The sequence below is a fragment of the Paenibacillus faecis genome, from assembly GCF_008084145.1.
Taxonomy (GTDB): domain Bacteria; phylum Bacillota; class Bacilli; order Paenibacillales; family Paenibacillaceae; genus Fontibacillus; species Fontibacillus faecis.
Genome location: NZ_VSDO01000004.1, coordinates 807,402 through 865,072 on the forward strand (window position 1 = coordinate 807,402; position 57,671 = coordinate 865,072).

At 55.0% G+C, this 57,671-nt stretch carries 48 protein-coding genes and 2 pseudogenes (2 of these 50 cut by a window edge); 35 read left to right on the forward strand and 15 right to left on the reverse strand.

Going from position 1 to position 57,671, the window contains the following annotated elements:
• Nucleotides 1–279: the 3' portion of a holo-ACP synthase gene (gene acpS / locus FRY98_RS21385; RefSeq protein WP_148455748.1), read on the forward strand. 111 nt of this gene lie to the left of the window's left edge; only the last 279 of its 390 coding nucleotides appear in the window; its start codon lies beyond the left edge, outside the window; it ends in the stop codon at nt 277–279.
• Nucleotides 280–291: 12 nt separating this feature from the next.
• Nucleotides 292–1,590: an A/G-specific adenine glycosylase gene (gene mutY / locus FRY98_RS21390; protein ID WP_148455750.1), complete on the forward strand. Its 1,299-nt coding sequence runs from the start codon at nt 292–294 to the stop codon at nt 1,588–1,590.
• Nucleotides 1,591–3,283: 1,693 nt separating this feature from the next.
• On the opposite strand, the gene FRY98_RS21395 is transcribed toward mutY, so the two are convergent.
• Entirely contained in the window at nt 3,284–3,505 is a 222-nt protein-coding gene (locus tag FRY98_RS21395; protein WP_148455752.1) for a hypothetical protein, read from the reverse strand.
• Between the two features lie 481 nt (nt 3,506–3,986).
• On the opposite strand from FRY98_RS21395, the gene FRY98_RS21400 reads away from it, so the two are divergent.
• The 7 genes and pseudogenes from FRY98_RS21400 to folE all read left to right on the forward strand — a co-directional run bounded on the left by FRY98_RS21400 (nt 3,987) and on the right by folE (nt 8,914).
• Nucleotides 3,987–4,430 carry a GNAT family N-acetyltransferase gene (locus FRY98_RS21400; protein ID WP_148455754.1) on the forward strand — a complete coding sequence of 148 codons (444 nt, stop codon included), beginning with the start codon at nt 3,987–3,989 and terminating at the stop codon, nt 4,428–4,430.
• A 183-nt stretch (nt 4,431–4,613) separates the two neighbouring features.
• The gene (gene lepB / locus FRY98_RS21405; RefSeq protein WP_373317756.1) at nt 4,614–5,171 is read left to right on the forward strand and encodes a signal peptidase I; all 558 of its coding nucleotides are present in this window, start codon (nt 4,614–4,616) and stop codon (nt 5,169–5,171) included.
• A 31-nt stretch (nt 5,172–5,202) separates the two neighbouring features.
• Nucleotides 5,203–5,646: a ribonuclease HI gene (gene rnhA, locus FRY98_RS21410; protein WP_148455758.1), complete on the forward strand. Its 444-nt coding sequence runs from the start codon at nt 5,203–5,205 to the stop codon at nt 5,644–5,646.
• Nucleotides 5,647–5,713: 67 nt separating this feature from the next.
• A pseudogene (gene queG / locus FRY98_RS21415) lies at nt 5,714–6,886 on the forward strand (tRNA epoxyqueuosine(34) reductase QueG); the annotation flags it as partial.
• 28 nt (nt 6,887–6,914) lie between these two features.
• Complete coding sequence (locus FRY98_RS21420) at nt 6,915–7,949, forward strand: HD-GYP domain-containing protein (RefSeq protein ID WP_148455760.1); 1,035 nt, start codon at nt 6,915–6,917, stop codon at nt 7,947–7,949.
• A gap of 88 nt (nt 7,950–8,037) precedes the next feature.
• Entirely contained in the window at nt 8,038–8,274 is a 237-nt protein-coding gene (locus FRY98_RS21425) for a YneF family protein (RefSeq protein WP_148455762.1), read from the forward strand.
• Nucleotides 8,275–8,320: 46 nt separating this feature from the next.
• Nucleotides 8,321–8,914, forward strand: a complete 594-nt coding sequence (folE, locus tag FRY98_RS21430; RefSeq protein ID WP_148455764.1) for a GTP cyclohydrolase I FolE — start codon at nt 8,321–8,323, stop codon at nt 8,912–8,914.
• A gap of 97 nt (nt 8,915–9,011) precedes the next feature.
• On the opposite strand, the gene FRY98_RS21435 is transcribed toward folE, so the two are convergent.
• Both FRY98_RS21435 and FRY98_RS21440 read right to left on the reverse strand, forming a co-directional pair.
• On the reverse strand, nt 9,012–10,289 hold the full coding sequence (locus tag FRY98_RS21435) for a Fe-Mn family superoxide dismutase (protein ID WP_148455766.1): 1,278 nt from the start codon (nt 10,287–10,289) through the stop codon (nt 9,012–9,014).
• A 63-nt stretch (nt 10,290–10,352) separates the two neighbouring features.
• Complete coding sequence (locus FRY98_RS21440) at nt 10,353–11,387, reverse strand: alpha/beta hydrolase (RefSeq protein WP_148455768.1); 1,035 nt, start codon at nt 11,385–11,387, stop codon at nt 10,353–10,355.
• A 260-nt stretch (nt 11,388–11,647) separates the two neighbouring features.
• Here FRY98_RS21440 and FRY98_RS21445 point away from each other — a divergent pair, with 260 nt between their 5' ends.
• The 4 genes from FRY98_RS21445 to FRY98_RS21460 all read left to right on the forward strand — a co-directional run bounded on the left by FRY98_RS21445 (nt 11,648) and on the right by FRY98_RS21460 (nt 14,205).
• Nucleotides 11,648–12,394, forward strand: a complete 747-nt coding sequence (locus FRY98_RS21445; RefSeq protein ID WP_148455770.1) for an IclR family transcriptional regulator — start codon at nt 11,648–11,650, stop codon at nt 12,392–12,394.
• 138 nt (nt 12,395–12,532) lie between these two features.
• Nucleotides 12,533–12,847 (forward strand): ArsR/SmtB family transcription factor, encoded by a 315-nt coding sequence (locus FRY98_RS21450; RefSeq protein WP_148455772.1) that lies wholly within the window; start codon nt 12,533–12,535, stop codon nt 12,845–12,847.
• Nucleotides 12,848–12,886: 39 nt separating this feature from the next.
• Nucleotides 12,887–13,384: an SRPBCC family protein gene (locus tag FRY98_RS21455; protein ID WP_148455774.1), complete on the forward strand. Its 498-nt coding sequence runs from the start codon at nt 12,887–12,889 to the stop codon at nt 13,382–13,384.
• A 20-nt stretch (nt 13,385–13,404) separates the two neighbouring features.
• Nucleotides 13,405–14,205 (forward strand): alpha/beta fold hydrolase, encoded by an 801-nt coding sequence (locus FRY98_RS21460; RefSeq protein WP_148455776.1) that lies wholly within the window; start codon nt 13,405–13,407, stop codon nt 14,203–14,205.
• A 398-nt stretch (nt 14,206–14,603) separates the two neighbouring features.
• Here the strand turns inward: FRY98_RS21460 and FRY98_RS21465 are convergent, their stop codons facing one another.
• The 3 genes from FRY98_RS21465 to FRY98_RS21475 are packed head-to-tail and all read right to left on the reverse strand — an operon-like array spanning nt 14,604 to nt 17,783.
• Entirely contained in the window at nt 14,604–16,226 is a 1,623-nt protein-coding gene (locus FRY98_RS21465) for an alpha/beta hydrolase family protein (protein ID WP_148455778.1), read from the reverse strand.
• 58 nt (nt 16,227–16,284) lie between these two features.
• The gene (locus tag FRY98_RS21470; protein ID WP_148455780.1) at nt 16,285–17,385 is read right to left on the reverse strand and encodes a DUF1648 domain-containing protein; all 1,101 of its coding nucleotides are present in this window, start codon (nt 17,383–17,385) and stop codon (nt 16,285–16,287) included.
• 2 nt (nt 17,386–17,387) lie between these two features.
• Nucleotides 17,388–17,783 (reverse strand): GntR family transcriptional regulator, encoded by a 396-nt coding sequence (locus FRY98_RS21475; RefSeq protein ID WP_148455782.1) that lies wholly within the window; start codon nt 17,781–17,783, stop codon nt 17,388–17,390.
• 216 nt (nt 17,784–17,999) lie between these two features.
• Between FRY98_RS21475 and FRY98_RS21480 the strand changes: the two genes are divergently transcribed.
• The 3 genes from FRY98_RS21480 to FRY98_RS29060 are packed head-to-tail and all read left to right on the forward strand — an operon-like array spanning nt 18,000 to nt 19,614.
• Nucleotides 18,000–18,503, forward strand: coding sequence for a MarR family transcriptional regulator (locus FRY98_RS21480; RefSeq protein WP_148455784.1), 504 nt, complete (start codon nt 18,000–18,002; stop codon nt 18,501–18,503).
• Entirely contained in the window at nt 18,500–19,099 is a 600-nt protein-coding gene (locus tag FRY98_RS29055) for a nitroreductase family protein (RefSeq protein ID WP_225040824.1), read from the forward strand. The genes FRY98_RS21480 and FRY98_RS29055 overlap by 4 nt, the downstream gene beginning before the upstream one ends.
• A gap of 35 nt (nt 19,100–19,134) precedes the next feature.
• On the forward strand, nt 19,135–19,614 hold the full coding sequence (locus FRY98_RS29060) for a nitroreductase family protein (protein WP_225040825.1): 480 nt from the start codon (nt 19,135–19,137) through the stop codon (nt 19,612–19,614).
• A 66-nt stretch (nt 19,615–19,680) separates the two neighbouring features.
• On the opposite strand, the gene FRY98_RS21490 is transcribed toward FRY98_RS29060, so the two are convergent.
• The 3 genes from FRY98_RS21490 to FRY98_RS21500 all read right to left on the reverse strand — a co-directional run bounded on the left by FRY98_RS21490 (nt 19,681) and on the right by FRY98_RS21500 (nt 24,504).
• Nucleotides 19,681–21,504, reverse strand: coding sequence for an ABC transporter substrate-binding protein (locus FRY98_RS21490; RefSeq protein WP_148455786.1), 1,824 nt, complete (start codon nt 21,502–21,504; stop codon nt 19,681–19,683).
• Between the two features lie 128 nt (nt 21,505–21,632).
• Nucleotides 21,633–23,114: an ABC transporter permease gene (locus tag FRY98_RS21495; RefSeq protein ID WP_148455788.1), complete on the reverse strand. Its 1,482-nt coding sequence runs from the start codon at nt 23,112–23,114 to the stop codon at nt 21,633–21,635.
• Nucleotides 23,115–23,127: 13 nt separating this feature from the next.
• Complete coding sequence (locus tag FRY98_RS21500; RefSeq protein WP_148455972.1) at nt 23,128–24,504, reverse strand: ABC transporter permease; 1,377 nt, start codon at nt 24,502–24,504, stop codon at nt 23,128–23,130.
• Nucleotides 24,505–24,720: 216 nt separating this feature from the next.
• Between FRY98_RS21500 and FRY98_RS29225 the strand changes: the two genes are divergently transcribed.
• Both FRY98_RS29225 and FRY98_RS21510 read left to right on the forward strand, forming a co-directional pair.
• Nucleotides 24,721–26,466 carry an ABC transporter ATP-binding protein gene (locus FRY98_RS29225; protein ID WP_148455790.1) on the forward strand — a complete coding sequence of 582 codons (1,746 nt, stop codon included), beginning with the start codon at nt 24,721–24,723 and terminating at the stop codon, nt 26,464–26,466.
• A gap of 343 nt (nt 26,467–26,809) precedes the next feature.
• The gene (locus FRY98_RS21510) at nt 26,810–27,970 is read left to right on the forward strand and encodes a hypothetical protein (RefSeq protein ID WP_148455791.1); all 1,161 of its coding nucleotides are present in this window, start codon (nt 26,810–26,812) and stop codon (nt 27,968–27,970) included.
• A gap of 204 nt (nt 27,971–28,174) precedes the next feature.
• Here FRY98_RS21510 and acnA read toward each other — a convergent pair whose 3' ends face one another.
• Nucleotides 28,175–30,892, reverse strand: coding sequence for an aconitate hydratase AcnA (gene acnA / locus FRY98_RS21515; RefSeq protein WP_148455792.1), 2,718 nt, complete (start codon nt 30,890–30,892; stop codon nt 28,175–28,177).
• A gap of 266 nt (nt 30,893–31,158) precedes the next feature.
• Here acnA and FRY98_RS21520 point away from each other — a divergent pair, with 266 nt between their 5' ends.
• The 8 genes from FRY98_RS21520 (at nt 31,159) to FRY98_RS21555 (ending at nt 39,058) form a co-directional block, all read left to right on the forward strand.
• A complete protein-coding gene (locus FRY98_RS21520; protein ID WP_148455793.1) occupies nt 31,159–32,172 on the forward strand; it encodes an amidase domain-containing protein in 1,014 nt (337 codons plus the stop codon).
• 54 nt (nt 32,173–32,226) lie between these two features.
• A complete protein-coding gene (locus tag FRY98_RS21525) occupies nt 32,227–33,324 on the forward strand; it encodes a D-alanine--D-alanine ligase (RefSeq protein WP_148455794.1) in 1,098 nt (365 codons plus the stop codon).
• 53 nt (nt 33,325–33,377) lie between these two features.
• Nucleotides 33,378–33,701 carry a hypothetical protein gene (locus FRY98_RS21530; RefSeq protein ID WP_148455795.1) on the forward strand — a complete coding sequence of 108 codons (324 nt, stop codon included), beginning with the start codon at nt 33,378–33,380 and terminating at the stop codon, nt 33,699–33,701.
• Nucleotides 33,698–34,699: a UV DNA damage repair endonuclease UvsE gene (gene uvsE / locus FRY98_RS21535; RefSeq protein WP_148455796.1), complete on the forward strand. Its 1,002-nt coding sequence runs from the start codon at nt 33,698–33,700 to the stop codon at nt 34,697–34,699. The genes FRY98_RS21530 and uvsE overlap by 4 nt, the downstream gene beginning before the upstream one ends.
• Before the next feature lie 92 nt (nt 34,700–34,791).
• Nucleotides 34,792–35,562 carry an enoyl-ACP reductase FabI gene (gene fabI, locus FRY98_RS21540; protein WP_148455797.1) on the forward strand — a complete coding sequence of 257 codons (771 nt, stop codon included), beginning with the start codon at nt 34,792–34,794 and terminating at the stop codon, nt 35,560–35,562.
• Nucleotides 35,563–35,798: 236 nt separating this feature from the next.
• Nucleotides 35,799–36,659: an inositol monophosphatase family protein gene (locus FRY98_RS21545; RefSeq protein ID WP_412067031.1), complete on the forward strand. Its 861-nt coding sequence runs from the start codon at nt 35,799–35,801 to the stop codon at nt 36,657–36,659.
• 54 nt (nt 36,660–36,713) lie between these two features.
• The gene (locus FRY98_RS21550; protein ID WP_148455798.1) at nt 36,714–36,968 is read left to right on the forward strand and encodes a hypothetical protein; all 255 of its coding nucleotides are present in this window, start codon (nt 36,714–36,716) and stop codon (nt 36,966–36,968) included.
• 782 nt (nt 36,969–37,750) lie between these two features.
• On the forward strand, nt 37,751–39,058 hold the full coding sequence (locus FRY98_RS21555) for an SGNH/GDSL hydrolase family protein (protein ID WP_148455799.1): 1,308 nt from the start codon (nt 37,751–37,753) through the stop codon (nt 39,056–39,058).
• On the opposite strand, the gene FRY98_RS21560 is transcribed toward FRY98_RS21555, so the two are convergent.
• Nucleotides 39,053–39,832, reverse strand: coding sequence for a class I SAM-dependent methyltransferase (locus tag FRY98_RS21560; protein ID WP_148455800.1), 780 nt, complete (start codon nt 39,830–39,832; stop codon nt 39,053–39,055). The genes FRY98_RS21555 and FRY98_RS21560 overlap by 6 nt on opposite strands.
• Before the next feature lie 249 nt (nt 39,833–40,081).
• On the opposite strand from FRY98_RS21560, the gene FRY98_RS21565 reads away from it, so the two are divergent.
• The 8 genes from FRY98_RS21565 (at nt 40,082) to FRY98_RS21600 (ending at nt 53,138) form a co-directional block, all read left to right on the forward strand.
• Nucleotides 40,082–42,385, forward strand: coding sequence for a glycoside hydrolase family 65 protein (locus FRY98_RS21565; protein ID WP_148455802.1), 2,304 nt, complete (start codon nt 40,082–40,084; stop codon nt 42,383–42,385).
• Nucleotides 42,382–44,721, forward strand: a complete 2,340-nt coding sequence (locus FRY98_RS21570) for a glycoside hydrolase family 65 protein (RefSeq protein ID WP_148455804.1) — start codon at nt 42,382–42,384, stop codon at nt 44,719–44,721. Before FRY98_RS21565 ends, FRY98_RS21570 begins: the two co-directional genes overlap by 4 nt.
• A 14-nt stretch (nt 44,722–44,735) precedes the next feature.
• Nucleotides 44,736–45,377: a beta-phosphoglucomutase gene (gene pgmB / locus FRY98_RS21575; RefSeq protein ID WP_148455806.1), complete on the forward strand. Its 642-nt coding sequence runs from the start codon at nt 44,736–44,738 to the stop codon at nt 45,375–45,377.
• Between the two features lie 818 nt (nt 45,378–46,195).
• Nucleotides 46,196–48,010 (forward strand): sensor histidine kinase, encoded by a 1,815-nt coding sequence (locus FRY98_RS21580; protein ID WP_148455808.1) that lies wholly within the window; start codon nt 46,196–46,198, stop codon nt 48,008–48,010.
• 19 nt (nt 48,011–48,029) lie between these two features.
• On the forward strand, nt 48,030–49,364 hold the full coding sequence (locus FRY98_RS21585; RefSeq protein ID WP_148455810.1) for a response regulator: 1,335 nt from the start codon (nt 48,030–48,032) through the stop codon (nt 49,362–49,364).
• Nucleotides 49,365–49,785: 421 nt separating this feature from the next.
• Nucleotides 49,786–50,625, forward strand: a complete 840-nt coding sequence (locus FRY98_RS21590) for a carbohydrate ABC transporter permease (RefSeq protein ID WP_225040905.1) — start codon at nt 49,786–49,788, stop codon at nt 50,623–50,625.
• Between the two features lies 1 nt (nt 50,626).
• Entirely contained in the window at nt 50,627–51,493 is an 867-nt protein-coding gene (locus FRY98_RS21595; protein WP_148455814.1) for a carbohydrate ABC transporter permease, read from the forward strand.
• 193 nt (nt 51,494–51,686) lie between these two features.
• Nucleotides 51,687–53,138 carry an ABC transporter substrate-binding protein gene (locus tag FRY98_RS21600; RefSeq protein WP_148455816.1) on the forward strand — a complete coding sequence of 484 codons (1,452 nt, stop codon included), beginning with the start codon at nt 51,687–51,689 and terminating at the stop codon, nt 53,136–53,138.
• Nucleotides 53,139–53,207: 69 nt separating this feature from the next.
• Here FRY98_RS21600 and FRY98_RS21605 read toward each other — a convergent pair whose 3' ends face one another.
• Nucleotides 53,208–54,329, reverse strand: a complete 1,122-nt coding sequence (locus FRY98_RS21605) for a 5-methyltetrahydropteroyltriglutamate--homocysteine S-methyltransferase (RefSeq protein ID WP_148455818.1) — start codon at nt 54,327–54,329, stop codon at nt 53,208–53,210.
• Nucleotides 54,330–54,474: 145 nt separating this feature from the next.
• Nucleotides 54,475–54,669: pseudogene (locus tag FRY98_RS21610) on the reverse strand (bile acid:sodium symporter family protein); the annotation flags it as partial.
• A 622-nt stretch (nt 54,670–55,291) separates the two neighbouring features.
• Here FRY98_RS21610 and FRY98_RS21615 point away from each other — a divergent pair.
• Entirely contained in the window at nt 55,292–56,086 is a 795-nt protein-coding gene (locus FRY98_RS21615; RefSeq protein ID WP_148455820.1) for a hypothetical protein, read from the forward strand.
• A 50-nt stretch (nt 56,087–56,136) separates the two neighbouring features.
• Here FRY98_RS21615 and FRY98_RS21620 read toward each other — a convergent pair whose 3' ends face one another.
• Nucleotides 56,137–57,447, reverse strand: coding sequence for a glutamate-1-semialdehyde 2,1-aminomutase (locus tag FRY98_RS21620; RefSeq protein ID WP_148455821.1), 1,311 nt, complete (start codon nt 57,445–57,447; stop codon nt 56,137–56,139).
• Between the two features lie 107 nt (nt 57,448–57,554).
• Nucleotides 57,555–57,671 carry the 3' portion of an LCP family protein gene (locus FRY98_RS21625; protein WP_148455823.1) on the reverse strand. 996 nt of this gene lie beyond the right edge of the window, so the window shows 117 of its 1,113 coding nt (coding positions 997–1,113); its start codon lies off the right edge, out of view; it ends in the stop codon at nt 57,555–57,557.

A 57,671-nucleotide genomic window follows, 5' to 3' on the forward strand; every position in this document is an offset into this window, starting at 1 on the left:
GCGCTTCCCGGATGTTCGGCCCGGCCCGCGGAGTTTCTGTCCGGACGGTTTGCCGCGAAAGAAGCGGTGAGCAAAGCGTTCGGCTGCGGCATCGGGAAGGTGCTGAGCTTCGGCGATATGGAAATCCTGCCGGATGCGGGGGGGAAACCGGCCGTAAAGCTTTCGGACGGGGCCTGGACGCGGCTCGGGTTATCCGCCGCGGAGTACGCCGTCCATCTTAGCATTACGCACGAGCGGCAGCTCGCTTCCGCCTTTGCCGTAGTGGAACGATTGACATAAAAGGAGACCATCATGCAAGAAAACATAGAAAACAAGGTAAGTAAGGAGAGCACGGAGATTACAGAGAATACGGAGAATACGGAGAACAAACAATATTTCGGTACGGAGCTGTTGAAGTGGTACGAACGATCCAAACGGGACTTGCCTTGGCGGAGACATCGGGACCCTTACTACATTTGGGTCTCGGAAATTATGCTGCAGCAGACCCGGGTGGATACCGTCATCCCTTATTTTCAACGGTTTATCGAACGGTTCCCTACGCTGAAGGATTTGGCCGAAGCGCCGGAGGAAGATGTTCTGAAATGCTGGGAAGGGCTCGGTTACTACTCCCGGGCCCGCAATCTGCAGGCCGCCGCGCGCCAGGTGGTGGAGCGGCACGGCGGCACGGTGCCGTCCGTGAAGGCGGAGGTCGCCGCGCTTAAAGGCGTCGGACCGTACACGACCGGTGCGATTTTGAGCATCGCCTTCAACCAGCCGGAGCCGGCGGTCGACGGAAACGTCATGCGGGTGCTGTCGCGGTACTTCCTGATCCGGGAGGATATCATGAAGACGGGGACCCGCACGCGGATGGAAGAGCTGGCCGCGAGCCTTATCCCCCGGGGGCGGGCCGCGGATTTCAACCAGGCGCTCATGGAGCTCGGCGCGTTGATCTGCACGCCGAAGTCGCCGAGCTGCCTGGTCTGCCCGGTGATGGCCCGCTGTGCCGCGCGCCTGGAAGGCGCGGAGGATGCCTTGCCGGTGAAGAGCAAGGCGAAGCCGCCGCGGCCGGAGTACCGGCTCGTCGCCCTCGTCGAGGGCGATGGGGAGCACGCCGGCCGCGTGCTCGTCCGCCGGCGTCCGGCGTCGGGGCTGCTTGCGCGGATGTGGGAGCTGCCCCACATCCCCGCCGCCGCGGACGCCGGCGAAGGCGCCGGCCTGCCGGACGGGCCGGCGATGGATCGGCTCGCCGCGGCCCTGGCGGCGGCGGGCTTTCCCGCGCAGCCGGCAGGATTCGTGATGAACGCGGAGCATACGTTCAGTCACATCCACTGGAATCTGCGCGTCTACCGCTTTTCGGCCGCGGCGGATTCCGCTTTCCCGGCCGCATATACGCCGTCGCCCGCATCTTACGGCGGTGCCACGGACATGGCGTTCGTGGCCGAAGCGGGCGCAGCGATGGAGGAAGGCGTATTGCCCCTTTCGATGGTATCGGCTTCGCCGGACTCATCGCGGGGCGAACTTGAAGAGTATCGCTGGATCAGTAAAGCGGATATGGAAGGCCTGGCGTTTCCCAATGTGTTTTTGCGGATTCTAAGCGGTGTTTTTAACTAAGGCAACCGGCCGCGCGAAGGTGTTTACATGTGACATATAATACTAAATAGGTAAGTTGAAAACCGCGTGTTGCGGTTTTTTTCTTTTTCGGGTTTAACTGGAGTTGTGTATTTATACAAATTCATCGACTGCGGCCGCGCGCCTCGATGTAACCAGATAGGAGAGTAAGGTGAGAACAGGCGGTGCAAGAGGGGGCGGCATCCCTGGGGGAGGTCGGTTTAAACAACCGGGAGCGGCTCGAAAGCCATAAAGTCTGTAATGTCCATTAGAGCAGCCGCCGTGGGTGCTGCATCGATTTCTCCGTTACTGTAACTGTCGTGAGGGCCATGCCCTATCCAGAAGGCCCGACGAACAAATTCTAACGGAAGCCATAGCGGCTATTTCGTCCTTTCGGGACGAATAGAAATTCTAACGGACGCAGTAGCGGCTAATTCGGCAAAAAGAGCTCCGTTTGGCGATGAAACCCGCAAATAGGCGCTACTATTTCCGTTAGAATTTAGAAAGGGGCAGTTTTGGCGAAATAGCGGCTATTATTTCCGTTACTGTAACTGTCGTGAGCGCCATGCCCCATTCAGAAGGCCTGACGAAAAATCTAACGGAAGCCATAGCGGCTATTTCGTCCTTTCGGGACGAATGGAGATTCTAACGGACGCAGTAGCGGCTAATTCGGCAAAAAGAGCTCCGTTTGGCGATGAAACCCGCAAATAGGCGCTACTATTTCCGTTAGAATTTAGAAAGGGGCAGTTTTGGCGAAATAGCCGCTATTATTTCCGTTAGAGCAACGTCGTCGATCGCATCGCGCTACTTAGCCCGTTAGAGTAACCATTGTGAGCACTGTATTTACTCTGTCCGTTAGAGTAACCATTGATAGCACCGTATCTACTCTTCCGTTAGAGTAACCATTGAGAGCGCCGCATTTACTCTGCCCGTTAGAGTAACCATTGAGAGCGCCGCATTTACTCTGCCCGTTAGAGTAACCATTGTGAGCACTGTATTTACTCTGTCCGTTAGAGTAACCATTTAGAGCACTGTATCTACTCTGTCTGTTAGAGAAACCATTGAGAGCACCGTATCTACTCTGTCTGTTAGAGTAACCATTGAGAGCACCGCATTTACTCTGTCCGCTAGAGTAACCATTGAGAGCGCCGCATCGACTATCTCCGTTACTGTAAACTGTCGTGAGCATCATGCCCTAACCAGAAGGCCCGACGAACAAATTCTAACGGAAGCCATAGCGGCTATTTCGTCCTTTCGGGACGAATGGAAATTCTAACGGACGCAGTAGCGGCTATTTCGGCAAAAAGAGCTCCGTTTGGCGGTGAAACCCGCAAATAGGCGCTACTATTTCCGTTAGAATTTAGAAAGGGGCAGTTTTGGCGAAATAGCGGCTATTATGTCCGTTAGAGCAACGTCGTCGATCGCATCGCGCTACTTAATCCGTTAGAGCAACGTCGTCGATCGCATCGCAATCACATTACTCTGCCCGCTAGAGCCCCGTCGATCGCACCGCAATTTACTCTGCCCGTTAGAGCCCCATTGTGAGCGCCACTTCGTCTCTGCCAGTTAGAGCCCCGTGAGAGCCCGGGGCCCCGCCTACGATATCAGCTAGAGCCCCCGGGACGGGGAGCGGCGTCCGGATACGAAAAAAAGCCTGCAGATTTGCAGGCGTTCGCACTCGCATCACTAAGGCAGGTTACATCATCCGGTTTTCCTGGTCTTTCATATGGTTCTGCTGATCGGGCTCATGGTGGCTGTCCGCCGAAACTTGCCCTTGGTCGGTCGGGGTGTCGCCGCTGACGCTGCGGGCGAAGTTGGTGAATTGCTGCTTCTGCTTGTCGGCCGCATGCTTGGCCTGGAGCAGTTCCTGCGGGTCGTTGGTCAACCCGTTTTGCTTGTCGCTGGACTTGTCGGACATGAAAATCCCTCCTGATCCTGATGGTTTCGCCAGTCACCTACATCACGCTAATCAACGAAAAGGGGCGTTCGAACGCTGTAAGTGCGGATGGGTTCCATGTGTATTATGGTGCCAATTTTAATGAATATGCATCGCCCCCCCGCAGAGCGCCCTTTTCCCTTTGTTTACCACTTACCCTTTTCCGGTAAATACAAACGAATTGTAAAATTGAAAACAACATTTTCACAACTGGTATACAATTACATTAATAGCATTTTCATTTCCATTACTAGAAATATATTATTAATAAATCAATGTAAACGCTTCATATAAAGCGCTTTCAGAAGAAAATTGATGTATTTCGTAGATTTATATGGTTTAATGGACAAGGAAGCAGTATTTTCTCGTTTTTTGTCTTGTTTTAATTATTTGGTTGATGTAAAAAGGCACCGCTCTTTTTTTACATGAATCTATCATATGCAGAGAAAAGGGAGATCATTGCATGCGTATTCGTTCCTTCCAGTTGAGTGATGTTAATCAGGTGATGGAGCTTTTGCAGGTGGCTTTAATGGAAGACTGCTATGAAGACACAAAGCGGGCGTTTGCCAGACAGTTGTCCTGGGATTCGGAATTGATCATGATCGCGGAAGTGGATGGGGAAATTGTAGGCACGCTGATCGGCACGATTGATCAAAATACGGGCTTCATTTACCGGACCGCCGTTCATCCGGACTACCGCCGTCAAGGCGTGGGCAAAAATCTCGTCACAGCGATGGAACAAAAGTTCCAACAACGCAACGTACGTCAAATCATGATCGCTGGAGATCCTCACAATAAAGCGATCGCGCCTCTTTACGAGGCTATGGGTTATGGCGCGAGCAAATTCCTGGAGGCATTTCAAAAGCTGGGCATTGCTGCGGTAAGCTCCCTGTCGGGATCCAGATAAAGAAGAGAATATAACGTTCTGTCATATTTTGCAGAAATTTAGCATATCTCCCGCCCGTTGCAAAAGGGTGCGCGATATGCTTTTCTATTATGTAGGGGATGAACCCCGCTTATCATGAAATTTGAGGTGTGCCCAATGGAACCTAGCCATCAGGATACGAACCGGCCAAAGGCGGGCAAGGGAATGTATTCCGCCAAGAATAAAAAAGCTCCGGAGGGCTGGATGGCCGAGTTATGGGATTGGACGAAGACCGTGCTGATCGCTTTTGCGGTCATGGTGGTTTTGAATATATTCGTGTTTAACCTGTCCCTGGTTCGGGGAGAATCGATGGAACCTACGCTGGAGGAACGGGAGCGGCTTTTCGTCGATAAGATCGTCTACCGCTTTACGGATCCCAAGCACGGTGAAGTGGTTGTACTGAAAGATCCGAGTTCCGACCCGGACAAAAAACCATTTTTGGTTAAGCGAGTCGTGGCCGTGCCGGGACAAACGGTAGAAATCCGCGACCGGCGGCTGTACGTTGACGGACAGGTGCAGAATGAGCCTTACACCGATACGGTGATCGAAGGGGAAGGAATGCCTCCCGTTACTTTGGGCGAGGAAGAATACTTCGTAATGGGGGATAACCGTCATGCCGGGGAGAGCAAGGACAGCCGGTATTTCGGGAGCGTCAAGAAAAGCTGGATCGTCGGCCGGGCGGAGTTTGTGTTCTGGCCCATCACCAAAATACGCGGTTTATAGTTCGAAACGCGAAATGTTGGAGGTTGTTGGATTGAAAGAGATTATGATTTATACCGATGGAGCCTGTTCGGGCAACCCCGGTCCCGGCGGTTGGGGAGCGGTTCTCTTATACAACGGGCATCGGAAGGAGATGTCGGGAGGAGAACCGATGACCACCAACAACCGGATGGAAATCCAGGCGGTCATTTCGGCGCTCAGCCAATTGAAGGAGCCTTGCCGGGTTAAGGTGTACAGCGATTCGGCCTATGTCGTTAACTGCTTTCAGCAGGGTTGGATTCGCGGCTGGCTGAAGAACGGCTGGAAGAACAGCAAGAACCAGCCTGTGGAGAATAAGGAGCTGTGGCAGGAATTATGGCGGCTCATGGGGATTCATGAGGTGGAGTACGTCAAGGTCAAAGGCCACAGTGACAACGAACTCAATAACCATTGCGATCTGTTGGCCAGAGAGGCGATCAAGCGGCTGATCTCGAAGTAACGGGGCGACAAGCAAAAAAAAATAAAAGAACAGCATGATTTAAGCAGAAGGAGGCTTGGAGATGGCGATGACCGAAAACGCAAGCGCCGGCGGTGCCGGAGCGGGTTATGCCCGCTGGGACGCGTTGAAGCGCGAGATTCAGGAGGCCGCGCCATCGCTGGGGATCGACACAATCGGGTTTGCGTCGGCAGACCCTTTTTTGTCGCTGAAATCGATCCTGCTGGACCGGCGCGAAAAAGGATATGAATCCGGTTTTGAGGAACCGGATATCGACAAGCGCATTTATCCGGAGCTCTCGCTGGAGCAGCCGGCTTCGCTGATTGCGATCGCGGTGGCTTATCCGTCCAAGATGGAAAACCCGCCTAAGTCGGAGCCGGGGCAACGCCGGGGAATCCTGGCCAGATCGGCCTGGGGACAGGATTATCATCAGGTCCTGAGGCAGGCGATGGCCAAATTGCAGGCGTTCATCGCCGAGCGGGTGCCGGATGCGCGGATCGAAAGTATGGTCGATACGGGAGCACTTTCGGACCGGGCGGTGGCCCAACGCGCGGGAATCGGATTTTATGGCAAAAACTGCGCGATCATTTCGCCGGAATTCGGCTCCTGGATTTACTTGGGGGAGCTGATCACCAATATCCCGTTCCGCCCGGACACCCCGGTAACGGAGGATTGCGGCGACTGTACCAAATGTCTGGACGCTTGTCCGACAGGTGCGTTGGTGGAGCCGGGGGTGCTTAATGCGCAGCGGTGCATCTCTTTTTTGACGCAGACCAAAGGTTTTGTGGAAGAGGAATTTATGTTGAAAATCGGGAACCGCCTGTACGGCTGCGATACCTGTCAGGTGGTATGCCCGAAAAACAAAGGAAAGTCCTGGAACCACCGTCCCGAGCTGCTGCCGGATCCCGAAACGGCAAAACCTTTGCTGCTGCCGCTGCTCGATATAAGCAACCGGGAATTCAAGGAGCGGTTCGGCAACAGCGCCGCCGCCTGGCGGGGGAAGAAGCCGATTCAACGAAACGCGGTGATTGCGCTCGGGAACTTCAAAGATAGCTCCTCCGTGCCGAAATTAATAGATATCATGATACACGATCCGAGACCGGTTCTGCGGGGAACCGCCGCCTGGGCGTTAAGCCGGATTGGCGGGGAAGAGGCGCTGCTGGGGATCAAACGCGCGGCCGAAAGGGAAACCGACCCCGAGGTGCTGGAGCGTTTGGAAACCGCTCGCGCCAAACTGGAGGAATCGTGATCTAGGCCTGGGAGGACAAGACATGAGATTTATCAGCGTGGAGGATATCGAACCGGGTCAACTGTTGGGGAAAACCGTGTATTCGGCCAACGGGACAGTGCTTCTGTCCGCGGGAATTCAATTGACGGTTTACATGATTAACACCCTGAAGAGAATCGGCGTTACGATGCTGTATATTAAAGATTCCGCCTTTGAGGATATCGAGATCGAGGATGTGCTCAGCGAGTCGACGAAACAAGCGGTGTTTAAGGATATGAGCGAAACGCTGCACGCCGTTCGTTCGGGCAAAGATTGGAACCCGCGGAAGATCAGCGCTTCCGTGGATCAGCTTCTTCGGGATATTCTGAATCACAAGGATGTCCTGCTTCAGTTAACGGAGATTCGGACGGCGGACAATGCGGCATATTTGCACGCGGTGAACGTATGTCTGGTTTCGGCGATGATCGGGCTTAACCTCGGTCTGAATCAAGGGCAGCTGAAGGACCTGTCGATCGGTGCCCTCCTGCATGATATCGGCAAAGGAAAACCGCTTCCGGATCACGCCGATCCCGAGGATCCCAAGAATCATCACACCTGGCGGGGATACGAAATTTTAAAGCAAAAGCGCGAGTTTAATTTGCTTATCGCGCATACGGCGCTCCAGCATCATGAACGCCTGAACGGGACGGGGGCTCCGAGAGGCTTGGAGCGGGAAGAGATTCATCTGTTTGCCAAAATCGTCGCCGCCGCCAATATGTACGACAACCTGATCGGCGGCGGGGACGCGAAAGGGCGGCCGATGCTGCCGCATGAGGCCTGCGAGGAGTTGATGGCCTGTTCCGAACAACTGTTGGACAGGGATGTCCTCGTGGAGTTTACCCGTATTGTCTCGGTCTATCCGACCGGCACCGCGGTACGGCTGTCCACGAAAGAAACCGGCGTTGTGGTGCGCCAGCACCGCGGCCTTCCCGGGCGGCCTGCCGTCCGGATCGTCAGGGGAGCCGGCGATGAGATGGAAGTCAAAGAAGTGGATCTGGCCACGGAAACGACCGTGTTTATCGAGGCGGTTCTTGCTTGAATAGCCTGGTTTTGAATGCTATGATATGTTGAGTGTGCTGGCTGAATGGCTTGACGCATGATTTTTTGACACAGGGGTGGCTAACAATATGGATATCGTAATTCCTATTATTACGCTTATCGTCGGTTTGGTCGGCGGCTTTCTCATCGGAGTCTTTTATTTGCGCAGACAGCTGACGAAGATGCAAAGCGATCCGGAGATGCTGCAGAAAATGGCGAAACAGATGGGATATAATTTAAACAGCAAGCAGATGCAGCGTGCCCAGCAAATGATGAAGAATCAAGGCCAAATGCCGCCTGCTGGCGGGAAACGCAGAAAGAAATAAGCGGGCCATTCTGGAAATCGGCTGGACGGAAAGGAGGAGGCGCTAAATGTCTGGAGTTAAAGATTACGTCAATACCCGGGTAGAAAGCAACCGTGAGCAGATTGAACATCATGTCCGCGAGATTCTCAAGCTCATCGGAGAGGACGTCGAACGGGAGGGGCTGCTGGAAACACCGGCCCGGGTGACCCGGATGTACGAGGAGATTTTCGGCGGTTATGAGGTGGATCCCCGCGATGTGCTGGGAGTGACGTTCGATGAGAATCATGAAGAGCTCGTGATCGTCAAGGATATCGTCTATTACAGCCAATGCGAGCACCATATGGCGCCTTTCTTCGGCAAAGCGCATATTGGATACATTCCGAGCGGCAAGATCGCCGGGCTCAGCAAGCTGGCCCGCTTGGTGGAGGCGGTTACCCGCCGTTTGCAGGTACAGGAGCGAATCACTTCGCAGATCGCCGACATTATCGACGAGGTGCTGAAGCCGCAAGGGGTCATGGTCGTCGTGGAAGGCGAGCATCTTTGCATGTGCGCTCGGGGCGTGAAGAAGCCGGGCAGCAAAACGGTAACTTCGGCCGTGCGCGGTACATTTCGGAGTGATGCCGCTTCCAGAGCGGAATTTCTGTCCCTCATCAAAGAGTAGTTCCAGTTCGTTTATAAAAAAAGGGTTGTTCCCAGGCGCATACGGCCGTGGGGGACAACCCTTTTTTGCCAGAAACCGAAGGGCAATTCGACACGGCTCAATAAGGCGGCCACATCAAGGTTCTGGCCTGTTCGTAACGTTCCGCCACAGCGGGCCAGTAGACGACGTTCCACCAATCGGTGATGTAGTCTTTGCGCCGGTTTTGATGTTTCAGATAATAGGCGTGTTCCCAGACATCCAGCGGAAGAAGGGGGACGATATCCCACTGCGACAGGTTCTGGTGCTTCTCCGCGGTCAGAATCTCCAGGCGGTGGCTGCGCGGGCTCCACACCAAGATGGCCCAGCCTCCGCCTTCGACCTTTTCGGCCGCGTTGGAGAATTGCTTGTGGAAGGCGTCATAGCTGCCGAAGTCGCGTTTGATCTGTTCGAGCAGCGGACCTTCCGGCCGGCCGCCGCCCTGCGGATTCATCGTCTCCCAAAAAATCGTGTGAAGATAGTGGCCGGCTCCGTTAAACGCCAGCTCGCGTTCCCAATGCTTAACCAGATCAAAATTGCCGGTTTTGCGGGCTTCCTGGAGCTTCAGCTCCGCCTTGTTCAGATCGTCGACATAGGTTTTGTGGTGTTTGTCATGATGGATTCGCATCGTGGCTTCATCGATATAAGGTTCAAGCGCGTTGTACGGGTACGGGAGCGGGGGGAGGGTGTGTTTGCCGATCGGGACGGGATTGGCCTTCGGGCGCAGTGTCCCTTCAACGTTACCCGCTTCTCCCGCCGGCTCTTTGCGGTCGGCCGGTTCGTCGCGAGTGGCCGGGGTTGGGGAGGAAAAGCTGATGCCCGCCGATGGGGAAGCGTCGGCGGCCGAAAAAGACCCGGCGGGATTCTGGTCCGCTTCGCCCTGGCGGTAAGGGTCGAGGAACGGCGGAGCGCCGGCCATGCTGCTCGCGATTTGTCCCGGGCGGTTCAGCGTTTCCAATACGCCGAGGAAATATTCCGATTCGCGGATAATATGCAGCAGCACCGTTTTGGCCAGAGGGGCGGCTTTGGCGGCGGCGCTTTGATCGAGAAGATAGTACAGCTGCCGGATAAATTCTTGGGATTGGCGGAAGGACACCTCCAGAATCCGCTCCGTTTCCCGGATCAACCGGGGATCGCATGCCGCCTCTTTGGAGGCCAGGGCATGTTGGAGAAGGCGGTCCGCCGCTTCCTGGGTTGCCGCGAAAACTTGTTTCCACTCGTCCAGCAGCTTGACGAACATCGGCTCCAGACCGGGAATGATGGCTTTGATGACATCGGTGTGCTCGTTTTCCTGCTCTTTCCAAAAGCGGATCTCTTCGAGAATCCGGACAGGCAAATAAGGCCCGTATACGAACAGCATCAGGATAAACCTCCTCGGTAATATCGTTGTAACCAGTCTATTCCGCGGGAGGTTTGGCCTATGCTATTTTGTAACGGGCTCGGTTTTGGCCGGGTCTTGATCCCGGCTTACCCGGCTAAGGAAGGTGGATACCAGGCGCAGATATTCTTTCGGATGCTCACGGAAAATAAGCTCATGATGCGAGCCTTCCACGATCCATACGCCGGAAGCGGGATTGGACTGGTTTTCCGCCAATTTTTCCGCAATCGGGTAAGGGGCTTTCTCATCCTTGGTTCCATGGATAAACAGCGTGGGAAAAGGATAGTCCGCCGACTTGACGTCCGTATACGGAATTTGATGCAGGCTCGTGCCGTTCAGCACCGGCAGCAGCAGCCCGATGATCTCCAGCGAAGGGTGGCGGGGCAGATCGATATGCTGACGGATGTTATGATACATCGTATCCGGCTCCAGAAGGAACGTACTGTCCAAGATCATGCCGTCGATGTCTTTGCTGGTCAAGGCCGCCTGCAGGGCGGTGCCCGCCCCCATGGAGAAGCCCCAGACGATCACCTCCTCATTCCCGCGCTGCTTGACGAACCGGATCGCGCCGAGCAGCTGCTGGGCTTCTTTTTTGCCTCCCGTGGCGACTTCCCTGTTGCTTTGAGCGGCAAAGCCATAGTCGAACATCAGTACATTGAAGTTCAGACTATGCGCGTAGTGGGCCAGGTCATACATCGGGATCCAGGCTTCTTCCCGGTTCGCCCCGTAGCCGTGGCTGAACACGATCGTCTTGGCGGAGTCGCCGCCGGCGGGAATATACCATCCCTGCATCATTCGGCTGCCATCGGCCGCTGGGAAGGATACGTCCTCGTAGTCCAGATTTTTGGAGAGCTTCGGATTCGAATACAGCGGAGCGACCGTAGGGTTCGAAAGCACCCAGGCGATATAGCCGTGAAGGGAAACGAAACAGAATATCAGGAAAAATAATATCGACAGGAGCAATGCGACGATCACGTGCTTTAACCGGATAGGTTTGAGTTCGAGCGTAGGGGCTTCTTTTTTCGGGTTCTCTTTGAATCCCGATTGCACGGGAAGATCGCCGCGGCTGCTTTGGCTCATGTTCTCCCCTCCTCGTCGAATCGCGTTTTTTTATTTCTATGCATGGAAAACCTCAATAAAATACATAACCCGATGTCCTTTCGGACAATCGGAAAATGTCGAATAGGGACGAATAACATAAAAATATCGTAAGTCGTGTTTTTCTTTGTGTCAATGCGACGGGGATATTTGGCTTTGAACGCGTTGACGGATTCCCATTCGCTTCATTATAATTTATGTAACCGTGTTTCATGGAGTGAAACGTAAGGAGGGTGGTCCCGATGGAGGACCGTAAATTGACGGTTCGCGCCGTAGAGAGGGCGCTTGATATATTAATGTGCTTTACGAAGGACAGCGACCTCGGATTAAGCGAGATTGCGGGAGCGATCGGACTGCACAAAAGCACGGTGCACCGGCTGCTCACGACGTTGGAGGAGCGAGGCTTCGTCATCCGTAATCCGGCGACGGACAAATACCGGCTCGGATTGAAAATCTGGGAGCTGTCCGCGCATTTGTCCCACAATGACGACCCGGCGGTTTTGCTGCTGCCGCAGATGGAACAGCTGCGCGACCGGCTCGGGGAGACGGTCAGCCTTTACTTGCGGGACGGCACGGACCGGCTGCGGATTCAGGCGGTGCAGAGCAACCAGGCCATCCGCCGGGTGGCCCAGGTCGGCGCCCGGCTGCCGCTCTTCGTCGGCGCCTCCAGCAAGGTGCTGGTCGCCTACGCCGAGGACGCGGTTCTGAGGGCCGTGCTGGACAGCCCGGACTGGCCGACCGCGGTCGACCGCGAGGCATATATGTCCCAACTGGAGGAGATTCGACGCGCCGGATATGCGACCAGCTACGAGGAGCGCGAACCTGGAGCGGCTGCGGTCGCTGCGCCGATTTTTGACCGAAACGGCCGGGTCGCGGCCGCTTTGTCGGTCTCGGGGCCGGTCAGCCGCCTTTCCCCCCAAACGCTGGAGAAGATGGCTCCGGTGCTGATCGAGGCGGCCCGGGAGATGGGCATGATGATTCATACTTAAATTCCTTAGAAAGTTGAATTGGGGTATCCCGCTTCGATAGTAAGGTTAGCGCTGTCGGAGGGGGATATTTTTTTGCAAGTATATATATTTACATGTATATATGTTTTAGTGTATATTTGTGTTATGAACACTTCTACAATGCAACTTACTTTGATGACTCTTGCCGAGCCTAACCGTTTTAACATCATAGAACTGCTGAAGAACGGCCCGTGTTCGGTTACCGACATCGTAGAGGAGCTAAAGATGGGCCAGCCTCAGGTATCCCGCCATTTGCGGATTTTAAGCGAAGCGGGCCTCGTAAGTGTCCGTCGGCAGGCGCAGCAGCGGATTTATAGTCTGGAAGCGCAGCCGTTTAAGGAGCTGGACACTTGGCTCGATTCGTATCGCAGCTTGTGGGAAGAACGTCTCGACCATCTGGAGGATTACTTAACCGGAATTCAAGGAAAGGAGTAGCGTGATTTTTGCTTAACAACCTTTAAGGAGGAAGTGTACTTGAGAAGGAGAAAGACCGTGGTCATTAAAGACAAGAAGCGAAGGAGGCTGATTATCGAACGTTTCTTGCCTGTGAAGCGGGAATTGGTCTGGCTGGGCTGGACTAGACCCGAGCATATCGTCCATTGGTGGGGCCCCGGCAACTTCGCTGCCCGGGTTTATGAGATGGATGTAAGGCCGGGAGGGGTATGGCGTTATAGTCTGTCTCCCGTGGACGGAAACGGGGATACCGCTTATTGTCTGGCTACATATAGCGAAATAAGCGAGCCGATCCGGCTTGCCTATATCGATTCCTTCACCGACCGGGAATGGAATGTCGTGAAGGGGAGCGAAATGCCTACCCTCGTTACGTTTGAAGAAGAGACCGGGGGAACGCGGCTTACGATAACTACGCAATTTTCAAAAGCCGAGGAACTGGAAAAGGCGGAAGCCATGGGCATGATCGAAGGTTACCAGGAGACGATAAACCGTCTTGAGGATCATTTTAGCGGAAAGTAAAAATAAGGAGGAATTTAAAGATGAACCATGTTATTTCGAAAGACGGTATCCAAATCGCCTATGACAAGCAAGGGAAAGGACCGGCTCTTATTCTGGTGGCCTCCGCAGCCGCGGATCACCGGGATGCGGGACAGCTGGCGGAACGGTTGGGAGAACACTTTACGGTTTACAACTATGATCGGAGGGGAAGAGGCGCCAGTACGGATGCGGCTTCCTATACGGTTGAACGTGAAGTGGAGGACATTCAGGCATTGATTGCGGAGTCGGGTGGATCGGCCCTGCTTTTCGGCAGCTCGTCAGGCGCCGTATTGGCCCTTGAGGCGGCAAGCCGATTGAAGGAGGGGATCGACGGAGTCTGTTTATACGAACCGCCGTTTATTGTCGATGACGGCCGATCCCCGGTGCCTAGCGACTATGTGCAGCACCTGAATCGATTGGTGGATGCCGGTGATCGGAGCGGGGCGGTGGAGTATTTTTTAACACAGGCGTTAGGCGTGCCGAGCGAATTTGTGGAGTATATGAAAGCCGACCCTTCCTGGAAGGCCATGGAGCAGCTTGCCCATACGCTGGCTTATGATGGAATGGTGATGGGCGATACTCAATCGGGGCAGCCTTTGCCTAAGGGACGTTGGAGCGTGGATGTTCCCGTTCATGTGCTTTGCGGTGAAAAATCCCCTTCGTTTTTGCACAGTTCTGCCAAAGCGCTCGTCGAACTGCTGGCGAACGCGGAATATCGCGTAATGGCCGGTCAGGACCACTCGGCCGTCGTGATGGCCCCGGCGGCTCTGGCTGAGGAGATTGCGGTTTGCTTCAAGGCTTAACTGCCATAAAAACCTGCTATATTAGGTTGAACTAAAGAATTGGCGTTGGGCGTCTGAGTCTACACCATTAACGGGAAAATATCCCGTTAATGTACCGCTTTTGGCCCCTCGATCGGATTTAGCTGGAAAAACTCCAGCTATTTCGCGGCCTTTTTGCCGATATACAACATTTCAGACGAATTAGCGGGAGGTTTTCCAGCTAATTCGCCTCTGCAGCCGCATACGTGCCAAATTAACGGGAAGGATTCCCGCTAATTCGAACCCACCCCTTAGTTGCAGATCAAGAGTGTGAAAGAGCCCTTTACACCGCTGTCTAATATGCAAATCAATAGTTCAACCTATGTAAATAAACAAGGCCGCCGTAACCGTAAGGCAGCCTTGTTTATTTTTTTCGCTATCTATTTGGTTTTCTTGATCCAGCTCGCCATATCATCGATGATAGCTTTCGTTACATTGTTAGGTTGAACATATTCCGCTCCGGTGGAAATCCCGTCAAACTCGGTCAACAGGTGATTGACCTTCGGATAGGATTTGTACTCGACGTCGCCGCGGTTTTTGAGCGCCTGTTTCCAGCCTTCCAGTTGGCTGACCGGAACTTGCCAGTCGTTTTCCCCTTGCAGGATCAGCAGCGGGCCGGTCTGCTTTTTCGCCAGTTCGGCCGGAACGTAGTTTTTCTGCTCGAACCACCAGTAAGCCGGCTGCAGCGGGAATTGGCTGGGCATGTTGTCGACCGTGTATTTCGGGTCGTTCACCATATCCGCGATCGCGGTGTATTGGGCCGCCTGCTGTTCGTAAGGTGCGGCGTCCATGCCGGATTGCTTCACGCGGGAGACTAGCTCCTTTTGCTGCAGCGCAAGCAGATCGGCGAACTTGCCGCTTGGCCCGGACAACAGGATCGCGCCGGCGATGCTGCCGTCCTTGTCCGCATCTATGATCATCGGCATCGCAAACGCTCCTTGGCTGTGCCCGGCCACATAGATGCGTGAAGCGTCGATACCTGCGGTGTTCTTCAGCAGCTTAACCGCGGAAATGGCGTCATCCACGCTCTCCCGCTTCAGCGTAAATTTCGCGTCCGTTGACAACTTGGCGGTATGCTCATAGGTGACTTTGTCGTACCGGAGGACGGCGATGCCCTGTGCAGCCAGCCCTACGGCCAGGTCGCGGAAAGGCTTGGCTCCGCCCATCGTGGAATCACGGTCATGGGGACCGGAGCCGTGCACCAGTACCACGGCCGGGAACGGGCCTTCACCGCCGGCCGGAAGCGTCAATGTGCCGGGAAGGGCCATGGCCCCTTCGCCGACTTTGACTTCCCGCTCGGTGTATAGGGCGGCGTTGTCATAGGCCGGCTTCCGGTAGGTGGAAGGCGTCACGCCCGCCACATAGAAGTCGTCCACCTGGCCCGCCGCATTCAGACGGACGGTCAGACTGAACGGGATGGTCGCCTGGAAGGTATAGGCGACATTGCGATGCACCGCATTGGAGCTTTCGGAGCGGGATGGGTTCGGCTTCACCGGTCCGAACAATTTTTCATAGCTGCCCCATACTTGGTTCAGGAGTTCGGCCGGTAAAGCCGGAGCCAGATTGGGACTGAGCAGCTTGGCGGCTTCGGCCCCTTGGCCGGCTTGGAGTTTCGCGATGAAAGCGTCGGCCGGTCCCTCGGTCGTTTCCTTCGTATCCTGGAACGCTTCGGCCAGGGAGGCGGCGTCGACCAAGGTTTGACCGGAGACGACCCGGACGGGTTCGCGCAAAACGAGCGGCTTTCCGTCAAGCAGGGCCTCCTTCTGGCCGATCCGGAGAATCAGGGTATGGCTTCCTTTGGTAACCGTTACGGTTTGTTCGGCTTGATTCCAATCGACTGCCGCGCCGAGGCGGGAAGCCGTTTCTCTTACGGGAACCAGAGCGGTCCCGCTCTGGGAAGACCCGGCCGAAGCGTCGGCGAAGGCCGATGCCGCAGGAAGGGTCAAACTAAGCGCCAGCGCGATGGAAGCCGCCGTTTTTACCGAGGTATTTTTTTTCGACATGAATTGTTCCTCCTCCTTAAGAATGAATCCAATGTTATATAAGTGAATCCGTAAAGGATTAACCCGAGATCAGGGCGGCTACCGCAATGACGATCAGCAAGCCGCCCAAAATAATCCAGCCGGCCGGATGGGCAAAGTTGAGCGTCCAGCCGATACCCATTCTTTTTTCCACAAAGATGGAAGGGTCCTGCGGATTATAGTAAACACCGCCCAGCTTCCAGTAGCGGTCGTCATTGGCCGGTTGTACCGCGGAAGCGTCCCGTTTGCGGCCGATCCGGCTGCCGCCTTGCCCCGTGACAAAGGAGAGCACGGCTGCAAACAGGACGACAAAGACGGGCACCGCCAAGCTAATCAGCATAATGAGATCCGTGTCCATCGGATGCAGCATATTAAGCTGAATGAAGGAGAACAGCAGGACCATAGCCAGCCCGGAAATCAAGGTGTACAGCGACCAGCTGCGGCGAAACAGCGTGCTTTGGCGTACGGACCGCTCGGGATCCCCGGCATAAGTTTGCTGCTTACTGTGGTGAATACTCCAATTAATGAACAGAAACAGAAGCGTCATAACCACTTGCATAAAGTTTGGAAAAAGGACGGTCTGCACCGATTTATCGGCAAACCGGGTCACATTTCCCGCAAAATCGAATTTCATGGCGATTTGATCGGGAATGGCATCGTAATTGGCCAGCGTGAGCAGGACGCTTCCCGCAATAATCGCGGCATGAACGAGAAACCAGGTGTTGGACCAGATCAGTTTGTTCCGGCGGAATTCGGTATCGATGATGATTTTGCTTTTTTCAGCCGGAGCCGAAGGCAGTGACGGTTGGCGTTTCTTCATGTTCAGGTGAAAAACGAGGTTGAGCACGATCGAAATCGCCACCATAAGGCCGATTCCAACCGCAAATACCGTGCCTTGGGCTGCGGCTCCTCCCGGCTGCAGCAGGATGACGAGACCCGCGATAAGCAGGATGCCGTGCAGGATGAGACTGACCGCAGCATAAGACCGACGCATCCGGCGCAGCGGTTCGCTGCGGTAGGTTTCTTCGCTGACGGTAACGCCAAAGCTGATCGTCTCTCGGGTCAAATAAGGCATGAACGAGAGCGAGAGCACAACCGGCAGCAGCATAAGTACGAGCAGGATGACGGACAGAGTTTGCATAGTTAATTCACCTCATCGGGTTGTTTGATTTCATGATATAACGTGCTGACGAGCAGAAGCAGGTCATCCAGCTTCATCCCGCGGCAGATCGCTTCGGCGACGATAGGCCGCAAGGTGCTTTGCTGTTTCTCCGCAAATTCCGGCGTGACCGGAGGCATGCCGTCGGGATGAACGACTACACCGCGCTGGCGGTGGACCTGGATATAGCCGTCCTGCTTAAGCAAGGTGTAGGCTTTATTGACGGTGTGGAGATTGATCCCGATATCGGAGGCCAGGTTCCGAACGGACGGCAGCGGTTCTCCCGGCAGAAGCCGGCCGCTGGCGATTCCTTCGATGATCCGATTCACCAGTTGGGTGTAAATGGGGATCTCCGACTGTAAATCAAGCTCAATGATCAAGAGGCTCCTCCTTCTTTCGTTTCATTGTTATAACTGTTATACAAATAATATAACAGATAGATATGTAGAAGTAAAGCGGAAGAGTTGAAGTACCCCATCAAATAAGGTAATATTGTTTACACGTAAATTATAAACGTTAATAAATAGAGGATTTTCTTGTTTTAATCATGTTTACTAGTAAATTATTTTATGTCGATTTGAAAGGAGAACATATCTGTGGGTCCAAACGTAAGGATTAAATCACAGCTCCATGAAGGTTATTTGAAGTTCGTTCATCAGCATGAACGCTTGTCCGGAACGGAAATCGTCCATTTCCAAAAGCTTTGCCAACTGGAAAACATCAAGGGATTTGATCTCAATCTCACCGCCGTTCATGTCCTGGATTGCATTGGACGCCACGAGCCGATCAACAGCACGGCGATTGCGGAGATGATGGAGCTGTCGAAAGCGAGCATCACTAAAATAACGGGCAAGCTGCTGGAAGTGGGTTGGGTGACACGAACCCAACTGAATGACAACAAGAAGGAGAGCTATTTTCGCATTACTCCGGCCGGGAAGGAAATTTTTCGTTTGCACCTGCGGCTGCATGAAGAGGAGAAAGAGCGGTTTTTTCGCTTTTTGGACCAGTATTCCGAGGAAGAATTGCGAACTATACAGCATTTTTTGCTGGATTACAGCATGGAATTGGAGCAAAGGATGGAGGAGGGGGCGAACCCATGACGGAAGAACGGGAAAGTTCCGGTACCGCAAGCATCTCCCGACTGATTCGGGAACGGAGAAGTATTCGGAAGTTTAATAGCGAACCGGTATCCGGCGATTTGATCCTGGAACTGCTGGAAACGGCGGCTCGATGGAACCCGTTGGGTGTTCCGGTAACCTGGAGATGCCTGCTCGCCGATAATCCGGGGTCAAATCAGCGGCTCGTCGACGCGCTGCTGGAGCAGATGACAGGGAACGGTTGGGGGAGACTGCTGCCCGCCCGGTTGAAGGAGAGCCTGAAAAAAAGATTCGTTTCCATTCCCGCCCATTTGGTCGTGATCTACCGGATCGATCCCGCCGACAGAATCGGCAGCGAGCGCAATTACGCCGCGGTTTGCGGATTGATGCAGACCTTACAATTGCTGGGCTGGGAGAAACGCCTGGGCATGCTTTGGGATACGGAGCCGATGCTTCATAATGAGACTTTCTTTCGCAGGATCGGCCTCGGGGAACATGAGCGGGTAGCGGGGATTCTGCACATCGGCTATTTCGACAAGGCCCCCAAAGCCCGGCCCCGCACGCCTGCCGAACAAAAATGGTCCGTATTTGAAGGTTGAACAGCATGCCCTGCATAGGGCGAAGGAGGGTGGCAATGAATTGGTTTCCATTATCGGCGCCGAAGCGAATTAATGAGCTTGAAGCCATTTCCCGGGATCGGGTGCTGGAACTGCTGAACGATGCAGTCTGGGCCCCTAATGACGGGCTTCGGGAGCCCTGGCGATTTATCTATGCGGACCGCAAACCCGGAAGACTCCATGGCGAATTGCAGAATCCGGCCTCCGCGTATCTGCTTGTCGTCATGAAGGAGGACGCGGACCCGCATAAACGGAAAGAGGACTTCGCCGCCGTGTGCTGCCTGGTTCAAAACTTCGTGCTGCTCGCCGCGGAGAAAGGGTTCGGCGTCCAATGGACGATGCGCGAATGGTTCTATGATTCGCAATTAAGCCGGGATTACGGTGTTGGGGAAAAAGAGCGCCTCGTCGCTGTTTTGGAACTGGGACAGGACGGCCCATTTTCGCGGGAGGGCTTCGTCACCGAGGCCGCGCCGGCGTTCAAAGTCGACAGGATCTAAGGTTTTCTTAAAAAAACAGTAAAGACTGCTCTTCCACCAACGAGGATGGAGGAGCAGTCTTTTGCGTTACTTGCCCGCTTTATATTTGCCCAGGAACTCTTTCACTTTCGCCGGATCGGCGGTCACTTCGTTTCCGGTTTTCACGAGCGGGCTGACGGTCGATACGGCCTTGATTTTATTGCCGTTGTAGAAGGCCAAAATTTCGTCTTGATTAATGGAATACAGCACCGCTTTTCGCAAATCCTCGCTTTTGGCAACCTCGCGGTTCCCAGTGTTAAAGAGCAGGTAGCTGACACCGTTGCTTTCTATGGTTTGCAGTTTGAGCTTGCTGTCGCCCTTGACCAGATCATACTTGGTTTCCGGCACACCGTAGTAAAGATGGATTTCGCTGCTCCGTAACGCGGACAAAGCGCTGTCGGCCTCCGCGATAAAGCGGACTTTCACCGTCGAAATTTTCGGTGCGTAATCGCTCCCTTTTCTGTATCCGGGATTTTTGTAAAACACGCCTTCATAATCGTTCTTGTAGGACAGAATATAAGGGCCGCTTGCGTACAGCGTATTGTTGTACTGGCTTCCCTCCGTGACGGTATTCTGATCTCCGTAAGGGATATCTTTGTTCACGTCAAACGTGGCCACATCGTAGGTGTTGATGCTCTCCACCTGTTTCTTCGACACGATTCCGGCGGACTGGTGGGCCAGATAGTTCAGCACCTGCGGGAACGGCTCGGTGGTCGTCAATTTGATCACCTGGTATTTCCCGGCTTTGTTATCGGCCTCCCGTTTGTCGGCGACGAGCTGCTTGATCTTCGTTTCCAGCCCGGCTTCCAGCGCTTCTTTGACGGTTCCGCCGCCCCCGGCCGGCTTGATGGCTTCCAAAGCCGCCGGGTCCGTGACCAGCTCCACGGTTTTAATGTGTTCATGCAAACTGTACGTGCGGTGATCCGGTACGGAATTTTTGTCCTTGGCCCGGTTGAGGGAGAAGATCACATCGTCCGCTCCTACCCGTTCGCCGGTGTCGACGGCCTTTTTATTTTCGATCTTGGCGAAGTTGATATCGTCCCGCAGGAGAAAATAGTACTCCGAATTCCCCTCGGCGATGCTGTAATTATGGGACAGTGATCCGTCCGAAGTGATCTTGTCGTCATCGGTCAGGTTGATTAACCTGACGTACATGTTGGTGTTCAACTGATTGATCGACCCGTCGTTCCCCTTGATCGGATCGAGGGACGTCAAGACCGAGGCCGATTGGGTCAGGATGAGAGGGTCCTTATCCCGTTTGGACGTATCGTTAAAATCGATGCTCTCCCAAGCCAACGCCCGCGATTTGGACAGTCGGACGGTATCGGGATTCAAAATGTCCTTGTTCACGGCTTGGCTTTTCAAGGAAATGTAGAGCGGTGCGATATAAGCTTTATCGAACACGAGGCGCTGTTCCAACTGCTTATAGGTCTCTTTGTACTGTTCGGGCGTTTCCGTTGCGGCCTTGTCAATTAGCTTATCGATTTCGGGATCGGATAAAATGCTGTAGTCCCCCCCGGTTTTGAACAGGGATCTGACCGCGTAATCGGGATTCCCCGTTACCGTCGTCCAGCTCGAATGGGCGATATCGAAATTTCCGGCGTCCTGCTGAGCCTTATAACTGCCGTAGTCCGGCTGAATGTTGAGTTTGACGTTAAATCCGTTTTTGGTTAACTGATCCCGGATGATATTCAGATCCGATTCATTGGAGCTCATGCCCAGCAGCTCAATGTCAACGGGGGACGAGTCGGTGACCGCCTCCGTTTCCGCGTCTTTCGGTTTGTTTGCGACATCGGACTTGGTTTGGACCGAGCATCCGCCGGCGATCAGGGCGACGGTCATCAATAAGGCTAACATCAGATTTTTCTTCATAAGCGGTGGTTCCTCCTCACACTTCTAATTTTTATATGAATTCATTTTTCATGGGGAAAAATGAAAAGCATCCGGACGGATCGAGCTAAATCAAGTTAAACTAGGCGGTCGATGTCGATAACCCGGCTTCAGCCGAGTTTTGGATCCAGTGCGTCCCTTAGGCCGTCTCCGAAAAAGTTGAAGGCCAGAACCAGGCCGATGATCGCCAGCCCGGGATAAACCGCCAGATAGGAGTGGGACTCCAGATAAGTGCTGCCGAGTTTCAGAATGTGGCCCCATTCCGGAATATGCGGTTCAACGCCGAGCCCCAGAAAGCTGAGACTGCTGGTTGAAATGACGGCGGACCCGATGGTCAGGGTAGCCTTGACGATCATGGGGGCGAGGGAGTTGGGAACGATATGCTTAAAGATGATCACCCGGTCGCCGGTGCCCAGAGCCCTCGCCGCTTCGACATATTCCAGAGTGGAGACGAGCATGACGTTGGCGCGCATCGTCCTGGCATAGGTCGGAATCGAGCCGATGCTCAGGGCCAGAATCAGGTTGACCGTGTTGGCTCCAAAAGCGGCGATAATCGCAATGGCGAGCAGAATGCCCGGAATAGAGTACAGCACATCCAGACAGCGCATGATGATATTGTCCGTATGCCGCCCGTAATACCCGGAGACGGCCCCTAAAATCCCGCCGACCACGACGGGGATGGCGGTGGAAATCAGGCCGACGATCAAGGAGATCCTCGCTCCGAATACAATCCGGGAGAAGAGACACCGGCCGAAATTATCCGTCCCGAGCGGGTAAGTCAAACTCGGATGCTGCAGTATCGCGGCGTAATTGTTCTCCGTCGCCATGGCGTAGTCAAACGTAAAATAGCTGCAAATCGACAGGGAGAACAGAAATACGATGAAGAACATGCCGAGCATCGCGGTTGAATTGGCGACGAGCTTTTCCCAGATTTCCTCCCATTTGCCCCGTGAAAAGCCTCCGGCGTTGCGGACTCGAAGCAGGAGCTGCACCCCGAGCAGAAGAGCGAACAAATTGCCCGTCAGGGAGCTCAGCATGAGCAGGCCGGCGGGCCATACAAGCCACGCGGGCGATTGCTCGCCGCCGGCGTACTTGGCGACGATCAGCAGAGACGCGAAGTGAACCAGGGACACCGCGACCAAGCCGATCATGGCGGGAAGAAAGGTGTCCGATACGTAGGGCTTAAACAGGTTCAGGGCGGAGATCGCGATCACGAACAAGCCGGTCAAAAAGGAATAGACGGCCAGCGTGTATTCCGTGTTTTTGCGCTCCTTCACCAAATGAAAGGCCGTTACGGCGGTAAACAAATTCCCCCCGAGCAGGCTGATCAGCTGAATAAACCCGAGCGCTCGCGTCGATCGACGCAGGCTCCCCCGCCGCAGAAGATCCCTTCGGATGCACAAAATGATGACAGCCTGAAGCGCAGTGAAGAACAAGTAGGCCAAGGATAGGATAAGTCCCGGCAATTTAAGGCTCCGGTTCGAAACATCATAGCTGTTTGCCAGCAGTATCCCCGTCAAGATCAAGGACGCTATGCCGGAGAAGACCGCATCCCTGTACTCCGGAGATAGTTTCAAGCTTGTATTGGTCATGGTTTCACCTGCTTTACTGTTGTTTCATCTTGGTTCGGATACGCGGATCGGTAAAGGCGTACAAGATATCGACGATGACATTGACCAGTGAAATCGTAATGGCCGTGTATATCACGCCGCCCAAAATACTGGGAATATCGGGGATGAACTGTTTGTCCACGATATAGCTGCCGATCCCGCTGATATTGAATACTTTTTCCGTCACGGCCGAGCCGCCCAGCATCCCCCCGAACTGCAGGCCGATCACGGTGACGACGGGGATGACGCCATTGCGTGCCGCATGTTTTAACAGAACTTGCCGCCTGCCGAGACCCTTAGCCTTGGCCGTAAGAATATAGTCCTCATGAATGACCTCAAGCATGGAGGAGCGGGTCATGCGGGCGACCGCGGCGGTGAGCCCCGTTCCAAGCACGATGGTCGGCATGATATAAGACAGCGCGTTTTGCGGATTGAAGGTGGCCGGGAGCCAATCGAGCTTGATCGAGAAATTCAAAATAAAGATGAGCCCCTGCCAGAAATTCGGGATCGATAAGCCGATCAACGCGATAAACATGAAGGAGTAGTCCCAGAAGGAATTTCGTTTGGCCGCCGCCAGGATCCCGGCGGGTACGGCGATCAATACGGCGAAGACCAGCGAAATAAGCGTCAGCGTAAGCGTAACGGGAAACTTGCGCGCGATGGTCGCCGTGACCTGCTCGTTGCCCGAGAACGATTTGCCCAGATCGAAGGTAACGATACCCTTCAAGGTGTTCCAAAGTTGGGCAAGGTACGATTGATCGAGACCGTATATTTCGTTGAAATGCCGGATTTGTTCCTCCGTGGCCGTCTCTCCGAGAATGTTCGCGGCGGGGTTCATGGGCGAAAGGTGAAGCAGGGTAAACACCAGTACCGAAACCCCCAAGATGACGAACAGGCTCATAACCAATCGGTCAAATACGAATTTGAGATAAGGCTGACTGTGCAAAAAGATCCATATGTACATCAGAATCCCGGGAATTAACGTAAGGACCAGAAATACCGGGTTATTCAACAGGCTTTGAAAAGTGTGAAAATAACCCTCTCGCGTCAGGTTCTTCCTCGCAAGCCTAGCTTCGGTTTCTTCCCGGACCTGTTGGAGAAACAGCTCATGGGAAATCTTCTCGGCTTCCCGCATCGTCCGATCCCGGCTGACCGTCCGTCCGAAGAAACGATGTTTCCGTTCCAGTTGATCGACGGCCTCCGCTTTAAGTTTGGCTTTGAGCCCCAAGGCAAGCAGCTCGTTTTCGGTCTCTTTTCGCAGCGCATTATAGGGATCACGGCGCCTGCGGTATAAGAATAAGCCGAGCACATAAAGAGCAACCGGAGCGCCCAGCACCAGCAACAGGTATTTGGACGCGGGAGTCAGGGTCATTTTTTTGAAGGCGGTGCCGGCACGGCGCGATAACCTGGAATTTTTTCGAATGGGAATTTGGGGTTCTTTCGCGATTTCCAAGGCTTACAGGCCTCCTCATTTGTCAATAATTGCATTATTCCGATCGATATAGTATATATTATTTTAGGGTGTTTTTTATGTCAATTACTAAATTTGCTTCAAAATTATAGAATTGTAGAATTGGCAGGTGTGACCATGGAACCGTTATTGCAAGTTCGAGGGTTATCCGTATCCTTCCGAAACCGGCATCAAGAAACGGAAGCCGTCCGGGGCGTCAGCTTTGAAGTGGGGAAGGGAGAGACGTTGGGGATCGTGGGCGAATCCGGGAGCGGCAAGAGCGTGACCGCCCGGGCGATTATGCGGTTGTTATCCTCCGCAAATTCGGAAATTAAAGAGGGACAGATTCTGTTTATGGGGAAAAATTTGGCCGAGTACTCGGAAAAAGAGATGGAGAGCATCCGGGGACGGGATATGGGCATGATCTTCCAGGATCCGATGACTTCGTTGAATCCGACGATGAAAATCGGTGAACAGATTTCCGAAAGCTTGATAAAACACCGGAATCTGTCGGCGAAAGAAGCCAGACAACAGGCGCTCGAAATGCTGAATTGGGTGGGAATCGGGGACAGTGAGACGAGGTTTGATCAATATCCCCATGAATTCTCCGGGGGGATGCGCCAGCGCGTCATGATTGCGATCGCCCTGGCCTGCCGCCCGGCATTGCTGATCGCGGACGAGCCGACCACGGCCCTCGATGTGACGATCCAAGCGCAAATCCTCGACCTGATGAAGAACATGCAGCAGCGTTTGGGTACCTCGATCATCCTGATTACGCATGACTTCGGGGTGGTCGCCGGGATGTGCGACCGCGTCGTGGTCATGAAGGAGGGGGTGGTGGTCGAGACGGGAACAACGGAGCGCATTTTTGAGCATCCGTCCCATCCGTACACCCGGAAGCTGCTCCATGCTTTGCCCCGCCTGAATGAGCCGAAGAAGGCGAAACCCGCCCCGATCCGCCGGGAAAACGCGGAGCCGGACGTACCGCTGATCGAGGTGAAATCGCTCAAGCAGTATTTCGATCTTGGGCGCGGCAGGGTGCTGAAGGCGGTCGACGATATCAGTTTCTCCATCCGAGAGGGGGAAACGTTGGGGGTGGTGGGTGAGTCCGGCAGCGGTAAATCCACGACCGGGCGCGCCATCCTCCGCCTTCACCAGCCGACGGGCGGGGAGATCCTTTACCGCGGAATGGCGATAAACCGGATGACGCGGGCGGAGATGAAGACGCTGCGGCGCGATATGCAGATTATTTTTCAGGATCCGTACGCTTCTTTGAATCCTCGTCTTAAGGTATTGGACATTATCGGGGAGGCGCTGGACGTACATAAGCTGGCCGGGAGCCGGGCAGAACGGAGAAAGCGGGTGGAGGAGCTTCTGGATCAGGTCGGTCTGAATCCTTCCAGTGCGGAACGCTATCCCCACGAATTCTCCGGGGGACAGAGGCAAAGGATTGGGATTGCCCGGGCGCTGGCTGTGAATCCCAAGTTTATTGTCTGCGATGAACCCCTCTCCGCGCTCGACGTTTCGATTCAGTCGCAGATCGTACAACTGCTGGAGGAGCTTCAGCGGCGGCTCGGGCTGACGTATTTGTTCATCGCACACGATCTGTCCATGGTCAAGCATATCAGTGATCGCGTTGCCGTGATGTACCGGGGGAGAATCGTGGAGCTGGCGGAGAGCGAGGAGCTGTACTCCAATCCGCTGCATGCTTATACGAAGTCGCTGCTTTCGGCCATCCCCCTTCCCGACCCTAAATCCGAGGCTCTGAAGAGAAGAGACCCTCTGCGGGAGTTCTCGGGAGAAGACCTCTACAAGGTGGAGCGTGCCCGCTTGCAGGAGATCGTTCCCGGGCATTGGGTGGCCGTTGCGGAGCCTGGTGCATGAGGGAGCTTTATTTGTGAAAATTAATAGCAAGGCTTAAGCGGCCCGAGGATCATGTCTAAGGGAAATAATAGCCGCTATTCCCGCACAAAAGGCCGGTTTTAAAATCTAACGGAAATAGCAGCCGCTATTTAAGCGATCATCGACCATTTTGATGGAAATGGAGGGGAATAGGCGCTAATACGTCCGTTAGATTGCGGAAAGAGCGCTTTTTGCCGATATAGCGGCTATAGCGTCCGTTAGATTTTTGGTTTCATGGCTCGTTTTGAAACTTTCCCCTGGTGAAATCCGTCTATAGGAAGTAGACTGTAAAAAATTCTCAGGGGAAAGTAAGGGATGAGAGTCAATGCAAAACAAACTGTATTTAAAATGTTTGCTACTGTTTGGGCTGGTCCTGTCCTCGGCCGCCAGCTTATTTACGGTTTCCGCTTCCGCGGCGTCCGATGAAGGCTGGCAGATTGAGCCGGTCTTTACCGATAAACAAACGGGACGGGACTACTATAACGCTAGAACCTGGAGAAACGGTTCGATGGAAGGCCGGGTACTGTTTGTTGATAAGGAAGGAAGCTGGCGCGCTTTGCCTGAAAAGTACGTGGATATTTTTCCCGATGAGCGATCCGGCAGGTTGTATTTGGGACAAAATCAGGTGCAAAAGGGCTTGATAACGAATTTCTATGACCCTTCTACCGATCGGGTGACCCGTCAGCGTGTATACGAATCTTCCCCGGACGGCAAGTACGGTATTTCTTTGGAAAAGTCCTACCTCAGCAGCCAGCTAAGAAATAACTACACGCTTTATATTAAAAATATGCAAACCGGAGAGTCGCGAAAATGGCATGAAACCTCGAAGTCCATGTGGTACCTATGGCTTCCCGATAACCGGTTGTTGGTGCAATGGTACAGTGAATCGGAGAAGCAAAGCGAAATCGTGATCCTCAATCCGGCTACGGACAAGGTGGAGCGGGTTGCCTTGGCCAAGATGGAGGCTTACGACGCCAAAGGAAACCGGCTGCTTATTTCCTATAACGAGCCTACACGAAAATCCTATGTCTTGAATTTGGCCGACCGACGAGTACACAAGGCGGGGCAAGCGGAAATCGAATCGTTTTACAAGAATACGGAACCTCTTCCTGTGACGAAGACGGTCGTCCCGGCAAAACGTGAACCGAATATCGATCCCGCGGAGATTCCGGCTATTGAGGTACAAGAAGAAACGGTTTATGAAGCGAGCATAACGGTGGATGGCCGCACCATTTTGCTCCCTTATGGTTACACCGACGTGAATAACAACACATGGCTTCCGTTGACTCCGCTAGCGGAGGCCTTGGGGGGAAAGGTAGAGAAGGAGAAGTCATCCGGATTTCAATTTGATGTCGGCGGAAAAAAATATACGCTTAACGAGAGCAACAGTGAGATCGTATTCGACCGTCTTCATGTAAGCATTAAAACGCTGCGCCAGTTCGGATTGTCGGTGGAGCAATTCCGGTGGATTACGCCTAAACATTAAAAGACATTTAACGTCCATGAGTAGTCCTCGATCATGTCGAGAATTCAATGCTGATGGAGGTCGGGATATGCTGGTGGGAGACGCCGTATGACATCCTGTCATGTACACATAGGCTCTTTAAAGTAAAAGAAAAGGCTGCCCTTAGGGCAGCCTTTTCAGGTTACAAAGAGAATTCAGGGGCGGTGCGAACCGCAGAACCGCGGCTTAGTTATTCCCTTGAATCATCTGGCGCAATACGGTTTGCAGAATGCCGCCGTTATGGTAGTAGTCCACGTCGACCATGCTATCCAGACGCGCGGTGACCGGGAACTCGAACTGCGTGCCGTCCTGGCGCGTAGCGATGACGGTGAGCTGCTGCCCCGGCTTCACTTCATTGCTGAGGCCGACGATATCGAACACTTCGGTTCCGTCGATACCGAGGGTCTTCCAGCCGTGGCCTTCCTGGAACTGCAGCGGCAGAACGCCCATGCCGACCAGGTTGCTGCGGTGAATCCGCTCGAAGCTTTCGGCGATGACGGCTTTGACGCCGAGCAGATAGGTGCCTTTGGCCGCCCAGTCGCGGGAGCTGCCGGTGCCGTATTCTTTGCCGGCGATTACGACCAGGTTCTGTCCGTCGGCTTGATAGTTCATCGAAGCGTCGTAGATGGACATAACGCTGTCCGTCGGCAGATGCTTCGTCACGCCGCCTTCCGTTCCCGGAGCCACCTGGTTGCGGATCCGGATGTTGGCGAACGTGCCGCGCATCATGACTTCATGGTTCCCCCGGCGCGAGCCGTAGGAGTTGAAGTCCTTGCGGGCGACGCCGCGGTCGCTCAGGTAGATGCCGGCCGGACTGGTCGGCGAGATGTTGCCTGCCGGCGAGATATGGTCCGTCGTGACGGAATCGCCGAGCAAGGCCAGCACGCGAGCGCTGCGGATATCGGCGATATCCTGCAGGCCGTCTCCGAGCTTCTCAAAGAATGGCGGATTCTGAATGTACGTTGATTTCCCGTCCCATTCGTACAGTTCGCCTTCCGGTACCGGAATGGCGTTCCAGCGCTCGTTCTGCGTAAATACGTTCTCGTATTTGGCGCGGAACATTTCCGGGCTGACGGACAGGCCGATCGCTTCCTTGATTTCCGCGGAAGAAGGCCAGATGTCCTTCAGATATACCGGCTGATCGTTCTGGTCATAGCCCAGCGGATCGTTTTGCAGGTCGATATTGACCGTACCGGCCAGGGCGTAGGCCACAACGAGCGGCGGCGAAGCGAGATAGTTCGCTTTGACCTGCGCATGAACGCGGCCTTCAAAGTTGCGGTTCCCGGACAGGACGGCCGCCACGGTCATATCGTTTTCGGCGATGGCCGCGCTGACTTCGTCCGGCAGCGGACCCGAGTTGCCGATACAGGTGGCGCAGCCGTAGCCGGCGACGTGGAACCCGAGCGCTTCCAGCGGCTCGATGAGCCCGGCTTTCGCCAGGTATTCGGTAACGACCAGGGAGCCCGGCGTCAAGCTGCTCTTGACGTAGCCCGGCTTCTTGAGACCGCGTTCCACGGCTTTTTTCGCCAGCAGGCCGGCTCCCAGCATAACGCTCGGGTTCGAGGTGTTCGTACAGCTCGTAATCGCCGCAATAACAACGGCGCCCGTCGACAGCACGCTGGTCTCGCCGTTCGGATGCTTCACGGGCACTTTCTGCTCGATCTTCTCGTCGCTCAGTCCGTATCCGCCCTTGTCCACCGGCGTCCGGATGATGCTGTTGAAGCTGTCCTTCATCTCGGTCAGCTCAATCCGGTCCTGCGGCCGCTTCGGTCCAGCCAAGCTTGGTACGACGGAGGCCAGATCCAGCTCGATGAGATCGCTGAATTCCGGATCTTCGGTTTCGCTCGTGCGGAACATGCCCTGCGCTTTGTAATAAGCTTCAACCAGCGCGATTTGTTCCTCGGAGCGGCCCGTGCTGCGCAGGTAAGCCAGCGTTTCCTGATCGACGGGGAAATAACCGATCGTCGCGCCGTATTCCGGGGCCATGTTGGCTACCGTTGCGCGGTCCGCCAGGCTGATGTTGGCCAGCCCCGGCCCGTAGAATTCGACGAACTTGCCGACAACGCCCTTCTTGCGCAGCATTTGTGTAACGGTAAGGGCGAGGTCGGTCGCCGTAGCGCCTTCCGTCAGGCTGCCGGTCAGCTTGAAGCCGATAACTTCCGGCGTAACGAAATACAGCGGCTGTCCCAGCATGCCCGCTTCGGCTTCGATACCGCCGACCCCCCAGCCGACGACGCCGAGGCCGTTGATCATCGTCGTATGGGAATCCGTTCCGACGAGAGAGTCCGGGAAGACGACCGTTTCACCGTCGACCGTCTTGGTTGCGGCAACGGAAGCGAGATACTCCAGGTTAACCTGGTGTACGATCCCGGTTGCCGGCGGAACGGCGCGGAAGTTGTTGAACGCGGTTTGCGCCCAGCGCAAAAACCGGTAGCGTTCCTCATTGCGTTCGAATTCAACGTTCATATTGTATTCCAGCGCTTCCGGCGTACCGAAAGCGTCGACCATCACCGAGTGGTCGATGACCAGGTCTACGGGAACGAGCGGGTTGATCTGTTTCGGATCCCCGCCGGCTTTCTTCACGGTGTCGCGCATGGCGGCAAGATCGACGACGACCGGAACCCCCGTGAAGTCCTGCAGGACGATACGCGCGGGAATGAACGGAATCTCCTTATTCTCATCTCGGCCTTCGCTCCAGCCGGCGATTTGCTTAACATGTTCTTCCGTGATGGCTCTTCCGTCAAACTGACGGACGGCAGCCTCAAGCAGCACTTTAATGGAAAACGGCAGTTTGCCGATCTTTCCGAGTCCTTGCTGCTCCAACGCTTGCAGGTCATAATAGCGGTAGCTCTTGCCGCCGACTTCAAGCGTCCGGCTGCTGGAGAAAAAATCATTCTTTGGCATGGTTGGACCTCCTTGTTTCACTAGATGAAACACAATTTCAAAAACTCACTACATTAAGTATACCGTCCTCCTGCCGACGAGTAAAGAACTTTTTGTTCCCATTCAAGCTGCCGATTTGGCGCAGCGGTGCGCGTGTATAGGCTTTCAGCACATACTCGGCCCCCGGGGGTCATATACTTTCCGTAGTGGGAAATCCGCAGGGAAATGGAAGCAGGACAAGGGAGTCTGTATTTTGATAGCAATAGATCCGAGGAGGAGACCGGACCATGGCGGAGGATTGGAAAAAAACATTGTCCCTTTATGTGAATCAAAGCAACCAGGATGAGGTGGATTACCGGATGCGGGCGGATCACACCTTGATTACGGACCTGGATTATTTGCTCCGCCGCGGGGAGCAGAAGCGAAAATTGGACGAATGGTACCGGGCTCGCGGCGCCGTGCCGCTCCGGTGCGAAACCCGGGCCCGGCTGCTTCGCGAAATCGAGCGCCGTGAGGGGGAGATGGAAGTCGAGCTGCTCCTGGCCCGTAAAATGGATTACGAAAAAGGCGGCGCCCGCCATCAGGAGGAACGGATCGTCAAACAGCGGCTAACCTTGCAGCGGGAAGGGGAGAGCTGGAGCGTTACGCGGGTCTTTCAACCCGTACCCGAAAGGAGCGCGCCTCCGGTTTTACCCGGTGCGGAAGAGGGGAGGAACTACCGGCAGCAGGGGGAGGCGGGCCGTTCGCCGAGGCCTTTTTTGAACCGGGACATCCTTGGCGGCGGAGGGCTTCGGAGCAATCCCTATCGGCGCGAGGACGCAGTTTTGTATGCGGATCGCTGGTGGGACGGTTTTAACCCCGAATTTGCCGCGTTCGAAGTCGATTGCACCAATTACATCTCCCAGTGCCTCTTTGCAGGGGGAGCCCCGATAAACTATACTGGAAAAAGAGAATCGGGCTGGTGGTACAAGGGATATCTCGGGGGCCGGGAGGCCTGGAGCTACAGCTGGTCGGTGGCCAATGCCCTGGAACGTTATTTGACGCACAGCGACGCCGGACTTCGGGCGGAGCTCGTAAGCAGGCCGGAGCAGCTCCAGCTTGGCGACGTGATCATTTACGATTGGGACGGCGACGGAGCTTATCAGCACAGCACTATCGTCACCGCCTTTGACGCGGGGGGAATGCCGCTGGTGAACGCCCACACCGTGCCAAGCAAGCACAGGTATTGGGATTATCGGGATTCCTACGCCTGGACCGAGAATACCGTTTATCGTTTTTTCCATATTGCCGACAGGTTCTGACCATACTAAGGGGTGAGGTAAACGACCCTTACCATATTTGAAAAGAGGTTGCACATGGGACAGGAAAAATTGACCGTAGGGCTGATTTACGGCGGAAAATCGGGGGAGCATGAAGTTTCGCTGCAAACGGCGTTCGCGGTTTCCAAAGCGTTTGATTACGCGAAATACGAATTGCTTCCTTTTTATATTACGAAGCGGGGCGAGTGGAGAGTCGGCGGCAAGCTGGACGCTCCTTTTGCCGCGCTCGAAGAGCTGAAGCTGGAGCGGGCCGCCGGGGGTACGGCGGAAGCGATCAATTTATTGTTTAGCGGGCTGGCCGAGGGGAAGCCGGCGATCGACGTCGCTTTTCCGCTGCTGCACGGAACCAACGGGGAAGACGGTACGATCCAGGGATTGTTCGAGATGGCGAACCTTCCTTATGTTGGAGCCGGCGTGCTCGCTTCGGCGGCGGGGATGGACAAAGTCATCATGAAGAAGCTGTTCGCCGAGGCGGGGCTCGAGCAGTGTAAGTACTGTTACTTCACCGCTGCCGAATGGGAACGCAGCAGTCATGTCCTCCTCCAGGGCATGGAAGAGAAGCTGGGGTACCCTTGCTTTGTCAAACCGGCAAATCTCGGTTCCAGCGTCGGGATTTCCAAGGCAAGAACGCGGGAAGAACTGCTGGGGGCCGTTGCGAATGCCTTCCGTTACGACGTCAAGGTTATTGTCGAAGAGTTCGTGGACGCCCGCGAGGTGGAGGTCGGCGTACTGGGCAATGACGAGCCGATCGCTTCCGTACCGGGAGAAATCGTCTCCTCCGGTGAATACTACGATTACCAGGCGAAGTATCTCGACGGCAAATCGCAGATGCTGATTCCCGCTCCATTGGATACGGAGATCGCGGAACGCGTCCGCGACCTCGCCGTCAAAGCGTTCAAGGCGATCGCCGGAAACGGACTGTGCCGGGCGGATTTTTTCCTGACGAAATCCGGCAACCGTCTGTTGGTCAATGAAGTGAATACGATGCCCGGATTTACCCCGTTCAGCATGTATCCGCTGCTTTGGCGCGAAACCGGGGTCTCCTACGAAGCGCTGCTTGACCGCTTGATCGGACTCGCGCTGGAACGGTACGAGATGCGGCAGAACCTCGACTTCGAGAACGGGGTCGTATAGGCGACAAACTAAATCACCACGTCAGACTCCCAAAGCGAAAGGATGAATAGACGATGGGTTTTCAAACGGAATTCAACTCGGTGTGCAAGTTTAAGAGCGAGCAGGAGCTATACGAACTGCTGGAGTACGGCCGCGGCAAAATGCTAAAGCAAGGTTTGCGCGTATTTCCCACCGGGCAAAAGGTGATCGCCTACACTCCCGCCAACAAGGCGGTGGCGATCGTTAAGATAACGGCCTGTGTGGCCGAGATCAATTTCAACGGGGAAGAAGTCACTTCGGTGGAGCTGCAGCTCATCAGACCGCTGACGGAAGAGGAGTCCGCCGTCCAGACGGCGCTGGCTTACGAAATGTTCTTCGGGGAAGCCGAATCGCGGTGATCGTACGGTTCGGTTATGTCGCGATGTCCACGGTCGTAGCGAATGCTTCTCCCTCCAAGACGATGACGTTCAAAACGTTTAGCAACCTGCTGGACCGTGAGGCCGCCGTTCGCAAGCTCGAGTCGATTGCTGCGGAAAATCTGCACAACACGCTGCGGCTGTTGCGTCATAACGTGGCCCACGATATCATGGTGTACCGTTTTTCCTCCAAGCTCATTCCGTTGGCGACGCATGAGGCGCTTGCGGATTGGGATCCCTTTCCGGCATTGGAGCAATCCTTCGCCGAGGTGGGGGAGTTTGTAAAAAAGCACGGCATCCGCGTCTCTTTCCATCCCGATCATTTCACGGTGTTCAGCACCCCTCGGCCGGAAGTGCTGGCTAGCTCGCTTCGCGATATGGCGTACCATGTCGGCATGCTGGAAGCGATGGGCCTGGACGGGCGGGCCAAGAACAACATTCACGTCGGGGGCGCTTACGGGGACAAGTTGTCCGCGGGAGAGCGGTTCAAGGAGAACGCGGCGGCCCTGCCGGATCGAATGAAGGAAAGGTTGACGCTCGAAAACGACGACAAAACCTTCAACGCCCCGGAGACGCTGGCCATAGCGGAAGCGCTGGGACTGCCGATGGTTCTGGATATCCACCACCAGTGGGTGAACAACGAGGGGGAGGATCCGGCGGAGCTGTGGCCTCGAATCAAGCGGACTTGGACAAGTTCTTACGCGCAGGCGGGCTCACCCGAGGACGATCCGCTGCCCCCGAAGATCCACGCCTCCAGCCCCAAGAGTGTGAGCGATCCGCGGGGACACGCGGATCATGTGGCTGTCGGGCCGCTGCTGGATTTTCTGCGCAAGATCGCGAGCGGCACGGACCGCGTCGACGTCATGCTTGAAGCGAAGCTCAAGGACGGGGCTTTGTTCGCTCTAATGGAGGAGCTGGCCCGCCATGAAGGCGACGGGGTGGAAATTCTGAATGGAGCCAGCGTACGAATCAGGCCGTAAGTCTTTAGCTTACGGCCTTGAAAATGTTGGGCAAATAAGGTAAGTTGGACACAAAGAAGCCGGACGTATTTTGATGAGGAGGTCTTTTATTCATGGGAGAATTGTTGGCGGGAAAAAATATCGTCGTCATGGGCGTGGCCAATGACCGCAGCATTGCCTGGGCGATCGCCCAGAGCCTGGCGGAGCAGGGGGCTCGCCTCGCCTTTACATATGAGAGCGAACGCGTGGAAGGACGGGTGCGCAAGCTGGCGGAAAGCATACCGAATTCGCTGATCCTGCCCTGCAACGTGACGGCCGACGAGGATATCGATAAACTGGCCGACACGCTGCGTACGGAATTCGGGGTACTGCACGGGCTGGTTCACAGCATCGCGTTCGCCAAAGCGGAGGATTTGGCGGGCGAGTTTCAGGACACTTCGCGCGAAGGGTTTGCCCTCGCCAACGATATCAGCGTCTATTCCCTGGTCGCCGTGTCGAAGCGGCTGTCTCCGCTTATGACCGAAGGCGGAAGCGTTATGACGATGACCTATATGGGCTCGGAGCGCGTGATGCGCAATTATAATGTCATGGGCGTCGCGAAGGCGGCATTGGAGTCCTCCGTCCGCTATTTGGCCAACGACCTGGGCCCCCGGAACATCCGGGTAAACGCCATTTCCGCCGGTCCGATCCGTACGCTGGCGGCAAAAGGCATCAGCGATTTCAACTCTATTTTGAAACAGGTGGAAGAGAAGGCGCCGCTCCGCAAGACGACGGACGCCGCGGAAGTCGGGGATACCGCGATGTTCCTGCTCAGCCACTTGTCCCGCGGTATAACCGGTGAAGTGATTTACGTGGATGGCGGGTATAATATCGTAGGGGCTTAACCGAGACTTTAAAATGACAAGAAGTTCGTTCCCGGGCGGCTGAGGCCAGCCTTGCCGGGGCGGACTTTTTATATAATGGAAGACACTTCGGACATGGCCCTTTTATGGCGGAAGGTCGGAAAAAGGCGCAACTTTGCAACCCTACCGGCGTATATTTTTAAAAAGGGAAATTTTAGAAGATTTATAGAGTCGTTGCACCGGTCTTATAGATTATTGAAGAAAGTAGTGTGAAACCATTGGAATCGAAACCTAGTATTCCTTATGTTGTAGGCAGCAAAAGTCCGATGGCGGTGGCGATCAATAGCGCCGCGAAAGCGGGGGAATGGATCAAAAGCCGTGTCGGTTCGGTGAAGGATCTGAGCACGAAATATTCGCCGCAGGATTTGGTCACCGATGTGGACAAGGGCGCGGAAACGATGATCCGCAAGCTGATCCTGACCCATTTTCCGGACCATGACATTCTGGGGGAAGAAGGCGTGGCCCCCGGAGCGGAGGCTTCGGCTGCCGCTGTAACGGCAGCGAAGAAATCCGAGTACTTATGGATTATCGACCCTGTGGACGGAACGACCAATTTCGTGCAGGGATTCCCGTTTTTTTGCGTATCCATCGCATTGGCATACAAGGGTGAGGTCATTATCGGGGTCATATACGACCCGATGCGGGACGAAATGTTTGTGGCCGAAAAAGGCAAGGGCGCTTATATGCACGGCAATCCCACACGAGTCTCGAAGGAGGCGCTCCTGGCCGACAGCGTCATCGCGATCGGCTTCAATCCGGACCGCGAAGTGGCCGCCCCCATCAATCTGAAGGGGATCACGGCGCTGGCCGACCGGGCACGGAGCCTGCGGGCCGGAGGATCGGCCGCCCTGCACCTGGCCTATGTCGCGGCCGGCCGGCTGAGCGGCTATTACGAGGTAAACCTCAACGCCTGGGATACGGCGGCCGGCGCGCTGCTCGTCACCGAGTCGGGAGGAATAGTGACGGATACCGCGGGCAACCCTTATGACATTGGAGTCCGCAATCTGATCGCCAGCAACGGTAAAATTCAGCAGCAGCTGCTTGATGTCGTTTCGGCTGCGGGGGCAACGGGATTGTAGCAGGAACCCGGTTCCCATACTCTATACTCTATTTTCCGGAAGGAGTGTCATCTGATGAGCGATAACAAAGAACTGGAAAGAGAGCTTAGCGAGATGCTGACGGAACAAGAAATCGGGAGCGAGGAAGAACGCAAAAGGGAAGAGCGGAGAAGGTTGTCGCCCAGATACGAGATTCGCATCCAGACGAATTTAGACCCGATTGTGGAGGAAACCCGAAAGTACCGGAGTATGGCCAAGGAAGTCGACGGGCGGTATGACGATTACATGAAGAGAGCAGCGCAGACGGGGAAAGAGCAGACGGAGAAGTAACGTTTCGGCCCCGGCGCTAAGTTTACCAAAGGAACGCCCCGACTTGTTTCGGGGTGTTTTCTTTGAGCCCCGTTCCCTTTGGGACAGCTGGGCAGGTGAATAACGGCCTTTTGGGGCGCGATATCGTCGAATTCGGCTTATCAGTGTGAAATAACCCACTCGCGTTGCATTCAACTCGAGCAAATTTGTCAGCGGCCAACTCCGTTTGGAGGTAGGGCAGGTGAATAAGGGGCTTTTAAGCACTCGCGTTGCATTAATTCGAAGGGTCTAATGGCCGTAACCGTCTCCCTTAGAAGCCGGGCGGGTGGATAAGGGCTTTTTGAGGCGTTATTTTGTCGAATTTGGCCCTTCGAGGTGAAATAGAGGTCATTTGGGGCCTTATTTTAGAGAAAGTCGGGCAAAAACCGGATTTTTGAGCTCGCACCAGAGAAATAGGGCCCCTTTTGACCGCTATTCTTCCCGAAAAAGCGAATCTGGGCGAAATAGCGGCCCAAAACGCCGCTATTATGACGGGCGGCAAGAGAGAGTGCGGACAGGCAGCATCATATCAGTTTTAATGCAACGCTAGTGGAATTAGCAGTGTTTTAAGGTCTTATTTTAAGAAAAAGAGAGCCCAAAACTTGATTGCTGAACCCTGGAGAAGGAAATAAGACCGCCCTTTTGGACCGCTATTTCGGCGGCCGGCTTTGGGTATTTTTAACGGGGAGGGGGTCCCCTCCGCTACTGAATACGTTTGTTTGCAACAAAACGATTGGAATCAATGGGGAAAGAGGAACCATGCAATGAAGAGTTATACGGATTCAAAAAAAGGAAGACACAGGCTGCTTGCCGCTACGCTTGCGGCCGCGGTGCTGTTCGGCGGATGCGGAACTTCCGCTCTGGCGGCGGCGCCGGTAGACGGAGCGGGTGAAGGACCGATACTGAGGCAGGCGGTTTCCGAAGCCAAACAACAACGGCTTATCGTCGCGCTCGGCGATTCGATCACGGCCGGTTATGAACCGGGCATGACGGAAGATTCGGAGCCTTACGGATATGTGGAACGCCTGAGGGAACAAGCGCTGTATCACGGTCGTGCGGAAGCGGTCAACTATGGGATTCTCGGCCTGACGACAAGCGGATTGCTGAATTATTTGACGGCGATCCAGAAAGGGCAGGCGGTTTCGGCCGACCAAATCCAGCAGGGTTTGCCGGATCCGCGGGCGTCTGCCCTGTTCTCGAACATCGCCGAGACGAAAGCCCGGGTGGAGCAGGCGGACATCATTACCATAACGATCGGCGGCAATGATATCCTGGCGCTGATGGACAAAGCCGGGGATATGACGGAAGCGGAGCTGAAGGCCGAAGCGGCCGCCGTATTGGCGGAATATGGGGCGAATATGGAGAAGGCCGTAACGCTTTTGGCGGAGATGAATCCGCGGGCCCAAATCATTTTGGCCGACCAGTATCAGCCGGTCCCGAAACTGGCCGGGGCGGCCCTTTACCGGGAACTGCAAAAGGTTGCCGGCACGTTCACCTCGCAGGTGGACGAACTGGTGGCCCGGTTTACCGCTGCGGGCATAAATATAAAAGCGGCCCATGTGGCTAAAGCTTTTGCCGGGAAGGAACTGTTCCTCACCCATATTTACAAGGAAGATGTCCATCCGACTCAGGCCGGTTACGAAACGATAGCCAAAGTGATGGCGGAGAGTATCTGGGGAGAATACCGGAAGAGCTCCTCCCAAACCGGCAAAAGGGAAATATCTATCGTGATTAAGGGACAAGAACTGTTGACGCCATATCCGCCCGTGGTGAACAACGGACAAACTTTCGTCGCTTTGAAAGATATTACGGATGCCATCGGCGGCCAATCGCGCTGGAATGCCAAAACGCGAACCGCGACAGTCACCTATGAGGGGCGAACGGTCGGCATCCCGATCGGCGCGAAGGAAATCATCGCGAACGGGGCCCGCGTCGCCACGGCGTCTCCGGCCTTTCTGCACCAGGCGGGAAGCGAGCAAAAGGTTTATGCTCCGTTGGCCGTGCTCGTTTCCGGGATCGGACTGGATATCCAATACAGCGCAAAACTGAAGACGGTATTTATTAACTTATAATCCCGGTGGCTTGACGGCTGCTATCCGGAGCCGCACATAATCCGCGTGCCAGGAGCCGTCACGATAGAGCCGTTCCTCCGCCAAATCGGCGATTTTATGATAAACGATCCCCTTCTCGGCATCCCCGAAGCCGGACAAGAAAGGGCCGGCCGCAAATCCGTCCAGCCAATGAAACAAGCCTTCGCGGCTGTCGCCGAGCCGGGTGGGCCGGTCAAAATGCGCCGCAAAAGTAACGCGGAAGCCGGCCTCCTCCAGTAAGGCGCTGTATTCGCCGAGACTGGGGAAGTACCAGGGATTCAGCGTGCCGGCATCCAAGCCGTAATCGGTTCGCAGTACCTCGCTCAGGCATTCGACAATCACCTGAACATTGCCTTTGCCGCCCAATTCGGCGACGAAGCGGCCGCCGGGCTTGAGCGCCTGCCAAACGGAATCGGCTACCGCTGGCGCATTCTTCATCCAATGCAGGGCCGCATTGGAGAATACGGCATCCATCGGCTCGGGGAGCCGGAAACGCTCGGCGTTTCCGACCCGGAAGTCGAGGCCGGGATATTTCTGCCGCGCCTGGGCGATCATCGGCACCGATAAATCCATGCCGGTTACGTCGGCTCCGGCGTCGGCGATTTGTTGTGTCAGATCCCCGGTCCCGCAGCCCAGGTCAAGGATGCGCTCCCCCTTGCGGGGATTCAACAGCTCGACGACGCCCTTCCCGTACGCCGAGACAAAACCCAACTTGTCATCATATATCCCCGGCTGCCAAACTTGCTGTCCGCTCATGATGTCCCCCTCCTTAAAATTCGTGTTGAGTTTATTATGCGACACGCGGCTCAATTGCGGAAATATATAAATCGAATCGCAGTTATAGGTATTGTCTATTAAGTGTAAGATTCCTATTAAACAGGAGGTTCCCCTTCAACTTCGTAAAATCGCACATAAGCTCATTAGACATGGACATTCGGCAAACTCTGCCGTTCCGCTAAGCTGAATGGGTAAGCGGCTTTACTATGCAGAAGGAGAGGACGGAGCATGCCGAAAATCGCGGACAGATATTTGCACATCGATCCATGGAAGGTGGTGGAGGAAGGTTTTGACCGGGGACGAAACCGGGTGTCCGAATCTATTTTTTCACTGGGAAACGAATATATGGGGGTTAGGGGTTATCCGGAGGAGGGCTATAGCGGTGATTCGCTGCTCGGCAGCTATTTTAACGGGCTTTTTGAAGAAAGCCCCGTCACGGCCCATTACAAAGGGATCATCAAATCGCTGCGGTTTATGGTCAACGCGGTGGATTGGCTGCATACGCGGATTGAGCTGGACGGGGAGCCGCTGGATCTGGCGGAGAGCCGATTTAGCGGGTTTCGTCGCGAGCTGGATTTCCGCACCGGGATCTATATCCGGGAGTTCGTCTGGCATCTGGCCGGGGGAAAAGACCTGAAGCTCTCTTTTGAGCGTCTGGTCAGCATGAAGGTGAGCTATCTCGGTTGCCAGCGGATCACGTTTGAGCCGCTGAACTTTTCCGGTACGGTCAACGTGCGGACGGGCTTGGATTTCGCCGTCATTCATGAAGACCGGGAGCGCGGCTACTGGGAGGCGATAAAGGAAGGGGAAGAAAGCGGAATCGTGGCCATGCTGGGCCAAACGGCAACCACCGGCAACCGCCTGTTCTCCGCATTCCGCATTGAGGCACCGGACGCGCTGGAGAACAAGCCGGTCCAGAGTGACCGGTTTATCGGCCGGGATCTGGTGCTGAAGCTTACGCAAGGCGCTCGGACGGTGCTGGACAAACTCGTCGTCAACGTCGCCCAAAAGGACGGTTCCGCTACGGCCGATGCGGTTTGGCGAACGGGGATGGAACACGCCAAGCGGTACACGCGGGACGGTTATGATGCGGCGGCCGCGGAGCAGCGGGCGTATTGGGCCGGAGTCTGGGCGGATTCGGATATCGTGATCGAAGGGGATCCGGAAAATCAGCAGGGCATCCGCTTCTGTATTTTTCAGCTGTATCAGACCTACCACGGGGATAATCCCGGCTTCAACATCGGCGCGAAAGGTTTGACAGGGGAGGCTTACCGGGGACTGGCTTTTTGGGATACAGAATCGTACTGCCTGCCGTTCTATATTTTCAACAATCCGAAAGCGGCGAAAAGCCTGCTGGAATTCCGCTACAAAACGCTTCCCGAGGCGCTGAAACGGGCGAAAGAGCTGGACTGCGAAGGGGCGTTTTATCCGATCGCCACGATCGACGGAACCGAGAGCTGCGACCTGTGGCAGCATTCCAATTTGCAGCTTCATGTCGGCACGGCGGTGGCGTACGGGCTGCGCCATTATGTGAGCATGACCGGAGACAAAGCGTTTTTGTACGAAAAAGGCGCGGAAATGCTGATTCAAATCAGCCGCTTTTACGCTACGCGGGGGCAGTGGGGACAAAAGACTGGGCAATTCGGTTACTTCGGCGTCATGGGCCCGGATGAGTTCCAACTGATGGTCAACAACAACTGCTACATCAATTTCATGGCCAAAAAACTGTTCGAATACACGCTGGAGGTGTTGGATGAGCTGCAAAGCGAGTCTCCGGCGGCTTACGGCGAACTGGCGGTCCGGCTTGGCCTGACGGAGGAAGAGCAGGACGATTGGAGGAAGAAGGCCAAGCATATGAAAATTCCGCGGGATGACCGGACGGGAGTTTACGAGGAACATGACGGCTTTTTCGATCTGCCGCATCTTGATATCCAGTCCATTCCGGTCACGGAGTTTCCGCTGTATTCGCATTGGTCGTACGACCGGCTTTACCGCTATGACATGATCAAGCAGCCGGACGTGCTGATGTTTATGTTCCTGTACAGCGGCGAGTTTACGGCGGAGGAAAAGCGGATGAACTACGATTACTACGAGCCCCGCTGCATTCACGAGTCGTCCTTGTCACCGTCGATCCATTCGATTCTGGCGGCGGAAATCGGGCGTTCGGAGGAGGCTTACAAGTTTTTTGAATTCGCCACCCGCCTCGATTTGGACAACTATAACCGCAACACGCGGGAGGGGCTGCACACGACCTCGATCGCCGCGGCCTGGATGAACATCGTTTACGGGTTCGGGGGGATGCGCTCCGACGGGGATCGGCTCTCTTTAAGCCCGAGCATCCCGGAGCGCTGGACCGGTTACCGGTTCCCGATCACGTACCAGGGGGCAAAGGTGTTCGTCGAGGTGGATCAGGAGCAGGTGTCCATCCGGGCGGCTTCCGGCGGTGAAGTGGAGATGACGGTCTACGGGGAGATTTGCCGCGTTGATGAGACGGGTATCCGGGTGCCGCTGCGGAAGGCGGCAGTGCGATGAGCTGGGTCGTGAAAGAACGCGGGTTCGACCCGGGCAGGATAACGGCGAACGGCAACAAATTTATGATCGGCAACGGGGTTTTGGGGTATCGAGGAACGCTGGAGGAGTTCGGCAAAGAGGAATTAACCGCTACGATCGTTGCCGGGCTGTACGACAGGGTCGGACACAAATGGCGTGAGCCGGTGAACGCGCCGAACGGGCTGGCGATGGCGCTGCGTTGGGACGGGGCGCCTTTCGACGTGCTGAGCGGCGGGGCGGGTGAGCATGTCGGCCCCGCTCCGGAACCGCTCGAGCACGAGCAGTCGCTGGATCTCCGCCATGCGGTCCACCGGCGGCGGACAACGTACCGCACGGCGGACGAAGCGCAGGTGACGGTCACCTCGGAGCGGTTTTGCAGCGCGGCCCGGCCGCATTTGATCGTCAACCGGATTTCCGTGGAGAGCAGCCGGGACGGCATACTTACGATCGTCACGGGCATCGACGGCGACGTGTGGGATATCAACGGACCGCATCTGGAGCGGCTGGAAACCGGGAGCGACAAGGATGAATCCGGGGACGTGCTGACGCTCACCGGATGGACGCATGAACGGAACGTGCCGGTTTCCGTGGCGGAGGCGGTGGATGACGGGTTCGGGAAGCAGCAAGAGCGGCAGCTTCTCCGCGGGGAGACCGCGATCCGGCGTACACTGCGTTTGAACTGTCGAGCCGGGACCACCTATGCCTGGACGAAATACGTCTCCGTGTTCACCGGTCTGGACAAGACGGGGGAGGAGGCGGGCGATCCCCGTTTGGCGGCAATCGCGTCCAGCCGGGAAGCGCGGGGACTGGGTTACGACCGGCTGCTGCGCGAGCATGCCGAGCGGTGGGAGCGCATATGGGACGCGACGGACATCGTGGTCGAAGGCGATGAGGAAGCGCAGTTGGCGCTGCGCTACAGCATGTACCAGCTGCATATCATCGCGCCGGACCGCTCGGAGAAAGTGTCGATCCCGGCCCGCGGATTATCCGGCCAGGTCTACAAAGGCGCGGTGTTCTGGGATACGGAGATGTTCATGCTCCCGTTCTTCCTGCACACCCGGCCGGAGGTGGCCCGGAATCTGATGATGTACCGGGTACACACGCTGGACGGAGCGCGGCGCAAAGCGGCGGAGTACGGCTATGGCGGAGCTTTTTACGCCTGGGAAAGCCAGGAGACGGGCGACGACGCCTGCACGCTGTTCAACGTGAACGACGTGTTTACCGGCCGTCCGATGCGTACTTACTTCCGCGATAAGCAGGTGCATATCAGCGCGGATGTGGCGTACGGCATCTGGCAGTATTACAAGTTTACCGGAGACGAAAGCCTCCTGTTGGACGGGGGAGCGGAAGTAGTGTGGGAGTGCGCCGTGTTTTTTTACACGTACGGCTATTTCAACCCGCGGAAGCAGCGGTACGAAATTCTCGACGTCACCGGACCCGACGAATACCATGAACGGGTGAACAACAACGCGTTCACGAACCGGATGGTCAAATTGTGCCTCCGCATCGCCCTTGATGCGCTCGATCTGTTGAGAGACCGCGATCCGAGCCGTTATGAGGCGCTGCTCTCGGGCGCTTCCGTCCGGCCGGAGCAAATCCGGGAGATGCACGACAGTTTGTATGTGCCGGAGCCGGATGCCGAGAGCGGGCTGATCGAGCAGTTCGACGGGTATTACACCCTGGAGGATGTCTCCCTGGCGGACCTGAAATCGAGAATGTTGAACCCGCACGAATACCTGGGGGGCGGGAACGGCCTGGCGACGACGACGCAAATATTGAAGCAGGCCGACGTGGTGCTGATGCTGCATTTGTTCAAGGACTGCTTCGACCCGGCCGTCAAAAAAGCCAACTGGGCGTACTACGAACCGCGCACCGAACACGGCTCCAGTTTGAGCTCGTGCATTTACGCGCTGGTGGCGGCGGACATCGGAGTACCGGACTGGGCGTATCCGTACTTCATGCGGACGGCGACGATCGACTTGACCGGGGAATCCAAGCAGTACGTCGGCGACCTTTACATCGGCGGCACGCATCCCGCGGCGAACGGCGGGGCCTGGATGGCCGCCGTGTTGGGCTTCGCGGGGCTTCGGTACGATGGCGGCAAGGCGACGCTGAAGCCGGCTCTGCCTTCCTCCTGGCGGGCCGTAGAGTTCCCGGTCCGCCTCCGCCAAGGCGCGTATCGGATTCGCGTCGAGCGGGAAGCGCTCGTGATTACGGCGGAAGCGGGCAATCCGGAGCCGCTGCCGGTTGAGGCGGGCGGACGGGAGTTTGCCGTGGCGCCGGGCCAAGAAATTCATGTGTCGACGATATCATCATAAGGGAGAATGGAATCATGCTAAACACGATGAAAGGGGCGATCTTCGATCTCGACGGCGTGATCGTCGATACGGCCAAATATCACTATTTGGCCTGGCGTTCGCTGGCGCGCCGGCTCGGCTTCGAGTTTACGGAAGCCGATAATGAACGGCTGAAAGGCGTCAGCCGGATGGAGTCGCTGCGCATCCTGCTCGAGGTAGGCGGCGCGATAGCGACGGAGGAAGAACGCGAGGAGATGGCCGCGGATAAAAACCGGGAATACGTCGAGTATATCTCGAAGCTGGAGCCGTCGGAAATATTGCCCGGAGCCAGGGATTATCTGCTCCAACTGCGCGGCCGGGGCGTGAAGATCGCCCTGGGCTCGGCGAGCAAAAACGCCGGGTTCATTCTATCCCGGCTCGGTATCGCGGAGCTGTTCGACGCGGTCATCGACGGCACGAAGGTATCCAAGGCGAAGCCGGATCCCGAGGTGTTTCTTGCCGCCAGTGCCGCGCTGGGTCTGCCGCCGTCCGAGTGCGTCGTGTTCGAGGACGCGGAGGCGGGCGTGCAGGCCGGTAAAGCCGCCGGCTGCCGCGTCGTCGGCATCGGCGACCCGAACATTCTGGCGGCCGCCGACCTTGTCGTCAGCGGCTTGCATGAACTGGCGGCGAAAAAGTAAGCGAAAGGTTCTCCGATCCGAAGTTCCGGATGGGGAACCTTTTTTTGATTTGGAGCTTTAGCCAGTTGAGCGCGCGAAGCGTGCGAAGCAAAAAAACACCTGCTATTCGGGTGGTGTAGTGATGCTTATAGCTAAAAACCATCTGATTGGGTTCGTTATCATAGGAGTGTTCAAGCTACTACGTATAACGAAAGGTAAGGTGGCTTAATGGCTAATCGAAGTGATATGTCACATACAAAGAGGCGCCTAGAGTGCTTCCAAGCTTCCAACCCCAAAAAGATGCAAATCTGCAGGCATTTCCAGCGATTTTAGAGAAACGAGCCGGTTTCGTCGAAAATTACTGCAGATTTGCAGGAATTTTGAAATTTTTGGCCCTAAACAAGAAAAAACATGTACATATGCAGGAATTCTATATTATCAAGGTTGTCTGAAGGGGGGCTAGTAATCATCGCGCCCCTTCAGGGGGAGGCAAAAGCGGCAACGGCATAGTAGCTTGAACGTAGTGAAAGCTAGCGCCTTTAGACGCAAGCTGGTAATAAAGGCTTATAGCCTTAGAGCAAACCACCCATTTGACGGGTGCTTATGGTTGCAGGAATATGGCGTTACCGTCCTTCTTCCACCTCATATTGGCTTCAATTCAAATTGATACTGGCAAAACGCCGGAAATGCCCTACACTAAGAGAAACGGCCCGTCCCAGGCATCCTTGTTGAACGCCGCGCCGCGCGAATCATAGGAACCGCCACAGTTTCCGTAGAAACGCGCATACTTACGGGTTTTCCGTCTTGCTATAGTTAAAGTGACCGGGGGTGCATGGCAGGTGAATTCCGGATTCAAAAATCCGTTGACACAAATCGGTTTAAAGCAGCAGCTGATCCTGGTGTTTCTGGTGCTGGTCGTCCCTTTGTTCATTTTGAACTCCTATGGCAACTACCGGGCGGACCAAATTTTAAAACGAAATGTTTCCGACGCCTATATGGAACTGAACAAACAAAACTTTAAACTGATCAGCCGGGATATCGAATCGATCAACAAGGTGACTTCGACCGTATTCCAACATCCGTTGGTGCAGCAGTTAAATCCGGCCGAGGACGAGAGCATGCTCGAACGGGTCAAAAATTACGAGCGGCTGGAAAATTTGCTGAACAGCTATTCCGCGGAGAGCAATCAGCAGGCGCCGCTTTATTACTCGCTTTTCGTGTATGACCCGACGAACTCGTATTCCTTCGCGCCGTATTATCCGGAGTCCCGGAAGGCGGGAGGGTATTTTTTCAACGAGCGGGAGAAGCCGGAATGGTTCGATGAAGCCGTCGCCAAGAAAGGGAACGGCTATTTGCGGTTGATCGAGCACTTGTCGCCGCCGAACCGAGGGCAGAAAAACCAGCGTACGCTCGCTTACATCCGGGCGATCAACAATATCGCCAAGGGCGGCACGATCGGCGTGCTGGTCGTCACGAACGTGGACGCGCGCATCGGGGAGTCGCTGCAGACGGTTTCCATCCCCGAAGGCGAGCTTTACTTCACGGACTGGGACAACCGGATCCTGACGTCGACCGTTCCTGGAGCGGGCCGGGTGCTGGAGCTGCCACGGGAAGCGGGGACGGCTGCGGGGGATTCCATGATTGGGGCCAAGGACGTTATTACGGATGATTTTATTTACGTCATTAACTATAACGCCATGTTCAAGCATAAGCTGATCTATAAAATTCCGCTCAAGGCGCTGTTACAGCAGCAAAACGAAATCAAACGGATTATTCTCCTCATTTCCGTCGTTTATTTTGCGGTAGGGCTGATCATGATCCTTTATTTCTGGCGGGCTTTGATGACGCCGCTGCAAAAATTGGTCTATTTCGTCAGAAGATACGAACCGGGCAAGGTGGTGCCGCAAACCCCGAAATGGCGCCGCAACGACGAGATCAGCGTGCTCGTATCGTCCATTTACGAGATGGCGCGGCGACTGAACGGACTGGTGCATTACAAATACCAGATGGATATCAAACAGAAAGAGGCTCAACTGCAAATTCTCTACCAGCAGATCAACCCGCATTTGCTCTACAACACGCTGGAAAGTATCTATTGGAAAAGCACGCTGGAAGGCAACACGGCCTCCGCGGAGATGATCAAGGAATTGTCCAAACTGATGAAAATCAGCCTGAGCCGGGGCAGAGAGCTGATTACCCTGGGGGAGGAACTGGAGCACGTCACCGCCTACATCAAGCTGCAGGAGCACCGGTACGAGTACGGCTTCAAGGTAACCTGGGACGTTCCCGCGGCGCTGCACGCGTGCATTATACCGAAAATTACGCTCCAGCCGTTAATTGAGAACGCTATCATTCATGGCGTCAAAAATATGGGCGAAGATGGAGAGATCCTCATCCGCGCCAGGGAGCGAGCGGGTCGGGTGGAAATCGCCATCGGGGACAACGGTTATAAGACGGTGGATTTCCCGGCGATCGACAAGCTGCTTAACGACGAAAGTCCAAGCCCGTCCGTCGGGTACGGCATCCGTAACATTCATCAGCGGCTCCGTCTGCATTTCGGGACCGAATTCGGCCTGAGATACGAGGCGCGGGCGGAGGGAGGAACGCTCGTGACCGTCACGCTGCCTGGCCAAACGGAGCCGGCGGAGAAATAACGAAGTGGGGGAATAGAACATGTACAACATCCTGGTTGTGGACGACGAACCGCTCATTTGCAAAGGGCTGGCTGGGCTGCTAACGTCCTCGGGCCTGGGCATCGGGCAAATCATGACGGCCTATAACGGTCATGAGGCGCTTGATTATGTCCGAATGGAAGACGTCGACCTGATTGTGACGGACATCCAAATGGGGGAGATGAATGGAATCGAGCTCATGCATCAAGCGAAGATGATCAAACCTTGGGTGCAGGCGATCATTATTTCCGCCCATGAGACGTTTCAATACGCTCAGATGGCTATCCGGCTCGGCGCCAAGGATTACCTGATCAAGCCGCTGAACGGCGAACAGTTTCTCGATTCCGTCCGGAACACGCTGCTAAAGATGGATAAGCCGGTGCCTAGGATGGACGAATGGTTGTCCGGAGACCGGGAGCATTTTCAGATGGAGGAACTCCACCCGGAGAATGTCGAGCGGCTGAAGCGCCTGCTGGCCGATTCGTCCGAGCTAGCGGAGCCTTATGAAGGGGATGATTCGGGAGATATGCGCCCCTTAGGGGTGGCGGGGCCTTATTTTTCCGTGCTGAAACTGAAACTGGCTCTTCCCGGCGGAGAAGCACCGTCGGCATATCGGGAACGGGATGTCCGGCTGCTGCAGTACGCCGCGTTGAACATCGTCAAGGAGCTGCTGCACCGGGAATGGAACGCATTGTCTTTTTACACGGATGAATTGGAGATCGCCATCATTATACAGTGGAGCGAAGCGGAATACGCCGAGTCCGGCGTGAACAAGATCAACCAGCTTGAAATGATCGGGCGGACCCTGCACCATCATATTCACAAATATTTGGGAATGGGGTGTATCGTCGGAATCAGCCAGATTTTGAAAGGCCCCCGTTTTCTCCGCGAACTTGGCGATCAGGCGGATAAAGCGATTCTGTGGAGCGGAGAGCATCGGGACTACCATGTGTTTTACTATGGCGACTTCACCTGGCATAACTACGCCGAGGACCCGTCACGGGAAGAACTGAACACGCAAACCAACCGAATCGTGGACGGCGCGAAGGTCTATATTGAACAAAATTACAGACAGAAAGGCCTGACGATTCATGAGGTCGCCAAGAAGAACCACGTCAGCCCCAATTATCTCAGCTACCTGTTCAAAAAGAATACGGGCCACAATCTGTGGGAATACGTGATCCAGCTGCGGATGGAGGAAAGCAAGTCGCTCATCCTGAACACCGACCTGCGCCGTTATGAGATCGCCGAACGGGTCGGGTACGAATCACCGGAGCATTTCAGCAAGATCTTCAAAAAATACTTCGGCGTCAGCCCCAGCGAGCTGAAGAAGTAAGAAGTAAGATCGGCCATACTTCACATAGTTTTAGACATGTTCGCGGGTAACCCTCTTTTCTACAATTATAGAGGTAGTTCAAAAAGTCGTCTTTTGATCACGAAGCAGGTCAGGAAGCGAACTCGACGTCGAATTTTGAATTCAGCCGGGCCTAGCGTATGCTTCCGAAGCATGTTTCCTACGGAAACATTTCAGTTGCTCACGTAGGTTCGCCTACGCTCCGCTACTCAGTCCCTAGCTTCACCCAATCTTCTCGGTGCTGAAAACCCGACTTTTTGAACTCGCATTAACAAAAGACATTAAGAAGAAAAGAGGGAGACAGATGGGGGAAACGGTCTTGAGATCGGAGAGCGGGCAGCTTCAGGATACGAAAAAACCGACCCAAACCAAACGACGGCGCGGATCGAACTGGAAGAAATACATGACGGGGTATTTGTTCCTTGTTCCGGCGATCGTCATTTTTATTGTGTTTTTATGGGTACCGATCGTGAAGGGAATGGTATACAGCTTCTATCATATCGATTTCGTCAACGGAAACACCTTTGTCGGACTGGAAAACTATGCGAAGGTGCTAAGCAATCCCGACGTACTGCTGTCGGTCCGAAACACGCTTTATTATATGCTTTTGTGTCTCGTGATCGGGTTTTGGGTGCCGATCGCCGCTTCCATCGCGATCTCGGAGCTCAAGTTCTTCCAGGGCTTCGCCCGCATAGCGGCCTATCTGCCTTACGTCGTCCCCGGGGTCGTTCTGTACGGGCTATGGCGATGGATGTATGACCCGGTCGGCCCGATCAATGCGGTGTTAGGCGCTTTCGGCGTCGATCCGGTCGCGTTTATCTCCGACCCGAAGTGGTCGATGGTTTCGCTGGTATTTATGGAAACCTGGCAGCAGTTCGGCTCGGCGATGCTGATTTATTTGGCGGGGGTACTGAGCATCCCGCGGGACTGGTATGAAGCGGCCGAAATCGACGGTGCCGGGGTCTGGAACCGGATTCGGTACATTACGCTGCCGTCGATGCGCAATTTGATCGCTTTGATGCTGATCCTGCAGTTGATCGGAACTTCGCAAGCTTACCAGTCCCAGCTGGCCATGCTTGATGGCGGCCCCAATAAGGCCACGCTCACCTATGCCCTGCTGACGGTGAAATACGCGTTCACCCAGCTGGATTACGGATCGGGTACGGCGTTGGGCGTCCTGATGTTCCTGGTGCTGGCGATTCTGGGGATCGCTCAATTCAAGCTGAACAAGGAGGAGTACTAGCATGAAAGAAAGAGGGATTTTGTCGCCTTCCGATCTGCGGAAGCCGTTCAATAAGGCGATCTACGGCTTGATGGTGCTGTGCATCGCGGTCATGGCGGTGACCATGCTGTACCCGATTGCCATGACGCTGTTTAACGGTCTCAAGAGCAATCCGGAGGTCAACTCGTTTCCGCCGCGCTTCTTCCCGCAGGAATGGCATTGGGAGAACTTCGCCAAAGGCTGGACGTTTATAGATTTGCCGACCTATCTGAAGAACACGATGCTCGTTTTTGCCGGAAGCCTGGTGATGATCATCCTCGTGCTGGGGCTAGCCGCCTTCAGCATTTCCCGGATTCGTGTCCCTTTCAGCCGGGCGATTTACTTCTTCATTCTGATGACGCTGTTTATTCCGGCATCCAGCTATATGATTCCGAACTTCGTCAATCTGAAGGAGCTCGGCCTGTTGAACACGTACTGGGCTTTCTGGCTTCCGGCGGGGGCCAGCGCCTACTATTTCCTGCTGATCAAAAACTTCTTCGACGGCATCCATCCGGAAATTTTCGAAGCGGCCCGGATCGACGGGGCTTCGGAGTGGACCGGTTTTATCCGCATCGCGGTGCCGCTGTCGGTGCCGATCTTCGCCACCCTTGCGATATTTATCTTTTCCACCGCATGGAACGATTGGTTCTGGCCTTCGCTGGTCATGCAGACGGAAGACAAGTACACGCTGGCTACGGCGATTTACAAATACGTGGTCAGTGCGCGGAGCCTCGACACCAACGTGAAATTTACGATTCTGTTCATGGCGATGATCCCGCCGATTTTCGTCTTTCTGGTGTTCCAGAAGTTCATCATGCGCAGCGTCAGTTTGTCCGCCGTCAAGGGATAACGCTTTCAAAAATCGTAGGCCTGCACACGATAGGAATACGATCGCACATCGTATGCCGGCAAGTTCTCTTTTAAGATGAAGATGTCATTTCAACTGCGAGTTCGAAAAGTCAGGTTACTGGCATCTTCGCGATCGAGAGAGGAGAACGGCTTTGCGAACACTCGACAAACCATACACGAAAAGGGGAGTTTCAATGCGTAAGTTTTCTGTATTATTGATGTGTCTTGTACTGTTCGGTTCCTTGCTGTCTGCTTGCGGGGGCGCCCCCAAGAATAGCGGGGAGGGCGCGAAAGGCACCGCGGGGAATACGAGCGGCGACAGCGGAGGGAACGCCGGGGCGGGAGGCGAAGCGGGAGACATCACGCAGCGCAAGGTCACGCTGAAGATCCATTATCCGCTGCCGGATGAAACGACGCTGCGCAAGCAGGAAGATGATAAAATCGCCCGCTTCCAGGCGAAATATCCGAACGTGACGATCGTGAAGGACGATTGGGATTACGACGTGAACGAAATCGGAGCGAAGATGGCCTCCAACGAAGCGCCGACGTTTTACAATACCTGGGCGACGGAAGCTCAGTTGCTCGTGGAACGGGGATGGGTGGCCGATATCACGGACCTGTGGAACAATTGGGAGTACAAGGACGAAATGAATCCCGTGCTGCAAAATCAATTCATGGTGGACGATAAAGTATACGGCATCACGCAAAACGGATACGTGACTTCGACAGTGATCAACAAGAAGCTGCTGGATGACAAGGGCGTGCCGATGCCGGCGTTCGACTGGACCTGGGATGATATGTACAATGTGGCCAAGGGCACGGCGGATCCGAAAAAGGGCATCTCCGGCATCGCGCCGATGGGAAAAGGAAACGAAGCGGGCTGGAACTGGACGAACTTTCTGTTTGAAGCCGGCGGCGACATCCAAACCAGCGAAGGCGGCAAGCTGACGGCGGTATTCAACTCCGAAGCCGGTGTCAAAGCTTTGGATTTCTACAAGAAGCTGAGATGGGAGGCCAACGCGATTCCGCAGGACTGGGCGCTCGGCTGGGGAGATGCGATCAGCTCCTTTAAACAAGGCCGGACGGCGATGGTGATCGCCGGGGCGTTCGATGTGATTCAGGCGGCGCTGAACGAAGGGGGTATGAAGCCGGAGGACGTCATCGCCTATCCGATGCCTGCGGCCGAAAAAGGCGGCAAGCATTACGGCATATTGGGCGGCAACTATCTCGTTATCAATCCGAACGCGACCAAAGACGAACAGGAGATGGCGTTCCGCTATATTACGTTCGACTATTTTACCGATGACGCGTTGAAATCCGTGGAGGACACGATCAAAGCCCGTAAGGACGAAGGCAAGTACTATATTCCGACGCCGCTTGAGTACTTCAGTGAAGACTCGGAATACGCCGCCAAAGTGAAGGCGATTTACGACAAATACGACAATGTGTACAAATACGATCCGCAGCTGTTCAGCCTGCTGGAAGGCAAGCCGGAGGCCCAGTTCGGCACGCAGGATTACTACGCGACCATGTCCAACGTCGTGCAGGAATCGTTCTCGAAGAAGGGCACCGACTCCAAGAAACAGCTGGACACAGCGGCCAAATATGTGCAGGAGAATTTCTTTGACAAGGCGCCGCAGCAGTAAGCGAGCGAAACGGAAAAAGCCGTCCCGAAGACCGGGACGGCTTTTGACTATGGTATGACCTTGGTTTGGTTACTTCCACACATCCGCGGCGATTTCCACCACGTGGCGCAGTTTGGCCCACTGCTGCTCTTCGGCGACCAGGTTGCCTTCCTCGGTGGACGCAAAGCCGCACTGCGGACTCAGACACAGCTGGTCGAGGCTAACGTAACGGGCAGCTTCCTCGATGCGCCGTTTGATCGTATCCGGGTTCTCGAGCTCTCCGAACTTGGACGTAATCAAGCCGAGCACGACCTGCAGATCAGGTCTGTTTACATAACGAAGCGGTTCAAAGCCGCCGGAGCGTTCATCGTCGAATTCCAGGAACAGCCCGTCCAGATTCAAGCCGCCGAAAATCGCTTCCGCCGCCGCGTCGTATCCGCCGGAAGCGGTCCAGGTGGAGCGGAAGTTGCCGCGGCAAATGTGCATGGTGATCGCCATGTCCGCCGGGCGGGCTCCGATCGATTCATTGATGATTTTGGCCGACAGTTCAAGCATGGCTTCCGGATCTTTGCCTTCCGCACGGAGCTTTTCTCTGGATTCCTCCGAGAAGAAGGAAGCCCAGGACGTATCGTCCAGCTGCAGGTAGCGGCAGCCCACATCGTAGAAAGCGCGGATCGCTTTTTGATAAGCCAGGGTCAAATCCCGGAAAAAGACTTCTTTATCCTCGTAAAGCGGTGTTTCGATTTTGCCGCGGTAGTAGAGCATACTGGGGCTTGGAATCGTCATTTTCGCCGTATGCGAGCCGGCAAGCCCCTGCAGAAATTTGAAGTGTTCCAGCATCGGGTGGTCGCTGAAATCCAGCTTGCCGGTAACCTTCACGCTGTGGGCTTTCGTCTGCACCCCATGAAACTGGATGCCGCTTTCCGGTTCATAACCTTCCACACCATCGAGATTCTCAAGAAAATCGAAATGCCACCAAGAACGGCGGAATTCGCCGTCCGTCACGGCTTGAAGCCCGATTTCCTTTTGCTTGTCCACCATGCGGCGGATTTCCTGATCTTCGATTTCCTTTAACTGCTCGGCCGACAGACTGCCGGCTGCGCGCTGTTCGCGGGCTTTTTTAATCGCCTCGGTCCGAAGCAGGCTGCCTACCTGATCGGCCCGAAATGGCGGAATGCTGCGTTTAAGGGACTTGGTTGCGGATTGATTCAAGGTACTCCCATCCTTTGACTAAGATATATTTTGCTGCCTTATCGGCCTCATGGCCGGGACATTATTCTGGTATATCATTCTATTATACGTAAATGCGCTAATGAAGAACAGCGGTAGAGCAAAATCCGCCCGCCGTCGTCGTGGATTACGCCGCCGACGCCGTGTCCGTCCGCCGCTGCCGTGCGCGGGCTTGCCGCCCCAACACAAGGCCGACGAGGGAGGCCATCATCTGTTGGAACACCATCCCGAGCACGACCGGAACGGCAACCGGAGCAGGGAAATAAGTGACGGCGAGTACAGCGCCGGCGCTGATGTTGCGCATGCCGCCGTTGATGCGCAAGCCGCCGCGAAGCACGCCGATCACAATGCTGGCGGGCGTGATCAAGGGCATCATTCGGTTCGGTTGTCGGTTCAGTGTTAGTAGCACGGCTCGAAACTTCCTAATACCAGTTTCTATTTACGTATAGAAGAATATGGAATAAACTAGGGGTGAAGGTAATATATTTTTCGTTATATAGTTTGAACTAAAGAATTGGCGTTGGGCAAGGATATGATAGGGTTTCGGATACACGTTACCAACACCCACATTCGTAGACATAAGGTCCCACCATCGGAGTCTACACCCATTAACGGGAGAAATTCCTGTTAATATCCCGCCTTTGGCTTTTGGATCAAATTTAGCTGGAAAAGCTCCATCTATTTTGTGGCCCTATTGCTGATATACACTATTTCAGGCGAATTAACGGGAGGTTTTCCAGCTAATTCGTCTCTGCAGCCGCATATGTATCCAATTAACGGGAAGAATTCCCGCTAATTCGAACCAAACCATTAGTTGCAGGTCAAGAGTGTGAAAAGAAACCCTTTACACCGCTGTCTAATATGTAAATCAATAGTTGAACCTATATAGAAGCCACAGTCAAGCGCCCATCCTACGCGCAAAAGATGCAAATCTGCAGGTTTTATTGACCGATTATCGAGGGAATGCGAAAAAAGATGCAAATCTGCAGGCATTTCTAGCGATTTTAGAAAAACGAGCCGGTTTTGCCGAAAATTCCTGCAGATTTGCAGGTATTTCTAAATTTTGGTTTCGAACAAGAAAAAAACATGCAGATTTGCAGGAATTCTATGCTATCAAGGTTGTGGGAGGGGCTGTAAATGAAAATGGTACCACTCTTGAATATCGGAAACTAAATGCTAAAGGACAATTAGCCATTGTGCTTATTTTTGGTTTGTTAATGCTTGTTGGTTGTTCCAAATCATCTCCCAACACCGTTATGAACGAAGTTGACCATACTATGATTTCATATGAGCAGTATCGGGCGTTGTTCAGAAATATGGCGGCGCAATTGGAACTGCCATCGTCTAAGCTGATTGAAAAGACGGATGATATTAATTTAGTGGCCATTGATAAAGAGTTTTCATTGGGAAAAAAATCGATTTTAACGCTGGACGGGGAACAGTCGAATACGGAAACGCAGGAGAGGATCTATTACCAAGACGGAAATCAGGTCATCACGGTCATCGATTTGATTTATTTAAATGCTTCGCTTGGCAAAGATATGATCTTTTGGCCCACCAAACAGACGAATACTTACAACGAACATGACTTTCTGCACAATTATGATGAATGTATGATTTCATACGACAATATTTTAGTGAAAATAAGTCGAGTGTCACCGGAAGGCGGTTTGAATTTTTCGGAAATGCAGCAAACGGTCCAGGCCGTTGCTTCCTACCTGCAATCTTATAAGCCCTAATCACATATGAAAAGAAGGCTGCCGGTTCTCACCAAGGCAGCCTTCTTCAATTATCGGGCTATTTCCTTAAACGCCGCTTCCGCCGCTTCCAACGTGAAGTCGATGTCCGCTTCCGTATGGGCGGTCGTCAGGAACCAGGCTTCGTATTTGGACGGGGCCAAATTGACGCCGCGGTTCAGCATGGCGCGGAAGAAGGCGGCGAACGCTTCGCTGTCGGTATCCTGGGCTTCCGCGTAATTGGTGACCGGATGATCGCAGAAGTGCGTCGAGAACGAGCCGCGAATCCGATTGATCGTCAAGGGCACCCCGTGACGGCGGGCCGAGTCGGCCAGGCCGTCCGTCAGCTTCAGGGCGAGCCGGTCCATCTCCTCGTAGATCCCGCCGCCCTGCAGCACCTCCAGGCAGGCGATGCCGGCGGAAATCGAGGCCGGGTTGCCCGCCATGGTGCCGGCCTGGTAGGCCGGGCCCAGCGGTGCCACCTGCTCCATGATTTCCTTGCTGCCGCCGTACGCGCCGATCGGCAGACCGCCGCCGATGATTTTGCCGAGCGCGGTCAGATCCGGCTTGATCCGGTCATGATGCTTCAGGCCGGCGTACGTTTGGGCGGAGCCGTAATGGAACCGGAAGGCGGTGATCACCTCGTCGTAAATGACGAGAGCACCGTACTCCCGGGCCAGCCGGCACAGCTCCTCAAGGAAGCCGTCCTGCGGCATGACCATGCCGAAATTGCCGACGATCGGCTCCACCATGACGGCGGCGACGTCGTCGCCCCACCGGTCGATCGCCTCCTTCAGCGCCGAAGCATCGTTAAACGGCACGGTGATCACCTCGTGGGCGATGCTCGTCGGAATTCCCGCGCTGTCCGGAATGCCCAGGGTGGATGGGCCCGAGCCGGCGGCGACCAGCACAAGGTCGGAATGGCCGTGGTAACAGCCGGCGAATTTGATGATTTTATTGCGCTTCGTATAGGCCCGCGCCACCCGGATCGTCGTCATCACGGCCTCGGTACCGGAGTTGACGAACCGGACTTTATCCATCGACGGGATGGCTTCTTTCAGCATGGCAGCGAGCCGGATTTCCAGCTCGGTCGGCGTGCCGTAAAGCGTTCCGTTCGCGGCCGCTTCCTGGATCGCTTTTGTCACATGCGGATGCGCATGGCCGGTAATGATCGGGCCGTAGGCGGCCAAGTAGTCGACGTAGCGGTTGCCGTCCACGTCCCAGAAGTAGGCGCCTTCGGCTTTTTTCATAAAGACGGGCGCCCCGCCGCCAACCGCCTTGAAAGAGCGGGAGGGGCTGTTGACGCCGCCGACAATGTGCTTTAGAGCTTCTTCGTACAGAAGCTCGGATTGTTTTCGGTTCATTCCAAATAACTTCCTTTCACAGTTGGGTTCGGATGGCGGACGCCTTAAGGGGCCCGCCGGCTTCCTGCCGGATCGAGACCGTCGGACGGTTACCGGCCTTCCGGCCCTTATGGCCCGGAGGAAGTGGTCCCCGAGCCAGAGCCGGAGCTAGTGTCAGAGCTAGTCCCCGAGCTAGTGCCAGAGCTTCCCGTTCCGCCGGCACCGCTGTCCGCCTCTTTCGGCTC

Coding starts and splice junctions, on each gene's coding strand:
- mutY (WP_148455750.1), top strand. CDS start 292: ATGCAAGAAAACATAGAAAACAAGGTAAGTAAGGAGAGCACGGAGATT.
- FRY98_RS21395 (WP_148455752.1), bottom strand. CDS start 3,505: ATGTCCGACAAGTCCAGCGACAAGCAAAACGGGTTGACCAACGACCCG.
- FRY98_RS21400 (WP_148455754.1), top strand. CDS start 3,987: ATGCGTATTCGTTCCTTCCAGTTGAGTGATGTTAATCAGGTGATGGAG.
- lepB (WP_373317756.1), top strand. CDS start 4,614: ATGTATTCCGCCAAGAATAAAAAAGCTCCGGAGGGCTGGATGGCCGAG.
- FRY98_RS21420 (WP_148455760.1), top strand. CDS start 6,915: ATGAGATTTATCAGCGTGGAGGATATCGAACCGGGTCAACTGTTGGGG.
- FRY98_RS21425 (WP_148455762.1), top strand. CDS start 8,038: ATGGATATCGTAATTCCTATTATTACGCTTATCGTCGGTTTGGTCGGC.
- folE (WP_148455764.1), top strand. CDS start 8,321: ATGTCTGGAGTTAAAGATTACGTCAATACCCGGGTAGAAAGCAACCGT.
- FRY98_RS21435 (WP_148455766.1), bottom strand. CDS start 10,289: ATGCTGTTCGTATACGGGCCTTATTTGCCTGTCCGGATTCTCGAAGAG.
- FRY98_RS21440 (WP_148455768.1), bottom strand. CDS start 11,387: ATGAGCCAAAGCAGCCGCGGCGATCTTCCCGTGCAATCGGGATTCAAA.
- FRY98_RS21445 (WP_148455770.1), top strand. CDS start 11,648: ATGGAGGACCGTAAATTGACGGTTCGCGCCGTAGAGAGGGCGCTTGAT.
- FRY98_RS21450 (WP_148455772.1), top strand. CDS start 12,533: ATGCAACTTACTTTGATGACTCTTGCCGAGCCTAACCGTTTTAACATC.
- FRY98_RS21460 (WP_148455776.1), top strand. CDS start 13,405: ATGAACCATGTTATTTCGAAAGACGGTATCCAAATCGCCTATGACAAG.
- FRY98_RS21465 (WP_148455778.1), bottom strand. CDS start 16,226: ATGTCGAAAAAAAATACCTCGGTAAAAACGGCGGCTTCCATCGCGCTG.
- FRY98_RS21470 (WP_148455780.1), bottom strand. CDS start 17,385: ATGCAAACTCTGTCCGTCATCCTGCTCGTACTTATGCTGCTGCCGGTT.
- FRY98_RS29055 (WP_225040824.1), top strand. CDS start 18,500: ATGACGGAAGAACGGGAAAGTTCCGGTACCGCAAGCATCTCCCGACTG.
- FRY98_RS29060 (WP_225040825.1), top strand. CDS start 19,135: ATGAATTGGTTTCCATTATCGGCGCCGAAGCGAATTAATGAGCTTGAA.
- FRY98_RS21490 (WP_148455786.1), bottom strand. CDS start 21,504: ATGAAGAAAAATCTGATGTTAGCCTTATTGATGACCGTCGCCCTGATC.
- FRY98_RS21495 (WP_148455788.1), bottom strand. CDS start 23,114: ATGACCAATACAAGCTTGAAACTATCTCCGGAGTACAGGGATGCGGTC.
- FRY98_RS21500 (WP_148455972.1), bottom strand. CDS start 24,504: ATGACCCTGACTCCCGCGTCCAAATACCTGTTGCTGGTGCTGGGCGCT.
- FRY98_RS29225 (WP_148455790.1), top strand. CDS start 24,721: ATGGAACCGTTATTGCAAGTTCGAGGGTTATCCGTATCCTTCCGAAAC.
- FRY98_RS21510 (WP_148455791.1), top strand. CDS start 26,810: ATGCAAAACAAACTGTATTTAAAATGTTTGCTACTGTTTGGGCTGGTC.
- acnA (WP_148455792.1), bottom strand. CDS start 30,892: ATGCCAAAGAATGATTTTTTCTCCAGCAGCCGGACGCTTGAAGTCGGC.
- FRY98_RS21520 (WP_148455793.1), top strand. CDS start 31,159: ATGGCGGAGGATTGGAAAAAAACATTGTCCCTTTATGTGAATCAAAGC.
- FRY98_RS21525 (WP_148455794.1), top strand. CDS start 32,227: ATGGGACAGGAAAAATTGACCGTAGGGCTGATTTACGGCGGAAAATCG.
- FRY98_RS21530 (WP_148455795.1), top strand. CDS start 33,378: ATGGGTTTTCAAACGGAATTCAACTCGGTGTGCAAGTTTAAGAGCGAG.
- fabI (WP_148455797.1), top strand. CDS start 34,792: ATGGGAGAATTGTTGGCGGGAAAAAATATCGTCGTCATGGGCGTGGCC.
- FRY98_RS21550 (WP_148455798.1), top strand. CDS start 36,714: ATGAGCGATAACAAAGAACTGGAAAGAGAGCTTAGCGAGATGCTGACG.
- FRY98_RS21555 (WP_148455799.1), top strand. CDS start 37,751: ATGAAGAGTTATACGGATTCAAAAAAAGGAAGACACAGGCTGCTTGCC.
- FRY98_RS21560 (WP_148455800.1), bottom strand. CDS start 39,832: ATGAGCGGACAGCAAGTTTGGCAGCCGGGGATATATGATGACAAGTTG.
- FRY98_RS21565 (WP_148455802.1), top strand. CDS start 40,082: ATGCCGAAAATCGCGGACAGATATTTGCACATCGATCCATGGAAGGTG.
- FRY98_RS21570 (WP_148455804.1), top strand. CDS start 42,382: ATGAGCTGGGTCGTGAAAGAACGCGGGTTCGACCCGGGCAGGATAACG.
- pgmB (WP_148455806.1), top strand. CDS start 44,736: ATGCTAAACACGATGAAAGGGGCGATCTTCGATCTCGACGGCGTGATC.
- FRY98_RS21585 (WP_148455810.1), top strand. CDS start 48,030: ATGTACAACATCCTGGTTGTGGACGACGAACCGCTCATTTGCAAAGGG.
- FRY98_RS21590 (WP_225040905.1), top strand. CDS start 49,786: ATGACGGGGTATTTGTTCCTTGTTCCGGCGATCGTCATTTTTATTGTG.
- FRY98_RS21595 (WP_148455814.1), top strand. CDS start 50,627: ATGAAAGAAAGAGGGATTTTGTCGCCTTCCGATCTGCGGAAGCCGTTC.
- FRY98_RS21600 (WP_148455816.1), top strand. CDS start 51,687: ATGCGTAAGTTTTCTGTATTATTGATGTGTCTTGTACTGTTCGGTTCC.
- FRY98_RS21620 (WP_148455821.1), bottom strand. CDS start 57,447: ATGAACCGAAAACAATCCGAGCTTCTGTACGAAGAAGCTCTAAAGCAC.